The following is a 41,908-nucleotide window of genomic DNA, read 5'->3' on the forward strand; positions in this document are numbered from 1 at the left end:
TCGAGGCACACGACGAATGGCAGGTCACCGACCGCCGCTACCTCTCCGAAGGCTCCATGGCCCTGCTCACCCGGGCGACCCCGTCAGCGAGGGAGGTGGCGCAACCGGCACTGATCGCGTCATAGTCACCACACCGCTGACCGACACGGTGAGGACTACATCCACCACTCAGCGGGACGTCACCCAAACTGGCCTCGGCGTTGCCCGACCCGATCATCAGCCCGCCTTAAGTCTGGGTGCCGAGCGGACCAGACTCCTATGTCGGATAGTAGCCTGGCCGTGGTGTGCGCCCTTCAGTTTTCAACGTGCGAAGCTCCGCGGATCCTGTCGTGACTGACGAGTCGCCGCCGGCGGACCGACCGGCGGAGAGGCAGGAGCGCGGCCTGTCCCGTCGAAAGCTCTTCGGCATGGCGGGGCTCGGGACCGCGGGCGTCCTGGCGTCCGGGGCAGTCGGGGGAGTAGTAGGTCGCACGACCGCCGCGAGGCCGCCGTCGCCCGTCGTGTCGCCGTCGACAGCGCGGGAGTCTCCCACGCCGGTCGAGTTCACGGGTACTCACCAGGCGGGGATCGTGACGCCGGCGCAGGACCGGCTCCACTTCGTCGCGTTCGACGTCGTCACCGACAGCCGTGAGGCGCTCGTGGCAATGCTGGCGTCGTGGACGGCGGCCGCCCGGCGACTGACCGCCGGTGAGATCGTCGGCCCGGACGACAGTGGTGAGGCGCAGGGACTACCGCCGTCCGGCCTCACGCTGACCGTCGGATTCGGACCGACGCTGTTCATGACGGGCGATGGAGTCGACCGCTTCGAACTGGCGGCTCGTCGCCCGAAATCCCTGGTCGAGCTACCAGTGTTCCCAGGCGACGCGCTCGATCCCTCCATCAGCGGGGGGGACCTGTGCGTCCAGGCGTGCGCCAACGACCCCCAGGTGGCGGTGCACGCCGTGCGCAGCCTGGTGCGCCTGGGCGTCGGGGTGGTGCGTGTGCGCTGGACCCAACTCGGGTTCGGCCGCACGTCATCCACCAGTACGGCGCAGGCGACGCCGCGCAACCTCCTCGGTTTCAAGGACGGCACGGCCAACCTCAAGGCCGAGAACGGCAGCGCACTCGAGCAGTTCGTATGGGTGGGGGAGGACGACGTCGCTTGGCTGGCCGGCGGTTCCTATCTGGTCACCCGTCGGATCCGCATGCTGATCGAGGACTGGGACCAGGTGCCCGCACCCCACCAGGAGGCGGTGATCGGACGCACGAAGACCGCGGGCGCGCCGCTGGGTCAGCGAAAGGAATTCGACCCGACCGACTTCGGCGCCGTCAGGGGCGATGGTCCGGCCATCCCGCATAACTCGCATGTATTCCTGTCTCATCCCACCAATTCAGGAACGGCCATGTTGCGGCGTGGGTACAGCTTCGTGGACGGCACAGACGATTCCGGCCGTCTCGATGCCGGCCTCTTCTTCATTGCCTACCAGCGCAACCCGGATACCGGCTTCGTGCAGGTGCAGCGAAACCTTGCCGCGGATGCGCTCAACCGGTTCATCCAGCACAGGTCCTCCGCCGTGTTCGCCTGCCCGCCGGGAGCTCGCGATGCCGACGACTGGTGGGGAAGGACTCTGTTCGAGGCTTGACCGCCTACGCCACGGGTTTGCCGAGGCGCTACCGAGGGGTCAACAGCAGGCGCCACGGGGCGGACGCAGTCAATGCCCGTGCAGCGGGTCGAGCGGGCGGGGTGGGCCTGCAGCGACCCACCCCGTCTCGAAAGGCGGACCGGGGCGCCGGCGAATGGTCGGTGTCGTTCCTCCCAGTGGCTCAGGTGACGTCAGGGTCGTTCGGGCCTTGACGCTTTCCCGTGCCTGGGATGAGCTCGCTGACGTAGGGGGCGTGGCGCTTGCCCGCGTGCGCCTCGTCCTGCAGCCGCTCGACCAGGTGCGGGTAGTGCGCCTCGAACGCGGGGCGCTCGGAGCGGATCCGCGGAAGCTCCACGAAGTTGTGCCGCGGCGGCGGGGACGACGTCGCCCACTCCAACGAGTTGCCGTAACCCCACGGGTCGTCGCGCAGGGCGAGCTTTCCGTACTTCCAGGACCGCACCACGTTGTAGATGAACGGGATCACCGAGGCGCCGAGCACAAAGCTGAAGATTGTGGAAATCATGTTCAGCGTGGTGAACCCATCAGTGGGCAGATAGTCGGCATATCGGCGCGGCATGCCCTGGTTGCCCAGCCAGTGCTGCACGAGGAACGTGCCGTGGAAGCCGACGAAGGTCATCCAGAACTGCAGCTTGCCCAGTCGCTCGTCCATCATCCGGCCGCACATCTTGGGGAACCAGAAATAGATACCGGCGTAGGCGGCGAACACCACGGTGCCGAAGACGACGTAGTGGAAGTGCGCCACGACGAAGTAGGAGTCGTGCACCTGCCAGTCCAGCGGCGGGGAGGCCAGCAGCACACCGGTCAGACCACCGAGCAGGAAGGTCACCATGAAACCGATGGAGAACAGCATCGGCGTCTCGTAGGTCATCTGACCCCGCCACATGGTGCCGATCCAGTTGAAGAACTTCAGCCCGGTGGGTACCGCGATCAGGTAGGTGAGGAAGGCGAAGAAGGGCAGCAGCACCGCGCCGGTGGCATACATGTGGTGCGCCCAGACGGCGAGGGCGAGGAAGCCGATGGCCAGAGTCGCCCCGACCATGCCCTTGTAGCCGAACAGCGGCTTGCGGGCGAAGACCGGGATGATCTCGGTGACGATGCCGAAGAACGGCAGCGCGATGATGTAGACCTCGGGGTGGCCGAAGAACCAGAACAGGTGCTGCCAGAGCATCGGCCCGCCGTTCTCGGCCGAGAAGATGAGGGACCCGAGGTTGCGATCGGCGAGCAAGGCGAGTAGCGCCGCGGTCAGGATCGGGAAGGCCAGCAGGATCATGATGCTGGTGACCAGCGTATTCCAGACGAAGATCGGCATCCGGAACATCGTCATGCCGGGGGCGCGGAGGCTCACGATCGTGGTGATGAAATTGACCGCACCCAGGATCGTGCCGAGACCGCTGACCGCCAGGCCGGTGATCCACAGGTCACCGCCCACGCCCGGGGAGTGCAGCTCGCTCGACAGCGGTGCATAGGCTGTCCAGCCGAAGTCCGGGGCCCCGCCGGGGGTGGCGACGCTGGAGACCACGATCAGGCTGCCGAAGAGGAACAACCAGAACGACAGCGCGTTCAGCCGTGGGAACGCTACGTCGGGGGCACCGATCTGCAGCGGCATGATCAGGTTTGCGAACGCGAAGAAAAGTGGCGTCGCGAACATCAGCAGCATGATGGTGCCGTGCATGGTGAACAGCTGGTTGTACTGCTCGGGGGAAGTGAACTGAAGGCCCGGAAGGGCTAGCTCGCCGCGCATCAACATGGCCATCAGGCCACCGATCATGAAGAACCCGAACGACGCGACCATGTACATCAGGCCGATGGTCTTGTGGTCGGTGGTTCGCAGCAGGCTGGTCAGTCGCGACCCCTTGGTCGGTGGCGGAGCCAGACTTGGCCGGGAAACGATCGGGGCTGGGGCGATCGTCATCGTCGCGGCTCACTTTCACGGAGGCGGGGGCCGACGATCAGCTGGGGCTGCGCCCGGCGAGCTGATCGATCTTCTAAGCTGAATCGTAGAGGTATCTCCTAAGTAGGATCGTAGAAGGGGTCGACGAGGGGCGCGTCCCCTGCGTGCGGCCGTCACGGTGCTTCGGCGGAGTCGCGGCGAGAGGAAGTGGGTCCATGCGACCGTTCGGAGAACTTGAGGCGGCGATCATGCGGGATCTGTGGGAGCGAGCGGAGCCTGCGACCGTCCGAGATGTGCTGGCCTCGCTCAGCACGTCCCGCAAACTCGCCTACACGACCGTGATGACGGTGATGGACAACCTGCACCGCAAGGGTCAGGTGACCCGTGAGATGAGCGGCCGGGCGTGGCTGTACCGGCCAGTGCGCACGCAGGCCCAGCACGCAGCGGCCCTGCTTCAAGACGTGCTGGCGGAGTCCGCAGATCGGCAGGAGGTGCTCATGCACTTCGTCGCCGACCTGGATTCCGACAGCGTCACCCAGCTCAGGTCGGCAGTGGAGAGCGCGCGCCGGCGCGGTCAGCAGGCTGAGGGCGGCGGACCATGATCGCCAGCCTGAGTCTGCTCTGCGTGGCGGCCGCGATCCTCCTGGTGGGTCCGCGGCTGGCATCGGCGCCCTGGACCCGGCAGGCACCGCGCGTGGCGATCTTCACCTGGCAGGCTCTGACCATCAGCGCGGTGATCACGGTCGTCCTCGCCGGCGTCACCCTGTTGATCCCGATCACGGCGCTTGCCGGCGATCTCGGCGCAGTCGTGCACGCCTGTGCCATGAGTGTCGCGGACGCCTATGGCGAGTCGGAGTTGCTGCCGGGGAAGCTTTTCGGTGCCTTTCTGGCCGGTGCGCTCCCGATGTGGGTGCTGATCTGTGGAGTGCGCGTTCTGGGCGGTGGCTGGTGGAGTCGCCGTCAGCTACGCCGTTCTCTCAGCCTCATCACCGAGACGGACGCCGGCTTGGGCATCTCCGTCATCGAGACGCCCGCCCCTGCCGCCTTCTGCCTGCCGGGACGGTCGGCGCAGATCGTGGTCACACGGGGAGCGCTGAGCAATCTGTCCAGCTGTGAGTTGGATGGGGTGCTGGCCCACGAGGCGGCTCACCTCCGTGGCCGCCACAACCTGGCTGTGGCGCTGTCGCAGATCCTGGCGCGCGCTTTCCCTCGTGTCCGCTTGTTCCAGGTGGCCACCCGGGAGACCCGGCAGCTGATCGAGCTGCTGGCGGACGACGCGGCGCTGCAGCGGGTCGACCGGGTCAACCTGGCCTCGGCCATCGTGAGCCTTGCCGAGATGAAGGCACCTGCTGCTGCCCTGGCGATGGCTCAGGATGCGGCGGTTCTTCGTGTCTCACGCCTCCTGTCCCCGGAGCCGCCGCTGAATCCGTGGCGGTACCGCGTTGCTGTCGTCGGTGCACTGACCGTCGTCGTAGCGCCGCTGCTCATCGCCGGCTACCCCGCCGTGTGTGCCGCGCTGAGCGACATCTGCAACATCCCGTGACAGCGACCGGGGTGGCAGTGACCAATGGCTGAGTTGATCGTGAGCCGGCGAACGGTGCTGCTGACCGGTCTGGCGGGGGTGGGCGCCATGGCGTTGTCCGCCTGCGGCTCGGACCCGGACGAGTCGTCCGACGACGCGCCGGCTGACGTGGCGGTCGACGGAACGGTCTCCATCGCCCCGGACGGGACCCAGGAGGTCACAGTGCTGGTGCGCGACGACTACGACTTCTACCCTGCCGCGTTCACGGTGACCACCGGGCGGGTGCGGCTCTCCCTCATCAGCGAGGCGAAGGAGTTGACGCACAACTTCCGGTTCACGCCCGGCGTCGGGCCGGCCGAGATCGCCGAAGAGATTCCCATCCTGGCACCGGGCGAAAGCGACACGATGGAGTTCCCCGTGGACCAGCTGGGCGACTACCAGTTCGAGTGTTCGTTCCATGTCGCTCTGGGCCAGATCGGGACGATGACCGTCACGTCAGCCTGACGTCACGGACGCAGGTAGCCAGACCGCTTCCACTCGCCAGATCACGTTCACGCTCAGCCCGCTCCTATCCGAAACGCTACTGAGGCCCCCATGGTGTCGTCTGTTCCACGCAGTCTCGTTCTAGCCGCTGCGACGGTCCTCGCCTCGCTACTGCTCGTCCTCAGCGGCGGTCCGGCTGCGGCCCACACCGGCTTGCAGTCCTCGACGCCGGCTGACGGGCAGACGCTGACCGTCGCTCCGGACGCGATCAGCCTCACGTTCTCCTCGGCGGTCGCTTCGGAGTTCGCCCAGGTGGCTGTCACCGGCCCGGATGGGGAGTCGGTCACCTCCGGGGAGGCCGCCATCGACGGTGCGGTCGTGTCACAGCCGGTCAGCACGAGCGGTGACGGCGCTTACGTAGTGGCCTACCGGGTCGTCTCTGATGACGGCCACCCCGTGTCCGGCCAGCTCACCTTCACCCTGACGGGCTCCGGCGGTGCGGCGACGGAGACGGCCCCGGCTCAGCCGACTCTGGCGACCACGCCCGCTCCCAGCCCGGACACGGCGAGCGCGGTCTCCCCGGCCGTCGACAGCGACGCAGACAGCAGCTGGGGCCTGTGGTTGCTCCTCGCCGCGGTGGGCCTGCTGTTCATCGTGGCCACGTGGCTCGCGCTGCGCCGGCGCAGCGACACCGGTGGCTGAGCCGCGGGTGGACGAGAGCTCCTCGCCGCCGGCGACGGTGCGCCGAGGCCTCCTGGTCCTCGGTTCCGCGCTGGTGGCCATCGCGGTCTGTGCGCTCACGCTGTGGGCCGGCGGCGCGGCCGCCGTCGTCTCGGTCCCCGGCATTCCGGCCCCGCCGGCGGTTGTCGCCTGGCTGGTCCCCGCCCTGCGGCTGATCGCCGACGCTTCAGCGGTACTGACCGTGGGCTGCCTGTTCGGAGCCGTGGTTCTCGTGCCGGGAGACACGGTTCTGAGTACGGTCGGCTACCGGTGGGTGCGGCTGGCCGGCTGGGGTGCAGTCGCGTGGGGCCTGGCCTCGCTGGCTTCTCTGCCGGTGCTGCTGGCCGACTTCCTCGGCACGGGGTTCTCGGCGATCTCGCTGCGCAGCGTCTGGAGCTTCGTCGAAAGCGTCGAGCAGGGGCGGGACCTGGTCGTGGTCGCCGCCCTCGCCGCCGTCGTGGCTATCTTCGCCCGAACCGTGTGGCGCCCGGCCGGGGCGCGGGTGCTGCTCCTCGTAGCCCTGGCCGCGACTGTTCCGCCGGCCTTCACCTCGCACTCCGCCGACGAGGCCGACCACGACCTCGCCGTCACCGCCGTCGCTGTGCACGTGCTCGGCGTCGTGCTGTGGGCCGGTGGCCTGCTGGCGCTGATGCTCGCCGCTAGGCTCACCGGCCCGGCGCGGACCACCGCGGTCGAACGGTTCAGCCGCCTCGCCGCACCGTTGGCCGTGGTCGTCGCCGGCAGCGGCGCCGCCACCGCCTTCACGCGCTTCTCCAGCCTCGGCCAGGTGGTCGACACCGGCTACGGGATCGTGCTGCTGGCGAAGATCGTCGCCTTCGTGGGACTGCTGGCGCTGGCCGCATGGCACCGCCGGCGGGCCCTTCCGGCGCTGCGGGCGGGTCAACCGCGGGCGTTCCTGAGACTGGCCGGCGTCGAAGTGGTCCTCTTCGCCGCCACCATCGGGCTCGCCGTCGGGCTGGCGCGCACCCCCACGCCCCCGCCCGTTGTCGACGCGACCGCGGCTGCGGCCGAGCAGGTGCCCGTCTCCTACGGCAGCGATGCGGTCTTGTGATCGCAGTTGCGCGGCGCCCTTTCTGGTAGAGCCGATGTCTCGCCAACCGAGCTCTACACCTCGCGCGACCCCGACGTTTCGGCAATTGGCATGAACGGCGGCAGGTGTACTGCCGTTGATGCGTGCCGGTGTCGCGTCAACGGGGAAGACGTCGCGTTGTTCCCCGAAGGGCGCGAGGGTGACCACAGCTTCACGAGGTCACGCTCAGTCGTGCGCCGCAAGCTCGTGTGAGGCGTGCGCCGGGGTCTCCAGCTGGAACGTCGAGTGCGCGATGCTCACGTCGAAGTGCTCGGCCAGGCACGCCTGCAATTGGTCCAACACCTGCGGCGCGTGCCCGTCCTGGAAGCAGGAGTCCTCGACCACCACGTGCGCCGTCAGCACGGGCAGCTCGCTGGTGATCTGCGAAGCGTGCAGGTCGTGTACGTCCAGCACGTGCCGAACACCCAGCAGGTGACCACGGACGTCGACGAGGTCCAGCCCCGGCGGCGTGCTCTCGAGCAGCACCGAAATGGTCTCCCGCAGCAGCTTGATCGTCCGCGGGATGATCAGCACGGCGATGAGCAAGGAGGCGACGGCGTCCGCCTGCTGCCATCCGGTCAGCACGATCACGATGGCGGAGAGGATGACGGCCACCGAGCCAAGGGTGTCGTTCAGTACCTCGAGGAACGCCGCCCGCATGTTGACGTTCGAGCTGCGTCCGCCCCTGGTCAGGATGACGATGCCAATCGCGTTGGCGACGAGGCCGACGACGCCGAAGACGAGGACCGGTGTCGTAGCGATCTCCGCGGGCTCGAAGAGTCGTCTGACGCCTTCGATGAGGACGTACGTGCCCACGGCGAACAGCGCCGCCGCCTGCAGCGTGGCGCCGAGGACCTCCGCGCGGCGGTAGCCCCACGTGCGCTTCGCTGTGGCGGGGCGCATCGCCAGAGTTGCGGCAATGAGCGCGATCGCCAGCCCGGCAGCGTCGGTGAGCATGTGTGCGGCGTCTGCCAGGAGCGCCAGGCTGCCCGAGATGAGTGCACCGATCACCTCGACCACGAGGACGGTGGAGGTGAGAGCCAGGACGATCGCGAGCCTGCGACGGTGACCTGCGGCGTTCCCCGCGGTCCCTCCGTGGTCGTGCCCGTGGGAATGTCCGCCGCTCACCGGGCTGCTACCGCCGTCGCCAGCCATGTTCTGCTCAGTACGTCATGGCGCGCGGGCAGCAGTGCAGCTGACGTGCCGGGTCGAGCGATCACTGGGGAACTCCGTTACTGGCGGGCTGCCGCTGGGTGACGTAGGCGGTGGTCGGCGCCAACGCGTGGGCAAGTGGCCGCCGGTAGGCCTGCGGCCGGCCGGCGCGTACGCCGTTGGCGATGACGAGGACCTCCGCAAGTTCGTGCGTGACGATGACAGTGCCAAGTCCGAGGACGCCGAAGGCGGCCAGCGGGATGAGTACGACCAGGATCGCCGCCGACAGCAGCAGGCTCTGCAGCATGATTCGCCGCGCCCGACGGGCGTGCGCGAGCGTCCGGGGCAACTGGCGCAAGTCCTCGCCCATGAGCGCAACGTCGGCGGTCTCGATCGCCACGTCGGTGCCCATGGCGCCCATGGCGATGCCCACGTCGGCAGTGGCCAGCGCGGGTGCATCGTTGATGCCGTCGCCGACCATCGCGACCCTGCCGTGGCGGCCCAACTGCTCCACGAGGGTGGCCTTGTCTTCAGGACGAAGCTCGGCGTGCACCTGCTCGATCCCAGCGGCGGTGGCTAGTTGCGCGGCGGTGCGGCCATTGTCCCCGGTGAGCATGCTGGTGCTGATGCCCAGCCGGTGCAGTGCACGGACGGCCTCGGCAGCTTCGGGACGGAGCTCGTCGCGGATAGCGAGCGCTCCCAGCAGACGACCGTCGAGCTCCACGAGCACCACCGTGGCTCCGGCGTCCTGGTGGGCAGTCACGACCGCGGCGAGCGGTCCGGGGTCGATGTAGCCGGGCTTGCCCAGGCGTGCCGATCGTCCGTCGATGGAGCCGGTGACGCCCTTGCCAGCCAGCGCCTGGGTGTCCGCAGCGGGCTCGACTGCAGGCTCGTCCGCCGGCCAGGCGGCCAGCACGGCTCCGGCCAGGGGATGCTCGCTCCGCGCTTCCAGCGCCACCGCCACAGTGAGGACCCGACGCTGGTCGTACCCGGGCAGAGCTTCGATGGCGACCACGGCAGGCCGGTTGCGGGTCAGCGTCCCGGTCTTGTCCAGCGCCACGGCGCGCACTCCGCCGAGGGCCTCCAGCGCTGCCCCACCCTTGATGAGCACGCCGGCGCGGGTAGCCGCGCCGATGGCGGCGACGACCGTGACCGGGACCGCGATCGCGAAAGCGCACGGTGAGGCAGCAACCAGCACCACCAGAGCGCGTTCGATCCACACCTGGGGGTCGCCCAGGATGCTGCCGAGGACGGCGATCGCGGTCGCGACGACGAAGATGGCAGGCACGAGCGGCCGGGCGATGCGGGCGGCCAGACGTTGCGCGGCGCCTTTGCGCTCCTGGGCCTCCTCGACGATGTGCACGACGCGGGCCAAGGAGTTGTCTGCCACCCCGGCGGTGACCACCACCTGCAGAACGCCGCCGCCGTTGATGCAGGCGGCGAATACTTCGTCACCGGGGCCCACCTCGGCCGGCACCGATTCCCCGGTGACGGCCGAGGTGTCGACTGCGGAGCGCCCGGTCTGCACGAGCCCGTCGGTGGCCAGCCGCTCACCGGGCTTGACCACCAGCACGTCACCGGCCACGAGTTCGGCCGGATCGACATCGAACTCGACCCCGGCGCGCACCACCGTCGCTCGGGGCGGAACCAGGTCCAACAGTGCGCGCAGCCCGCGGCGGGTCCGGGCTACCGCATAGTCCTCCAGCGCCTCGGCCATGGAGAACAGGAACGCCAGCATCGCGGCCTCGCCGATGGCACCCAGCGCGATCGCCCCGACCATCGCCACGGTCATCAGCGTGCCCACGCCGAGCCGGCCACGCCGTAGCGCGCGGACAGTGCCGGGCACGAAAGTTGCACCGCCGCTGAGCACTGCACCTGCCGCCAGCACCGTCGACGCCGTAGCGGCGGCCCCGTCGTCGGTCACCCATGCGAGAAGCTGAGCGGACAGCCACAGCAACCCGGCGAGGCCCGCCAGCTGCGCCGAACGCGACCGCCACAGCGTGGTCGCTTCCGCCTGCTCATCGCCGCCCGGTGCCGGCGCCGAGCAGGTGGGGTCCCCGCAGCCGTCCCCGCCCTGCGCGGGGGGCACCCGCGTGTCTCCTGGCCGCGTCGCTGTCGGGCCGCAACAGGCACAGCCGTCCGCGCAGCCTTCCGAGCCGGGCGGCGCGTCGGCGACTGCTGGGCTCAGCGCGAGCCCGAGCGAGATCGCGGTCTTGGTGCTCGTTCGCCCGGTTGTGCCGACGGCCGGGCGGCGCTCGTCGTCGCTACCGCAGCAGAGGTCGGACATGTCATACCCCCTGAAGGTCGGCGGGGCCTGCGCAGCCATCCCGGCCGGATCGGACGTCGCCGGGTCGGACGGCGGACCTGAAATGACCTGCGGCCCCGACCGGATGAGACCGTCGGCCGCTGCCTGTGAGCCGCACAAGCCAGCGATCGGTGCCTGACCGGGGCGCAGGGAGCATCAGCAGCACTCGTCCGTCGCCGCGGTCGGGCAGGCGTCGGGATCCACGGCCAGGACGACGCCCAGCAGATCACCGAGGGCGTGAGTGAGCCGGGCGTCCGCCAACTCGTACCGAGAGCGCCTGCCCTCCGGAACCGCCACAACCAAGCCACACCCGCGCAAGCAAGCCAGGTGGTTGGAGAGGTTCTGTCGCGTCACGCCGAGCATCTCGGCCAGCTCGGACGGGTACCCCGGCCCTTCGCGCAGCGCGAGCAGGAGACGAGTACGGGTGGGGTCGGACAGGGCGTGGCCGAAGCGGGCGAGCACTTCAGCGTGCAGCACAGGCATCACGACATCACCGTACAGCGTTAGCTGAATACAGCCAATACTGTCCTTGCGGTCTATCCGGCTGCGATTCCCTCGAGACCTATTAGATGTCGACGCCCCGTTCGCGGAGCCATGAGGCCGGATCAGCGCGGCGCCCGTCGAGCCCACCCTCGAACACCTCGAAGTGCAGATGCGGGCCCGTCGACTGGCCGCGATTGCCGAGCAGGGCGATGGTGTCACCGGCCCTGACGGTCTGGCCGTCGTCGACCAGGATCTGCTCCATGTGGCCGTACACGGTGACATCACCGTTGTCGTGGAGGATGTAGACCGCGAGCCCGAAACCTTGGGCGGACCCTGCGCGCAGGACGACGCCATCCGCGGCGGCGTACTCCGGGGTCATCATGGGCGCCGCGATGTCCAGTCCGTAGTGCATCGAGCCCCATCGGCGTCCGTAGGCGCTGGTCAGGCGCCCCTCCACGGGCATGACAGCCTTGGGTCGCGCTGCCTCCTCCCGCGCAGCACGAGAAGCGGCTAGCTCCTGGCTGCGCGCAGCCATCTGGGCTTCTGCGATCTGAGGCCGAGCGGCTTCGTCGGCCAGGATGTCGAGCGTTCCTTCTGTGAGCACCACCGACCCGGCCGGACCCTCGTGGGCGTGCGCGACCGGAGTGTCCAGCCACCAGCCGCCTTCCCAGAGGCTTGCTGCTACAGCGCCGACGACGATCGTGCTGAGGAGGAGTCGCGGCCGCTGACGCAGGCCGGGGGCGGGCCGGGAGTGCCGGGATGTCGCAATCGCCGGCCTGCGCAGTCGCCCGATCACCGCTCACCGTCCCGATGCTCTCGCCGTTGATTCCGAGAGAGATAACAGCACACCGTGATCGAACGGTAACCTAAGCAGCTTAGTAGTGGGCGTGTCCTGACCGCGCGCTCGACGGTCAGAAGGCAGAGGTGCCGAAGCCGGTGGAAGCCAGCCAGGAGCGCAGCCACACCATGATGTGGTCCCAGCCGCCGGTGACCAGCAGGATGCCGAGCAGGATGAGGAGCACGCCGCCGATCCGCATGACGGTCTGGGCGTGCCGGCGGGCCCACGAGGACAGCGTGAGGGCGCGGCGGGCGCCGAGTGCGACGAGCACGAAGGGGATTCCCAGGCCGAGGCAGTAGGCGAGACCCAGAACGGCGCCCCGGGCGGCCGAGGCCTCGGTGTAGGCCAGCGTGTTGACCGCCGACAGCGTCGGCCCTAGGCACGGCGTCCACCCGAGCCCGAAGACGACGCCCAGTACGGGGGCGCCGAGGAGGCCGGCCGGAGGGCGCCGGGTGATGCGTCGCTCGCGCTGCAGCCAGTGGAGCCCGCCGAGGAAGGCTAGCCCCATGATGATGGTGACGACGCCCATGAGTCGGGTCAGCAGGGGAGCCCATTCGAGGAGCAGGCGGCCGAGGCCCCCGAAAAGTGCTCCGAAGGACACGAAGACTGCGGTGAAACCCAGTACGAAGAGCAGGGCGCCGGTGACCACTCGGCGCCGTTGACCGGGCGGTGCAGTGATGGTCGAGCCGGGACGGTCGCCCGCCGCGGTGGCCTCGCTGCGGTTGACGGCGGGTGCTGCAGCGGCGCCGGTCTGGGCGCCGGTCAGGCCGGCGACGTATGCGAGATAGCCGGGGACGAGCGGAAGCACGCACGGCGAGGCGAAGCTGATGAGGCCGACCAGTGCGGCGACTCCTGCGGCGAGCAGCAGTGAGCCGTCGCTGACGATGGTGGCGAACGCGTCGCCGAGCTCACTCACCGTGGGGTCTCTTCGGCCAGGAGTCGATCGATCGCCCGCCGCAGGTCGTCTTCCGGGACGACCGCCACGTAGACGGCGGCCACCTGGCCGGCGGGGTCGATGAGGATGGTGCTGGGCACGACGTTGGCCGGGAAGCCTCGGAAGGCCATCGCCACCTCTCCTCGTGGATCGAAGAGCGACGGGTACTCCGCTCCCACGGATTCGACGAAGGCCTGCGCCATCTGGCGGTTGTCCTTCACGTCGACGCCGAGGAACTCCACGCCCGAATCGGCAACGTCGGCATACACGGCCTGGAACTCCGGCGTCTCCACGCGGCAGGGCGCGCACCACGATCCCCAGAAGTTGAGCACCGTGATCTCGCCGGCCAACTCCGCGGATTCGAATGCAGTCCCGTCGAGGAGCTCTCCGGTGAAGGTCGGCGCCGATTCCCGCTCTGCCGGAGGGATGACCTCGCCGAGCGGCGTGTTGCCCGCGAAGTCGAAGTCTCCCGAGCTCTCTGTGGCCGTGCTGGCGTTGGTAGCGCTCTCTCCGGAGCAGCCGGCCAGGGCGGCGGCGATCATCAGGCCGCAGAGCGCCAGATTTCCGCGACGGGATCCGATGTCAGTCAACGAGAGTGCTCCAGTACAGCCAGAACCGCTCCAGGATGGCGGCGGTGATGAAGAGGAACCACATCGTGAGCACGACACCGTGATGGGCTCGTGCCCGCGCCACCGCGCGGGCGAGCCAAGGCGGCAATCGCGATGTGATTGCGGTGGCGTTGTGCACGGTGACGTACCAGAACATCGGAACCGTCACCGCCCAGACGACCATGCAGTACGGGCAGAGTGCGCCGATCCGGTACAGGCTGCTGAAGATCAGCCAGTGCACGAAGACGACGCCGAGGGATACGCCGACCTGCAGGCCGCCCCAGAACCAGCCCGCGACCCGTGCCCCGGCGACAAGGGCCGCGCCGGTCGAGGCCACGACGGCGAAGCCGGCGATGCCGAGCAGCGGGTTGGGAAAACCGAAGGCCTCGGCCTGAGCGCTGGACATGATGGAGCCGCAGCTCAGGACGGGATTGAGGCTGCACGTCGGCACGTAGGACGGATCAGCCAGGAGCGCGTACTTCTCGACGGCGAGAACGAAGGACGCAACGAGCCCGAGCAGCCCGCCGACCAGGAGCAGCCAAGCCAGCCCGCGCTCCGACGGCGCCTCCCGGCCGTTCGAACCGGAGAGCTGCTTCGAGTGCTCAGTGGGGGTGACGGTCAGGGTCGTCTCAGTCGGCGAGCGCAGCATCGATCAGTTCGATGAACTCGTCGGTGGTCTGCGCCTCGACCTTTTCCCCGTTGAGGAAGAACGTCGGTGTGCCCTCCACGCCCAGCGCGAGACCGTCCTCGCGATCCCGCAGCACCCGCTCGAGAGTGGTGGGATCGCCGACCGCTGCGTCGTAGTCGGCCATGTCGAGGCCCATTCCCTCGGCGAAGCCGCGGAAGACATCCGCCTGAGAGTCCTGCCGCTCCCCCCACTCCGTCTGCGTCTCGTACATGCGGTGGTACATGTCTTCGAACCGGCCCTGTCGGGCTGCGGCCTCGACCGCCACGGCCGCGTTCTCCGCGTTGGCGTGGCCCGGCATCGGGAAGTAGCGGGCGACGAAGGTGACCCGCCCGTCGTAGTCGTCGCGAAGCTGCTCGACGAACGGGTACGCGGCCTTGCAGGCCTCGCACTCGAAATCCAGGAACTCCACCAGCGTGACCCTGTCGTCGGCGGCGGCGGAGAGTTGGTGGCTGTCTTCGCGCACGACGGGCGCGCCGCCTGCTTCGGCCGTGCCGGTGTCGTCCGCCCCGGAGTTGTTCACCCCGAGGAGGACGGCGACGGTCACGACGAAGGCCGCCACCAGCGCGGCGGAAATCTTCAGGTTGGTGCTCAACCGCTCTCCTCGTTGATCCGGTCCGGCGGATCGAGCGCCGACCGCGGCCATCCGGCGGGTGTAGCCGGCCGACTAGCTGGAAGCTCCGCTCTACGAAGCTGCCTAGGAGGGTACAGGCGGTTGGCTCGTCGCCAGTCTGCTCGTGGGCGTTTGCGTGTCGATCGCATCTACTACCCTACGTAGGAATGTCTGGAGGTGAAGGCGTCAGGCGTGCTGCGGACGGGGGTGACGTGCGGACCCACGAGGGCCGGGTCGAGGCGGTGGTCCCATGGCCGGTGGCCGCTCTCCTGGCCGCGGGCGGCGGGGTGTGCCTGTGGCTGGCCTTCCCGCCGTACGGACTCTGGCCGCTCGCTGTGGGTGGTCCCTTCGCCCTCGCGCTGGCGACGCGCGGCCGTAGTGCACGGTGGGGCGCCGCGCTGGGGATGCTGCTCGGCTCTAGCTTCTTGTTCCCCTTGCTGAGCTGGACCGGCGTCTTCGTCGGCGATCTTCCTTGGCTGGCGCTGTCGACTTTCCAAGCGGTCTTCTACGCCGCCTTGGGGGGCGCGTCGGCACTGGTCGGTCGGCTTCCGGCGGCTCCGGTCTGGATGGCGGCGTTGTGGGTGGGGCAGGAGGCCGCCCGTTCCCGCATTCCGTTCGGGGGCTTTCCGTGGGGACGACTCGGGTTCAGTCAGGCCGACGGGCCGTTGGGTTCTTTCGCCGCGTACGGCGGCGTGGCGCTGGTGACCTTCGCCGTGGCGCTCACCGGCACGTTGCTCGCCCGCGCTGTCTGGCGCTCTTTGCTCGGGCGACGTGAACGCCGCGCCGGCCAGCCTCGCGCCGTCGCGATACTCGTCGCTGCAGCCTTACTCGTCCCGGTGGTCGGGGCGCTTGCCTGGCTACCGCTGCCCGGGTCCAGCCTGACGGCCGGCGGGCCGACGGCCACGGTCGCTGTTGTCCAGGGCGACGTGCCCCGGGCCGGCCTGGACTTCAACGCCCAACGTCGCGCAGTTCTCGACAACCACGTCGAGCAGACGCTGGAGTTGGCCGAAGCGGTAGCTGCCGGCACGGCCTCGCGGCCGGACCTCGTGATCTGGCCGGAGAACTCCTCCGACATCGATCCTTACAAGAACCCGGACGCGGCAGCCGCCATCGACCGAGCGGCGCGCGCAGTAGGCGTGCCGATCCTGATCGGTGCCGTCCTGGACGGGCCCGGGGAGAAGCTGACGAACGTCGGTGTGGTCTGGGATCCGGTGGAGGGTCCTGGCGAGCGCTACGCAAAGCGGCATCCCGTGCCGTTCGGCGAGTACATGCCGGCCCGCTCGTTCTTCCGGCTGTTCAGCGATCAGGTCGATCGCCTGCGTCGGGACTTCGTCGCGGGGGATGAGCCCGGCGTTCTGGACGTCGGGGGAGTGCGGATCGGAGACCTCATCTGTTTCGAGGTGGCCTACGACGGACTGGTGTCCGACGTCGTGGACGGCGGCGCCTCGCTGTTGGTGGTGCAGACCAACAACGCGACATTCGGCTACACCGCCGAGAGCGAGCAGCAGTTGGCGATGAGCCGCCTGCGTGCCATCGAGCACGGCCGGACGGTCATCGTCGCCGCAACGAGCGGGATTTCCGCGGTCGTCGCACCCGACGGCACTGTCATCGACCGGTCCGAACTCTTCACGCCCTACCTGTTCAGCGGCGCCATCGCCCTGCGGCAGAACACCACCCTGGCGAGCCGAATCGGCGCCGGCGCCGAGTGGGCCGCCACCGCCACGGGCCTGGCCGCGCTGCTCGCCGCCGTCGTGCTCCGCCGACGTGAGCCACATCGGTCGAACGTGCCCTCGAGCGCTCGCCACGAGACCGTGCCACGCGATGTCCACACCGACAAGCAAGGATCCCGATGACATCCGACCAGTTCTCTGCCCTGTCCGACTCCCTCTTCAGCGCCTCGATCATCATCTATGCCCTCGCGGCGCTCGCTTTCTGTGGCGAGCTCGCGTTCGGAAGGCGCGCCTTCCGGCCGAGTCAGGAGCTGGCCACCGTCGGTGTCGGCACGTCCCTGTCCTCTCCGGAGGACGGAGCCCAGCCGCCGGCGGCGGCGTCCGGCTCGGCCGGTCGCCGCTGGGGGCTCCTGGGCGTCGGGCTCACGGGTGCCGGCGCCCTCGCCAACGCCGGTGTGCTCGTCGCCCGCAGCGCGGCGACCGGGCGGGTGCCGTGGGGCAACATGTACGAGTTCGCAACTGCCTCGGTACTCGCCGGCGTGGTCGCCTACCTCGTGTTCGCAGTCCGGGTGCCGGCGGTGCGACGCATCGGAGCCTTTGTGCTCGGGCCCGTGGTGCTCGGGCTGGTTCTCATCGGGCTCTACCTCTACGCGGAATCCGGTCCGCTGATTGCCGCCCTGCGTTCGGACTGGCTGGCCGTGCACGTTTCGGCGGCCATCATCTCGTTCGGCATCTTCATCGTCAGCGCCGTCGCCAGTGCGCTGTACCTGGTCGCGGTCCACCGCGAGAGGACGCTGGGGGACGGCGGCCGTAGGAGCGGGGGGATCGCCGACAAGCTGCCCAGTGTGGCCGTGCTCGACCGGGTGGCGCACCGCACCGCGGTCTTCGGTTTCCCCGTCTGGACGTTCGCGGTCATCGCCGGCGCGATCTGGGCGGAGAGCGCCTGGGGGCGGTTCTGGGGATGGGACCCGAAGGAGACCTGGGCTTTCATCTCCTGGGCTCTGTATGCGACTTACCTGCACGCCCGAACCACCGCCGGGTGGCGAGGCCGCCCGGCCGCGTGGGTGAACCTGGTCGCCTTCGCGAGCCTCGTCTTCAACCTGCTGTTCGTGAACCTGGTGTCGACCGGTCTGCACTCCTACGGCGGCGTCTCGTGAGCGCGACGGCCCCTGGGATGTCCTCGGTGCAGGTGTTGTTGACCAGCAGCTTCGTCAGCCGTCGTTATGCAACCGTGACAACTAAGGAACTTCGTACTACGGTTCCGGGCGGTCCTACCGAGCTGTGCCTCTCGACCGGAGAGCCTCGGTCGGACCCCGCCTAACTGCCCGTGCCACACGGCCGGACGGACCGGGGACCCACCGTTCCCCTGGGGTGAATCCCGCGTGAGCGCGACTGCGAGCACGCGGGTAGGGCGCCTTCCCGCCCGAACCCGTCAGCTAACCCGGTAGGCGGCGAGGAAGAACGGAGATCCGCCGCCTTGGCGACGCTGCACAACCGATCCGTCCGCACGTCCGTCGTCCCGTCCGTAGTCCGCTCCGATCGACTCCGCCGAGACAGTCGAACGGGTCTCCCCGGAGTCGGTTCCGCGATCATCCGCCACCGGCGCACCGGCCTTGTTGCCGCCACGGCAGCGCTTGTCATCGGACTGTCGGCCGTGACGGCACTTGCTGCCCCCGCCGAAGGGCAGTCGGAGGAGGCTGTTTTGAGTACTGAGGTCGAGAGGATCTCGGGGTTGGTGACCGCGGCTGAGAAGGATCTGGAGAGATCCACCGTGGAAGCGGAGGCTGCGGCCGACGCCTCCCGCGCTGCGCAGGCTGCGCTTGTGGATGCAGAGACGCAAGCCGCTGCCGCTGCCGCTGAGCTGGAGGCGACTCGCGCGGCGGTCGATGCCGCTCGGGGCGGCATTGCCGCTCTCGGCCGCGATGCCTTCATGGGTGCCGATTCGCTGGGCGATGCGGCCGCGCTGCTCGACGCGGCCGGACCTGACGAGGTGCTGGAGAGGGCTGCGATGCTCGACCTCCTGGGTGAGGACCGCGCCGAGCGGCTCGAGGAGTTCGAGGTGATCCAGGGGCGGCAGGAGCGCGCTGATCGGGCGGCCCAGGCTGCGGTCGCGGAGCGCGATGCGGCCGTGCGCGCCTCGGTCGAGGCGGAGGCTGCAGCCCAGGCGCAGCTCGCGGCATCTCAGCAGGCGTACGACGCTGCTGCTGGCCAGAAGCTCGCCCTCGACGCGCAGCTCCGCGACGCGGAGATCAAGCTGTTGGGGGCGCAGGGAGTGGCAGATCCGGTTGCCGCGCGGGACGAGCAGCAGCGAGGCGAACTTGCGATGGCGCGCGCCGGCACCGCCGCGCTCGTGGCCGGTCGGGTGACGTCCTGCTACGGAAGCCGGTCCGGCGCCAAGCACAACGGCGTGGACATCGCCGCTCCCATCGGTACGCCCATCTATGCACCGGATGACGGAGTGGTGCTGGACGCGGGGCCTGCGAGCGGGTTCGGCCTGGCCGTCTACATCCAGCACGGGGACGGCACCATCACCGTGTACGGCCACATCAACGAGTACTTCGTGAACGCGGGTCAGGTGGTCACTGCCGGTCAGCAGATCGCCGAGGTGGGCAACCGGGGGCAGTCGACGGGACCCCACCTGCACATCGAGACCCATCGGAATGGGCTCTACCAGGACCGCGTCGATCCAACGCCGTGGCTGGGGGCCCGCGGCATCACGCTCGGTGGCGGCTGTGGCTGATCGGTAGCCACGTCGAGAGACGACGTGGCACCGGGTCGCACGGGTGTGCGCAGGACCCCGGGGCAGCCGACGCGGTATGGCGGCCACTCTGAGTGCCCAAGGCGTGACTCAGCGGTGGGAAGTGAGTGACATGTGTGCCGCGTGTTGCCATCGCTACTATCTGAGTTAGTGGGACTCTGCTCTGGCTCATCCATACCGCCACCCTCTTCCCCAGGGAGCGAGCCATGTCCCATCACCGTTCTCTCCGACGGGCCGGCCCGACAGTCGCTGGACGGCCAGGTCACCGCTGGCCGACAGTGAGTCGTCCGGGCTGTCGCCGTCCGGTGCGGAGCACGCTGATCGGTGTGCTCGCCAGCATTGCGCTCGTCGGCTTGGCAACGCCTGGTCTCACCGCGCCCGCGCCTCCCAACCCCACGGACGGCCAGATCGGTGCCGCGCAGGCCGAGCAGGCGACTGCGGCGGCCGAGGTCGGCCGTATCGCCGGCCTGGTAGCGGTCGCCGAAGCCCAGCTCGAACGCGTCGGCATCGAGGCCGAGGCCGCAGGGACCGCCTACATGATCGCCGAGGAAGCGCTCCTGCAGGCCGAGGCGATGGCTGAACAGCGAGCAGCCGAGCTCCAAGCAGCGGCGGCTGCCGTCTCCGTAGCGGAAGCTCGCATCGCCCAATTCTCCCGTGACAGCTACATGAACGGGTCGACGATCTCCAGGACGGCCGCGCTGTTGAGCTCCGAGGGACCTGGCGAACTGATCCAGCGCGCCGCTCTGCTCGACTACGTCGCAGTCAACGAGGTGGACGTTCTCGGCCAGCTCCAGTTCGCCAAGGTGACTCAGACCAACGCCGACTCCTCCGCTCGCGCCGCCCGCGACGAGATGGCTGCCGCCGAGGAGACGGCCCAGGCCGCCAAAGCGCAGGCGGACGCGCAGCTGACCGCCCAGCAAGGTGTCTACGCCGAGGTGGCCGCACAGAGGGCGACGCACGAGGTGGACCTGAAGGCCGCCCAGATCAGAGTTCTCGAGCTGCAGGGGGCACGGAACGCCTATCAGCAGTGGACGGCCCAAAAGCAGGCCGAGGAGGCCGCCGCCGCTGCCGCAGCCGAGGCGTCGGCCCGGAAAGTCGCCGAGGCCGCGGCGGCGGCGCGGAGCAACAGGCCCAGCAATGCTGGCTCCGGCGGGTCTTCCGGTTATACCGCGCCCTTCTCCGGACGCGTCACCAGTTGCTTCGGCGCACGCTGGGGAACCTCGCACAACGGGCTAGACGTCGCCTCTCCCATCGGCACGCCGCTTTACGCCCCCATCTCGGGAACCGTCCAGCGTGCTGGGCCGGCCACCGGTTTCGGGCTGGCTGTCTACCTGCTCGGCGACGACGGTGCCGTGTACGTCTACGGGCACATCAACGACTACTTCGTCCGCGCCGGCGACCGTGTGGTGGCCGGCGAGCAGATCGCCGAGGTGGGAAACAGGGGTAACTCGACCGGGCCGCATGTGCATTTCGAGGTGCATCCGAACGGGGCCATGTACAGCGGAGCCTCAAACCCGGCTGCGTGGCTGAACGCTCGTGGGATCTCTGTCGGTGCCTGCGGGGGCTGACGTACCCCGCGGGCTCGGATCCCGGCGGGGCCAAGTCCTGGTCTCGAATCTGCCCGTCTGTCTGGAACGGCGCCGCCGCGCCTCACCTGTTCAAATACGCCATGGCGCGAAGTCGAGCGTTGTACTCCGCCAGCTCGGCGTCACCGGTCCGGTCGGCTGCCCGGTCCAGGGCCTTGCCGCGCCGCTCGTCGGAACTGGCCCAGGAGAAGAAGACGACTGCCAGTACCAGCACGGTGGGCAGTTCTCCGAAGGCCCAGACGATGCCGCCGGCCTCGCCCTGGTCTCGCAGCGGGTCGATGCCCCAACCGGCCGGGGGCTGGGCAAACGTGTCGACGACCAGTGAGCTGGCCATCATGATCGCGACGCCGAAGAACGCGTGAAACGGCACGGGCAGAAAGAGCTCGAGCATCCGGCCGGGGTGGCTCAGCGTCCGGGGCCAGGGATCCTGCGCCACGATCGGCCCGAAGAACAGGATCCCGGTGACGACGAAGTGCGCCAACATCAGCTGGTGCCCGGCGGGGTTGCTCATCAAAGCGTCGAAGAGTGGCGTGAAGTAGACGCCGTAGAGGCTCGCAAGGAACAGCGGGATAGAGAACAGCGGGTGGGCGAGAAGCCGTGCCAGGCGGCTGTGTAGCCCGTTGAGGAGCAGTGCCCGCGGGACGCCGGACACGCCTTGGCCTCGGGGCAGGGTCCGCAGCGCGAGAGTCACCGGTGCGGCGACCAGGAGCAGCAGTGGCGTGATCAGTGACAGGACCATGTGCTGGGTCATGTGGACGCTGAACAGCACCATGCTGTAGCCGTTCAACCAGGTGCCGGTGACGGCGAACAGAGACGCAGTCCCGGCGAGCCAGGAGAGCGTTCGCCACCAGGGCCAGGAGACGCCCGTTCGGCGCAACCGCATGACCGCGGCCAGGTACACCACCAGCGCGACGAGGCTCAGCACTGCCAGGACCGACGAGGCCTCCAGGTGTGGCAGGAACATCCGCCCCCACGTCGGTGGCTCGTCGGGCACCCACATGCCCGAGTGTCGCCCGTGCTCCACGGAACCTCCTCCACGGCGCTGATCCACATTCTCCTAACGTGGATCGTAGACGAGCGAGAGTCGGCATAGGGGAGTGTCGCCAGCTCCTACTAGTCTTGTTAGTGCCGGCCCAGAGATCTGACCGGCCCCTCGAAGTCGAAGGAACGGGATGACGACCGCCTCAGGAACACGCGAGGTTCCGTTCGCTCGGCAGTCCGTGTGGCGGGCACTGACCGCCCTAACCGCGTACTGCCCGGTGTGCGACGTTTCCTACGTCTTCTCGGAGGGCGTAGGGACAGACGCGGACGCGGTCATGGGCAAGGGGACTCGCTTCGTCTGCGCGCAGGGGCGGCTGGACGATATGCCGCCGCCTCCGGGCGCGGTCAGCGGGGAAGTCGTCGAATGGGTCGCGGAGGAACGCATCGGGACCCGGTTGGAGTTGGCGTCGGAGAACTGGCAGACCCGCGTCGAACTCGCTGACGCCTCGCCGGGTGTCACGCGCGTCACGGTGACCGTGTCTCACGACTCCCAGGGCGGCAATCGCCTACGGCAGGTGCTGCAGCGCAAGGCGATGCAGCGGATGGTGCAGCAGACCGTGGACTCGGAGCTGGCCAAGCTGCCGGATCACGTCAGCTGGCTGTCCGAGCGCCGCAGCGACGTCGTCGCCGTCGAGCGGGAAGCTGCTCCCGTCGAGCAGGCCCCCAGTTCTGTGGAACAGGAGCGAGACGGTTGGGTGGTTCACCTGCGGGGTGAGATCGACGCTCCGGCCGTCGACCGACTAGGGCTCCAGCGGCGTCTGGAGGAGTTGGCGGTTGTGGCCATCGATGTCCGCGGACTGACCTACATCGACTCCGTGGCGTTCCCACCCCTGCAGCGGTGGGCCAAGCGCACCTCTCGGGCCGGCGGCCACGCGGTCATCCGAGGCGACAACCCCTACTTCGACCAGATGCTGGGCGTCATGGGACTCACGTCGATGTTCCGCCGGGAGACCTGACTACGGGGGACGTCGACCCGGCGGCTCCATCTACCGCCGTGATCGGCCTGTGGCTGCTCTTTGTCCTTGCTGGCGCGCCCGCGACACGGCCGTGCCCCACGCGGAGTCAACGCTGACGGCTGGCGCGCCGCAGGTCCTCGACAGTGGCGAACTTGACGGCGGGTCGGCCGCTTGCCTGTCCGCGCGCACGCTCGCGGCTGAGAATCCGATCCAGCCCGGTGGCGTCGACCAGGCCCGAGTGAGAACGACGGACGGACCTCATGAGGGCACGTGGTGTCCGTTGAGGGGTGGATAGCCGGCCGGCGATCGCGTCGTCCAGCAACGTGCGCACCGTCTCGGCGGCATCCACTCGGTTGTCTCCGATGCCGCCGGTGGACCCGCGCTTGAACCAACCAACGGCATAGGCTCCCGGAGCCCCGTCGATTCGGCCCGCCACGTGCGGAACCCGTCCGGTGGAGGGTTCGAAGGGCAAGCCCTGGATCGCCCGACCGCCATAGCCGATGGCGCTCACGACCGGACTGGCCAGGACATCGGTGCCGTCGACCAGGCGGACCCCCTCTGCGACGGAATCACCCAGTACGCGTTCGACGGTGCTGTGGAATCGCAGGACGATGCGCCGTCCCGACTGAGGACTGGATGAGTAGTCGAGCAGCGCGCGCGGAAGCCCGCGAAGCAGGTCCTGCTGGCTGCCCTGAGGCGCGGCGTCGATGGCCTCCCCGGTGCGTGGATCGGTGTCGTCGATGACCAGCTCCACCCCAGGGAGGTGGCGCAGCGCGAGCAGCTCCGGCGCGGAGTAGGCGGCGTGCTCTGGACCGCGCCGGCCGAGCAGAACCACCTCGCGCACTGACGCTGCCCGAAGGGCCGCGAGCGCATGGTCTGCCATGTCGGTGCGTGCCAGCTCGTCGGCATCGCGGCTGAGAATCCGGGCGATATCGAGAGCTACGTTGCCCGTGCCGACGACGACCGCCCGCTCGTCCCTCAGGCGGACTGCGTCGGCGGGCATGTCCGGGTGGGCGTTGTACCAGCCGACGACCTCAGGAGCTGTGTGGTTACCGGGTAGGCGCTCCCCTGGGACGCCGAGCGGCTTGCCACTGGCCGCGCCGACGGCGTAGATCACCGCGTCGAAGTGCTGCGCCAGTGTGTCCACGCTCAGGTCAGCGCCCACATCGATGCCCAGCAGCAGCCTGACCCGAGGATGCGTGTAGAGCCGGCCCAGGTTGTGAGTTATGCCTTTGGTGCGAGGGTGGTCCGGCGCGACGCCGTACCGGATCAGGCCTCCCGCCACCGGCAGCCGGTCGATGAGAGTGACGCGCGAGCGGGTGTGCAACAGCAGCAGCTCGGCCGCGTAGAGGCCGGACGGGCCGGTCCCGACGACGGCGACGTCCAGGCCGCGGAAGTCACTGGGCAGGGACCAGTCGAAGGCCGGTCGATCCCATGCGTGGAACAGAGGGTCTGTGCGAGAGGCGCCTTGGCCCGCAGGCTCCGTCGATCGCGCAAAGTGCTCGGCGTTGAGGTCGACGTAGATCCGGTCTGCGCCGCTCAGGACGTCCGCGGGCAGGGCAGCGTCGACGGGGCAGGCGTCGGCGCACGCTCCGCAGTCGATGCACACCTTCGGGTCGATGTAGAGCATCGTCGTGGACCCGAACGCGTTCTCGCCGGGTGCCGGGTGGATGCAGTTGACCGGGCAGACCGCGACGCAGGAGGCGTCCTTGCAGCAGTTCTGCGTGATGACGTAGGTCATGAGTGCCGGGGCCCCAGATCGCATCCCGCGCCGCAGCGTGAAATCACAGCAGGTTGGCCTTCCGGTAGATCGCCGACGCAGGGCCGGTCAGCAGTCCGGCCGAGTGGAGGAACTCCATGAGGCCCCGGCAGCTCGAGCGAAGCATCGACTTGTAGTGCTCGTTGCCGGCCGCTTCCCGCTTGGCGCGTGCGACGTCCAAGCCCGCTTCGGCGTAGGCGCGGTCGCTCACCATGCTCGTCACGATGTGGTACGCGGATGCAGCGACGAGCAGGGCGGTGGCCTGCCGGCGCAGAGGCCCAGCGCCTTGCATGCGCTTGACCACCTCATCCCGGGCGAACTTCATGTGCCGGGACTCCTCGACGACATGGATGTTGTTGATCGTCCGGACGAACGGTGCCACCAGCTCGTCGCGCATCCAGTCGCGCTGCATGACGTCCAGCACCTCCTCGGCGACCAGGATGGCGGCGTAGGCCGTCTCGCCCCAGGCGATCGTCTTGAACAGACGTCCCAGTTCCACGACCCGCCTCTTCGGTAGGTAGGCCGGTGCATTCAGCTTCGCCGCACCACGGGCGAACATGATCGAGTGGCGGCACTCGTCAGCGATCTCCGTGAGCGCCCATTGGAACTCCGGCGACGTGCGGTCGGCGGTGTACATGTCCCGCAGCATCATCTGCTGCAGGATGATCTCGAACCAGATTCCGGTGCACGCGACCGACGCTGACTCCTGACGGGTGAGCTCGGCCCGCTGGCTCTCGCTCAGCTCTTGCCAGTAGGGAGTTCCGTAGAGCGTCGACCACTCAGGGCTGGCGCCGTGGTGGCCGGGGTCAAGGGGGCTGTCCCAGTCAACCTCGACACTCGGGTCGTAGGAGAGCGTGGCGCTCGATGCCAATAGGCGTTCGGCCACGGAGCCTTCGCGCGTCGTGGTGGTGGCGATGTCGGCGGCGGTCATCGTGCCTGCCTCTCGTCTCAATAGTGGTAACGCCTATGTAGACGTGAACGTGAGTCATAGATACCCCGTGCCCATCAATGTGACACCTCTCGATGTCACATCCTGCCAGGCGGCATGTCCTGCATCACATCTGAGTCATCGCGGGAACTGCTTCGTGAGCAGCAGCGACTAACTGATCTAGTAGGACGGGCTCGGCGGCCGGCCGGGTCCGACTCAGGCGAAGGAGCGCACTCGTGACAACCCGACTGGCCCGGACGATGACCGTCGGCCTTGCTTCGATGTCGGCCGTGCTGGCCCTCGGTGTGACCTCCGCGTCAGCTCACGTGGGCGTCAGCTCCGCTGACGCTGCGCCCGGCGGCTTCGGTGAGGTGACCCTCCGGGTGCCCAACGAGAGCCAGACGGCTTCCACCATCTCGCTGCGGGTCCAGATCCCGGCCGAGACGCCGCTGGCATCGGTGCGGACGAAGCCGGTTCCCGGGTGGACCGCGACCCTGACGCGGAGCCCGATCGATCCGCCGGTCGACGTGCACGGCACCGAGGTCAGCGAAGCCGTCACGGAGATCGTCTGGACCGCCGACCCCGGGGCGGGCATCGGCCCGGGTCAGTATCAGACCTTCGCCATCAACGGCGGCCCTTTCCCGGACGTCGACACGATCACCTTCCCGACGCTGCAGACCTACGACGACGGTGAGGAGTCCGCGTGGATCGAGCCCACGCTCGACGGCCAGCCCGAGCCCGAGGACCCGGCACCCGTGCTGTCCCTCGTGGACAGCGCAGCTGACGGCGACGAGGCGGATGGGGTGGCGACCGAGGCCGATGGGAGCGACAGCGCCGACAACTCTGATGGCTCGGGACTGGCGGTGACCGCGCTCGTCGTCGGCGGCGCCGGACTACTGGCTGGGCTGACAGGGCTCGTGTTGGCGCTCTCGGCTCGGCGGCACACCACGACCTGAACCGGCTGGGTCGCTATCGCGTGACCTCCGGCGGAGCAGCCACAGCGCACCGCCGGAGGTGACGCGAGTGCTGGGTACTGCTGCGCACGGCCGGGTCAGAAGCCGAACAACAGTCCCAGACCGCCGAACGTGAACATGACCATCACGACCACGAGGGGCAACTGGTCAGAGGCCGGGGCGCGGGGCGCCACACGGAGGGCCTGCTCGTGCGCCAGCGTGACTCCCAGGACGTGGCCCATGACCACCCCGCCGACCTGCACATAAGCAATCGTGTCCGCTGACACGGCTGTTAGGTCGACTCGGTTGCCGTAGGTCCCGAACAGGTCGACTCCGTCGAGGCCGAAGGGGTTGCTCGCCAGGATCCACGTGCTCTGGCCGTCGAGAAGAAGCAGGCTGAAGTAGTGGGCGATCGTGTAGCCGAGGGCGATCGGGATGACCGTGGCCGCGAACAGGCGAGGTTGCGGCCCCAGCGGTACCCGACCGAGGCGGCCGGACAGCCGCGTGCCCACCACGTAGAGCACAGCGACGAGGGCGATCATCGCTAGCAGACCCAGGGTTCCGGACAAGACGTCGTCCGCTTCCCCGGGGCCGGTCTGCCAGTAGACCGTTCGCGACAGGCCGTCGAAGGCGGTGGAGCCGAGCAGCACCACGACGACGGCGGCGAGGCCCGGCTCGGCCGGCGTCGTCAGGACATTGGTGAGGGGGTTGCGGAACACCAAGCGCCCGTCGTCCCGCCGTCCGAACGGCGAGAGGCGACCCAGCAGAGCCGAGTACACCTCGAAGCCGTCACCACGGGCGAACCAACCCTCGCCGAACCAGAGCGCGGCAGCGGTGTGGACGGCGGCATACAGAACCAGGAACCAGCCGACGGTCGCAGGCTCGGCACGCTGCGGCGGGACGAGCTCGAGCCACACGAAGACCGCCAGGGACACGGCTGCCGGCCACAGGCCCAGCCGGGGAAGCGTCTCAGCTCCGCGAGCGGGGCCGGCGATGCCACGGAGCACCCGGTGAACCAGCCGCAGCGGATTGACGATCCGCCACACGGGACCCAACAGCAGGCTCACGGGCACAAGACCCACCCAGAAGGTGACGTAGACCGCCCACGGCGCGATGTTGCGGGAGGTCTCGTCCGGCCCTGCGAAGGCGACGACCGTGACGAAGACTGCGGCCGCCAGCGCGATGCTTTGGAGCACCCGGCGTACAGCCGGGCTGTCCACGGCCCCCTGTACCGCGGCTGGCAGCGCTCGACCGGAAGACGATCCGCCCATCTTGGGCTTGCGCCAGAAGAGCAGCAGCGCGGCGAAGCTGATCAGGACAGCAGCCCCGCCGCCGTAGAGCGCGAGTCCCAGTGGGATGGGCAGGTCCGTTCTGGAGCCGACCCCGTGGGCGAGGAGCGTCATCCGACCTGAAGGGTGAACAGGAGCGTGCCGAGCTCCTCCAGCTCCACCTCGAAGACTCCCGGAATCGACGCCTGGAACGTCAACGTGCCCGGCGCGTCCGGCCCGACAGGCGCGGAGAGGTCATAACCGTGCAGGTGGATCTCGTCCGTCGCATCGCTCGTGACGGTGATCGTCACCTGGTCCCCAGAAGCGACCGGGATTCGGCCGGTATCTCCGGTCACCTGGCCGCCCATGTATGACACGGCGACGTTCGTGCCTGCCGGCGCAGGGGTGGTGCTGGGGGCGGCTGACGTAGCCGATGGGGTAGTGCTCGCCGCAGAGCTGGCCGGCGGGCTAGCGCTGGTCTGCGCGCCTGCTTCCGACTCGTCGGTTCCAGCGCAGCCGGTGAGGGAAACGACGGACGCGAGCAGCAGGGCCGCCGGCACACGGCGGAACCGGGCGGTGGAGGCAGTCATTGAGTGGGCTCCAGAACAGTCTCGACGATGGCACGTAGCAGATTCCGGTTCACTCGAGCGCCTCGCTGCGCTGCTCGGCTTCCGCGTTCTCGCGTGCGGCCAGACGGCGGTCCCGGATTACTGCGCCCGTCACGATTGCGAGGAGGACGGCCGCTGGCCCGAAGAAGCCGATCGTTCCGATGACGGCGAGCCCGTCAACGGCGAGGATGGCATCGAGAGCACCGGCACTGATGTTCCGATCGTCTACTACTCGCACTAGTGCATGTCACATCGGCCGGTGTCAGATGTCAATCGGGGCCGCCCTCTTTCTCGGTCGTGCAGCAGCGCCGATCGGGTATCGCCGTAGGCGAGCAACCTTCGGCGTATAGGGCGACGCGCCGACTTCGCACACGGTGGAGCGTCACCCCTAGACGCGCCGCCTTAGTCGTCACGCCTCGGCGTGCGTCACCCCTCGTCCGCGGACGCCGAGGCGTCCCCGGACGCGATAGCGGCACACAACTGGTCGCGCGATGACGTGACCAGCACTGTCACCCCTGCCGAGGGTGACGGCTCGTTGAACGTCTCTGCGGAGCGTCGACGGCATCACACCGATGCCGGAGGACCGCACATGTTTCACGACCCCACCATCGTCGGCAGCTGGCCGGCGCTCGCGGCACGCCTGGACGGCGACGAAATCCTCGTCCGTTGGGCCGCCACCGAGCCGGCCCTCGCCGGGCTGAGCAGCGTCCATGACCTGCTCGCAGTCTGGGCCGACGGCAGCGGGGAGCAGCGCCGCGACGTCGTGCTCGCCGCGCTCGTCCGGCTGGCCGCTGTCGACAATGGTCGCGACGACGACGCGCTACTGCTGACGCTCCACTTGCTCAGCGGTCTGGTGCGGACGATGGCCAGGCAGCTCGCAGACCTGAACCCCGACATCCTCGCCGTGGTCGTCGGCGAACTCGCTTGCCAGATCCGCCGCTACCCGTGGCGACGCCGGCCCCGTGCGATCGCGGCGAACCTGCGCGCCGAGACCCGGCGGGCGGTACTCGCCGAACTGCGCCCCAGCAGCCGCTACCACCCCGACCGGGTCGAGGTCCTGACCGCTACGGGGGACATCACTCGGATTGCATCTGTCACCGCCGGCGAGGAGGGGGAGGACCTCGACGTCGTCGACCTGCTGCAGTGGGCGGTGCGCTCAGGGGTCGACCCCGAGGACGTTGCACTGCTGATTGCCACCGAGTGCAACCGCGACCGTCGACACCGGCGCGCCGACCAGAAGGTCGCCGCCGCACACGGCATCACGACGCGCACCCTGTACCGCCGGCGGAACCGCACGCTGACCGCCCTGCGCGGTGTGGCTCCGCAGTATCTGGCGGCCGTCGCGTGAGCCCTCTGCTGCAGGACGTCGATGAGGCCTACGCCGTGACGGGCGGTGTTGCCAATGGCGGCGACGTCGACCCAGAGGAGCGACTGCTGTCGATTGCGGAGATCCAGCAGGCCTTCCGCGAGCTGCGTGCCCATCGTCCGCGACCTGCCGCAAGCAGGCCGGCCGCGCCGACGCGTCTCCAAGAGCTGTGGACTGGCAGCGGTGACAGAGCGCTGCAGCGAGGCGTGAGCAGGGGTGACAGCGCACCCGCGGCTGGTCTACGCAGGGGTGACATCGACGTGCTGGCGGCCGGCTGGATCACGGTCATAGCGGCACACGCCGGTGCCGGCGCCTCCACGGTGGCGCTGGCCATCAGCGACGCTGCCGCGACCACCGACCGGCGGGTGCACCTGGTGGAGACCGCGCATCCCCGCCGGTCGGGGTTGATTGCCGCGGCGTCGGCGGAGCTGGGCACCGACGCCGCCGGCGCGTGGCGACGTGGCTCCCGCGGCCGCGTCACGATCGACCGCTGCGTCGCGGACGTGGAGCCTGGCGGCTGGCCGGCCCTCCCGATCAGCGAGGAGCCGACGGTCACTGTCCTCGATCTCGGGCTGCCTGCTCCGGAGAACCTGGCCCAACTGGCCGCCGCCCGCACGCGCACCGTCGTCGTCTGTCGGCCGACCGTGCCCGGGATGCGACTGACCGAGCACGCTCTGAGCCAGCTCGCCGAGCAGCCGGTGGTGGTGGCCGTCGTGGGCCCGGCGCGCTGGCCCCCGGCGGTGCACGCCAACTGCGTTCCGCGGCTTCGCGAGTTGCGGTCGCAGGGGCGGGTGATCCGAGTTCCGGTCGACCGACGACTGCAGACCGCCGGCCTGACCGGGGACCGGCTGCCCAGAGGAGTGGAGGCCGCGGGCCGGTCGCTGGCCACGTTGCTGATACCGGCCGTGCCCCCGCAGCCTCGGCATCGGCACCGGGCGGCAGCGTTCCAGCCGGGCGCGGCGGGGGAGATCCAGTGAGCCCCCGCAGGAAAGCAGCGGCACGGGCGGTCTCGACCGTCGCGCTCGTCGCTGTGGGTCTGGTCGTGCTGACCGCGTTGCCTGCCACCGCGGCGCCGGTGGAGTTGACCGCGGCGGTCTGCCCGGAGGCGCCGCCGGGAGTGGAGGCCTTCGCCGATCAGGTGACGGCGTGGGTGAAGTGGGGGGTGCTGGCGCTGATCGGGATCGCCGCGGTCGTGTCGCTCGGCTCGGTCCTGGTGGGCCGGATGTTCTCCCATCCGCATGCCTCCCGGTACGGGGCGATGGGCATCGCGGTGGTCGTGATGGTGGCCATCACCTACACAGTCATCCTGGTCATCCTCGGATCGATCACCGGCAGTGGGTGCACCTGATGCGCCGCCGTCTCGACGTCCGGGGGAGCGGTGCGCCGGAGTGGAGCCCCGCGCGTCTCCTCACGGCGCTCGTGGTCAGCGCGGTGGTCGCGCTGGCGCTTCTGACCGGCCTGGTCCTGGCAGTCGTCGGAGGGCTCACCGAGGAGCCAGACGAGAGGGACGCCGCACGACAGGCTGCTGCTCCCTCCCGGGACATGTCGCGTCACGATGCGCTGGCCGTCGCGCCGATGCCGACCGCCGACCCGCATGACGCGCTGCCTGGCCCGGTGTCGAACCAGGCTGCCGGCGTTCTCGAGCTGCCGCGCGCCACCGGCGTAGGCCCCGCGGACGTGCCTACCGGCTTTCCGCGAACCCCGGAGGGTGCGCTGGCGCAGCTGGCGGCGATCGACGTGACGGCGATGCAGAGCGGCTCGATGGACGGCGTGCGACGGGTGATCGCCGAGTGGGCCGTTCCTGGCGGGCCGACCTCAGAGACGTGGTCCGGGGTGGACGGCATGGCCAACCTGTTGTCTGCGGCGGGCCTGTCCGGTGCGGGGTCGCCGCATCTGGCGATCGTCGTCCGTCCGGTGATGGGGCTGATCAAGGGCACGGTGGGCGAGCACTTCGCCGTGGTGTGCGTGAACTTCGAGTTCACCGTCACTGTGGAGCAGACCTCCCGGGTCGCGATCGCCGACTGCCAGCGCATGGCCTGGGTCGGGGACCAGTGGGTCATCGGCCCGGGGGAGGAGCCGGCGCCAGCGCCTTCGGTCTGGCCGGGCACAGAGGCAGCCATCGCAGCCGGCTACCGGGACCTGCGCTATGTCTGAGCAGCGACGCGGAGGGCGTAGCAACTGGGCGCACCGACTGGGAGCGGTCGTTCTTCTGGCGCTGGCGATCTGGTCGTTGTCCACAGGTCCGGCGGCGGCCGCAGACGAGATGGTGACGGCCTTTCCGGCGGTTCCAGGGGTGGGCGGCTCGCTGCCGTGCCTGCCGATCAACCCGTTCTGCGCGGTAGGCGAAGCAGCCGGCGCCGTGGTCGAGGACGTCTGGGTCAATGCCATGTTGTCGCTGTGGGAGGCCGGGCTGTGGCTGCTCGGTCTGGCGTTCTCGGTGATCGACGCTCTGGCCACCCCAGACCTGTCTGCCGGCGGCCCGCTCGCCGCGGTGTATCCGGTGACGTTCGGCATCGGCGCCACCGTGGCCGCGATGATGGCCATGGTCCAGCTGGGCATCGCGGCGGTGCGCCGGGACGGGCAGACGCTGGGCCGTCTGATGATCGGACTCCTGCAGTTCGGACTCGTCTGGGCCAGCTACGTCGGGGTGGCGGCGCTGCTGGTCACCGGCGTCTCAGGACTGACCACCGCCCTGCTGCGCAGCCTGCTCGACATCGACACCATGGCCGCCTTCGACCCGTCGATCAGCGTGAGCCGCGACCTGGTCGACGGCACGGTCGCCACCGTGCTGGGGGTCAGCTCGATCTTCCTGCTGGTGCCAGCCAGCGTGGGCTACCTGCTGCTGATGCTGGTCCGCGAGGCGGCGCTGATCGTGCTGGCCGCGACCTCGGCGATCTCGGCAGGAGGACTGCTGGCGCAGACGTCGAGTACTTGGTTCTGGCGCAGCCTGCGCTGGTTCCTCGCCGCGCTGCTGGTTGCGCCCGTCGCCGTGCTCGTCCTCGGCGTCGGAGTGACCATCACCGAAGGCATCCTCACCGGAGCAGAGGAAACGAGCACCGAGGCCGCGATCGGTATGGCGGTGGTGGGCTGTCTGCTCATCCTGCTCGGAGCCATCTGTCCGCTGGCGCTGTTCCGGCTGCTGGCCTTCGTAGACCCGGGCACGTCGAGTGGGGCGTCGTTGCGCTCGTCGCTGGCCGCGTCCGGCGGAGTCATGGGCGCGCTGCAGAAGGCCGGTGGCGGGCGAGCGGCCGTGGCCACCGCGGCGGGTGCCGCATCCGGTGGGGTGGCAGCCTCAGGTGCCGCGGCGCAGCTGGCCGGTGACCGCGCGCAGGGCGAGTCGACCGCAGACGCGGCGACCAGCGGGCGCTTCGCCGGCGCGCTGCGCGCGCTCACCACCGGGACCTCCACGGCCGGCCGACTAGCCGCAGGGGTGGCCGCCTCGGCGTCCGACGTGCTGTCGGGCGCCGGAGTCGGGCACTCCCACCCCTACTACGGGCAGCCGCTACCCGCCCGGGTACCGGCGCGCGGCAACGGCTCCGCCGCAGGGACGGCGACCGGAGGCGGGCAGGGCCGAGGCCGTCGTCCTGACGACGGCGGAACAATGCCGACGAGACCGACCGAGAACGGGCGGGGCCAACGCCTCGAGGACGGCCCTCCTGCGGCCTGGCCCGCTGAACGCCTCGACGGCGTGACACCTGACCGGCCCGGCGAGACCGGTCCGAGCGGTCCACACCAGGACGACGCCCGATGAACGCCACTCGCTACGGCGACTACTCCCGCGACGTCTCGGGCTGGTTCCTCGGCATGACCGGCGCCCAACTGGCCCTGGTCACTCTCGCCGGCGTACCGGCGCTGTTGGCCCTCAACGCGCAGACGTGGGGCCTGCTGCTGGTGTGGCTGCCGGTGTGGGCGCTGCTGGACGCCGTGCTGCTGGTCCCCGTCCGAGGGCGGGCCGCGGGCCGCTGGTTCGCCGACCTGTGCCTGCACGCGATCGCAAGTGCGATGGGTTGGACGGTGTTCGGCTCCCGAGCCGCGTCCGGGACGGCCGAGGACCTGTCCGAGGCGGACCTGCCCGGAGTGCTCGCCGGCATCCGCACCCACGACGGGCCGCCCTACGGGCAACTGTTCACCCGGCCGGTCATCGTGCAGAACTCCGCGGCGCGCACCTGGGCGGCCGTGGCGCGGATCGACCATCCCGGCATCGGCCTGGCCGAACCGGGCGAGCGGGACCGGATGGGCGCCGGCCTGGCCGAACTGTGCGAGATCGCCGCGCGCACCGAACTGATCGACGTCCTGGCCCTGCAGGTGCGCACGGTGCCCGACGACGGTGCCGAGCGCGCCGCGTGGGAACGAGCCCGCACCCGTTCCGACGCCGCCCCTCTGGCCGTCCGGGTGAACGCGCTGCTGGGTGCCACCCTCACCCCGGCCGCGGTGCGCACCGAGGCCTTCGTGACCGTCGTCGTCGGCGAGAGCCGGATCGGCCGGGCGGCGAAGGAGAGCGGCGGCGGGGTGGACGGCCGCGCCCGGGTGATGCACGGGGTGATGGCCGAGGTCGAGAGTGCGCTCCGCGGCCCGGTCGGCTGCACCGCCGTCACCTGGCTGGACTCAGCGGCACTCGCTGCCGCGGTGCGCACCGGCTTCGCTCCCGGCGACCGTGGCCAATTGATCGCCGCCGACCTGGCCGCCGCCAACGGCGCCCAGCTGGCGACCGGGGTGCCGATGGCCGCCGCCGGGCCCACCCAGGCCCGCGCCGAGGTGCGGCACTACGTGCACGACGCATGGGCGTCGGTCACCGACACGATCCTGCTGCCCGACTCCGGGGCGCTGCTCGGCGCATTGGCTCCGGTGCTGGTGCCGACGACGGCGGGGGAGCGGCGTTGTCTGACAGTGTTCCTCGCCCCGCTGCCGCTGGACCGGGCCACCCGGCTGGTCGGGCGGGAGAACATGAGCGCCACCACCGGCAACGAGCTGCGCGCCCGCATGGGCTTTCGGCAGCGGGCCCGGCAGCGACGGGACACCGAGCGGATCGGTGCCGCCGACGAGAAGCTGGCCGCCGGGCGGGCGCTCGTCCGTCCCGCCGTCGCGGCCTGCGTCACTGTTCCGGCCACCTGGCCGGTGGACGAGCACGGCCGCCGGCTCGCCGCCTCCATCCGTGCCGCCGGCTTCGTGCCGTTGCGGCTGGACCTGGCACAGGACTCCGGCTTTGCCGCCGCCGCCATTCCCCTCGGCGTCGGGCTGCCCGATCGCAGGGGGCGACGATGAACCGCCGCGGCTCCCGCCGGGGCCGGGACGTCGCCGTCCTGCTCGACGACTTCGGTCACCGGCTCCCCGTCGTCCCCGCCGTGGAAGCGGGGCGACGGGAGCGCGGCCCGTTCATCGAGTTGGTGCCCCGCCGTGGGCCGCGTGGCCGGGGCCGGGGCCGGGCGGCGACACCGGCGCCGCTGTCGGTGTGGCGGATGACGTCGGAGCAGACGCCGGTGGTGTGGCCGCTGATCGCCAGCAGCGGGCTACCGCCTACGGGCGCGCAGATGGGCATCGACCTGCTGTCGGGCGGGGCGTTCTACTGCGATCCGGTCGGCTGGGTCACCGACGACGACATCCCGGTCACCAACCCGAACGTCGTGGTCTTCGGTAAGCCCGGCCGAGGCAAGTCCGCCACAGTCAAGGCCTTCGCGTTGCGCATGCTGGCCTACGGCTACCGCACCCTCGTCCTCGGCGACACCAAGGACGAGTACGAGCCGCTGTGCCGCGCGCTGGGCGTGGAGCCGTTCGTCATCGGCCACGGACTCTCCGCCCGAGTCAACCCACTGGCCTTCGGCCCGCTCGGCCACGGCTGGGAGCAGCTCGACGCTGCCGAGGCCCGCCGCCGCGAGGCCATCATGTTCGCCCGCTGGCTGGTGCTGATCCGTGGCCTGGTCGGCTCGCAGAACGTGCCTTTCGGCCCCGTGGAGGAAACCGCCGTCGGCGAGGCGCTGCGACTGCTCACCGGCTACCGCAGCGGAGCCACCCGGCTGACCGAGCCCACCATCCCGCAGCTGTGGCAAGCCCTGGACGAGCCCACGGACGACCTCGTCGCCTCGTGCCGCTACGCCGACCGGCGGCACTTCCTCGACGCCACCCGAACCTTGCGCGATGCCCTCGGCTCGCTTGTGAAGGGCTCGTTGGCCGGGCTGTTCGACGACCACACGTCGATCGAGGTCGACTGGCGCGCGCCGATCCAGTCGCTGTCGCTGTCCCGCCTCGAACCGCTCGGTGACCAGGCCGTCGGCATCGCGTTGACCTGCCTGAACTCCTGGGGACAGGCGATGCGCGAGATCGCCGACCCAGGCGACGTGCGCATCGTCATCCGCGACGAGACCTGGCGGCAGATGCGCCTCGGTGCCGAGGCGATGAAGAGCCTGGACGCCAACCTGCGGCTGTCCCGCCGCGACGCCGACGTGCAGATCCTCCTCGCGCACAAGCCGTCGGACATGCTCACCGCGGGCGACGCATCATCCCAGGCGGTGGCCATCTCCCGCGACCTGCTGCACCTGTGCGACGTCAAGGTGCTGCACGGTCAGGACCAGGCCGTCGCCGACGAGCTCGCCACCATGCTCGGGCTGACCCCGATCGCCCAGCGGGTGGTCACCGGCTGGGCGATCGCCGGCAAGGGCTGTGCTCTCTGGCTGGTCGGCGACCGGGCGTTCAAGGTGCAGACCGTCCTGACCGCGCCCGAGCTGGCCCTGACCGACACCAACGAGGCCCTCACCGCCGGACGTCCGGCGTGAGCGGGACTGTCGAAGGACTGGCCAAGGCGTACGTGAAGCGATGGCTGTGGAAGGCCGCTGCTCCCGTCGCCGTCCCGGTGTTCGGCGTACTGACGCTGCTGCTGATTCCTCTCGCGGTTCTCGCCGCTCCGGAGGCGTCGACGGCGACGGCGTCGTCGTCCTGCTCGATCGGTGGCACCGGCGCCACTGTCGCCGGCACCGAACTGAACGCCGTCCAGATGGGCCACGCGCAGACCATCGTCACCGTCGCCTCGGCACAAGGACTCGACCCGTACGCGGCCACCGTGGCGCTGGCGACCGCGTACCAAGAGTCGCGAATCCGGATGCTGGCCAACGACGGCAGCAGCCCCGAACTCACCGCCGAGGAGGCCGCGGTGACCGCAACCAGCCTGACCTATCCGCATGACGGGCTCGGCTCCGACCACGACAGCGTCAACACCTTCCAACAGCGCTGGATCGCCGGCTGGGGCAGCGTCGCCCAGCTGATGGACCCCGTCTACGCCGCAGAGGCCTTCTACCGCAGGCTCGTGGCCGTGCCCGACTGGCGGGCCATCCCGCTCACTCAGGCCGCACAGGCCGTGCAGGTCTCGGCCTATGGAGGTGCCTACGCCCACTGGGAGCCGCTCGCCCGCGAGCTGACAGCCATGCTGTGGCCGGCCGCCCAGGCCACCGCGGCCGACCCGGGCGGCGCGGTGGCCGGCGTCTGCCCAGGCCTGCCGGTGGCTGCCGGGTCGTGGATCCGGCCCACCGCCGGCACCGTCACCTCTGGCTACGGGCCCCGCGGGGGCGCCCTGCACGCCGGGGTCGACATCGCCGGCCCCCGTGACACCCCCGTCTACGCCGCCGCCGACGGCACCGTGGTCACCGCGGCGTGCACCAGCGCCTACTGCGACCGCGACGGAAGCCTGAGCCTGGCCGGCTACGGCAACCTCGTCGAACTCGACCACGGCGGCGGGGTGACCACCCGCTACGCGCACCTGTCCGCCTACACCGCTACCGCCGGGCAGCGCGTCAGCGCCGGGGCGCTGCTCGGTTTCCAGGGGTCCACCGGCAACAGCACCGGCGTCCACCTGCACCTCGAGGTCCGCCTCGATGGCGCGTCCGTCGATCCAGTGCCGTGGCTGGCCAGCCGCGGCGTCGACCTGCATGCAGCCAGCGCCGGCTGACCGGTAGACAGGAACCAGGACGTGGACATCAACCACCGGCTCAGGGCCGGCGCGTGACGACGCCCTTCCGGCGTCGCGATCCGCAGCCGATCGCCCGGGGATGGGAAATGGCCGTCGCCGCAGTCGGCGGCGCCCTGATCGCTGTCGCGCTGGCGGCCCTGGTCGGTCTCGGACTTGCCTCGGCGTTGTGGGGCGGTGGCTGGGTGTGGCCGCAGGGCACCGAGACGATCACCCACGTCCTCGGCGGACTTCTGCACGGCGACCCCGGCCGCGGTCTGCCGCCCGACCAACTGCGTCTGGTCGCCGGGCCCATCCCGGTGTACGCGTGTGTTGCCGCCGCCGAGCTCGCCCTGCTGACCGCCGCGGTCATCACCGCTGTCCTGGTCACCCGCTACCGACGCCCGGGCGACGCCCGCGGCGGCATGGCCACCCACAGGGAGGCCGAGCAAGCCCTCGGGTTGCGCCAGCTCCGCGCCGGGCGAGCGGTCATCCGCCCAGACCGTTACCCGGCCACAGGCAGTCGAGGCCGCCTTCATCGCCTCCTGTCCACAGGCGGCGACGCGATCCGAAGTCGTACCCACAGATCCGCCCAGAGCGCCAGTTCCCGACCGACCTCCCCAGCACCGTCGACCCAGGCATCACCCATCCGCACCGTGAAGGAGAACCCGCGATGACTTCGACCGACGACGGCCTGAACTCTGATCTGCTCGCCGTCCGCGCCGAGGCTGCGGCACTGTTCGCCGCCGCTTCCCGCAACGACCAGGCAGGGCCGACGGCGCAGCTGCACTGCCTTGCCGCCGCTACCGCCCTGCGCGCGCCAAGCGCTCCGGTGCCCGCGACGGCCGACGCCACCGACCCCGACAGGCTCGTCGAGCAGGCGCTGCGCATCCTCGGCAATCTGCCTGCCGTTGATTTCGCGCACCCCGACGTCCTTGCCGCAGCTCAGCACGGCCACCGAGCGCTGCGTGCGCCACGCTGATGGCTACCTCGCTCGGGCAGCTGCTCGACGCCCTCGCCGACACAGCGCGGACCACGGACGCCAGTGCAGCGGCGCGCGCCGATGCAGGCACCGCGTTGGGCCACTTGGGCCGGGCGTTGGCTCACCTGCGCCACGACGGCGTCTCCCCATTCGCCGGCGACCGCCGGGAACAGCAGGTCGCCGCCCTGGCTGCCGCCTGCACCGAGCTCGGCGTCCGTGCTCCAGCGACCGAGTCGGCGTTGACCCGGTTGGCGGCGGCCGCCGCCGACACCGTCGGCGTCCTGTACGACCACACCTCCGTGACCAGCCGGTGGGCCGTCGCCACCGCCGTGGCCGAGACAGTGACGCCGCTGGCCGAGGTGGTCGCCCACCGCCTGCCTGCCGGTCCGGCGACGCAGTGGCACGCCGAGGTCGAGCGCCAGGCGGCCCTGGTCCAGCAGACAGCTGCGCTGCAGCCCCCGACGCGTGCCGACGTCGCCATCCTCGACCGCCCCGTTCCAGGACCCGCGGTCGTTACGTCCGCGGATCCGGCACGCGTGGTCCCCGACGCCATCGGCGTCCTTCTCCAGGCCACGGCCCGCGCCAATGATCCGCCGTCGGTCACCGAGGTCCTGGCCTACACAATCGCCGCCCAGACACTCAGCTCAGCCGCGGAGCGCCTCGGCTCCACCGACGCGCCACCACTCGCAGGTCAGACGACGGCGGCCGACGCCTGGCGCGCCGTCCGAGCATCCCTGCGTCCGTACGACGACGGCAGCCGCCACTTCCACCAGCACGCACCATCCGGCGTCACCGCGGCCGGTCGACTCCATGCCGCCCTCCACTCCGCCGAACCTGACCCGGCCACCTGGACGGCGTCCCTGCGCGCATCGGTCACGTCCGCGGCCCAGCACCTGCCCACTCTCGCCACGCAGCTGCTGTACCGCACCGTCCGATCCTGGGCCGACAACGGATCCCTGATCGCCTACGCCCGTGACGTACCTCCGCGGGACGAGCGGGTGGCCGCTTACCTGCGCGGATATCAGCCCGGCGGGCTGGTCCGCGTCAACGCCACCGACTTGCAACCGGTCGCCGGCGCTCTGCACAACGCCCGACTGCTCTCCCTCGCCGTCGCCGACCGGGCAGCCGGTCCGGATGCCCGCACGACGGCCGGCTTCCCGCGCCGGGCCTGGGCCGCGAATCGGGCGCTGCTGGACGACCCGCAGACGCCGGTCGCGCTCGGCGTGGCCCTTCAGCAGGCCCACCAGCAGCTGCAGGCGGCGCGAGCCCAGCGGCCCGGGCCCAGCCGGGGACGCTGAAAGGGGAGTCGGATGCTCAGATCAAGGTTCGACCCGAACGACGTCGGCTGGCGGCTGGGCCGCTCCGTCCAGCCGCACGGGGCGGAACTGTGGTGCCGGTACGACCGCACGACCGGCGTCTACGGCGAGCAGGGTTCCGGCAAGACCCTTGACCTGCTCGCGCCCGCCCTGCTGGCCCACCGCGGTGCCGGGCTGGCGACGTTGACCAAGGTCGACGACCTGCTGCTCACAGTCGGACGACGGCAACGGCCCGCCGGCCCGGAGGAGCCGCCGCGCCCGGTCGCGGTGCTCGATCCTTTTGGCGCCGCACCGGGGCTGCCGGAACTGGTGTGGGATCCGGTCGCCGGCTGCGTCGATCCTCGGATCGCCGAACGACGAGCCAAGGCGTTCGCGGCCGGCACCGTCGCTGGCGCGGTCACCGGCGGCCGGCAGGACAACGCCGCCCGGTTCTACGCCGCGGAGACCGCCAAGGTGCTGCAGGGATTCCTGCATGCGGCGGCGCTCACCGGCCGCGATCTGGAACACGTCCTGGAGTGGGTCGCCAACCCGGTCGCCGCCGAGCAGCCCGCCGAGATCCTGCAGCAGCATCCGCACGCCGCCCGGTTCTGGGATGGGCTGCTGATCGGCGCCCTGCACGGCAGCCCGGACACCGTCGGCAACACGGTGACCACGGTCCAGCAAGCGATGGCGCTGTTCTTCCAGCCGGACATCCGGGCTCGCTGTGTGCCTTCGCGCGGGCGGCCGGCGACCGATCTGGCCGACCTGATCGCCCGGCAGGGAACGGTGTACTTACTCGGTCGGGAGGACCCCTACGCATCGGCGGCACCGCTGATGACCGCGGTCGCCGAGCACGTCCTCGACACCGCCCTGCACGTCGCCACCACCTCGCCGCACGGGCGGCTGACGCCGTCCTTCCTGGCGTGTCTCGACGAACTGCCGTCCACCACGCCGCTGCCGACCTTGCGGGTGCGGATGGCGAACGAGCGCGCGCTCGGTCTGTCGTTCATCTACGCCGCCCAGACCTGGAAACAGATGGTCGTCTCCTACGGCGAGGACGAGGCCCGCTCGCTGTTCGGGCTCACCAACAACCTCGTCATCTTCGGCGGCGGCAAGGACGTCCACTTCTACCGGGAACTGTCCGACCTGCTCGACGATGTGCGGATCAGCCGGCGGACCGTCACCGACGGGCCCGGCGGCATCGGCACGTCCCGCTCGGGTGAAGACGTGCGGGTGCTGCGCCCCGGCGACATCCGTCGCATCCCTGAGCGGCACGCTCTCGTCGTCGCAGGCACCGCGCCGCCGATCATCGCCCGGCTGAGGCGCTGCCTCGACGGCAAGGCCGGTCAGCAGCTCGCCACCGAGCTCGACGCCGCCCGCGCCCGGGTCGACGGTGCCCGTGCCGACGATGTCGACGTCGAGCAGCGCACGGCTGCTGCGCTGGCCTACGCCCGCGACCACCGGCTCGTCCCGAGCCGACACGTCGATCCGGCCGACCCGCCGGCCGCACCGCACTCCGGGACGCGGTCCTGGTGATCGTCCTGCCGTTCCCGGCGCCACCCTTCGCGTTGCTGCGTGCGCTGGAGCTCCTGGAAAGCGCGCGTCAAAGTATTCGCGGGGGAGTGGCAGAGGCTGGCGGCGTGGCTGACCTCGAGCGCCCCTGGGAGCCGGCCAGCTGCAGCGGCGAGCTCAGCGCAGCGGTCTGGAGTTGGTGTCGCGACGTCGTCGCATGGATCAATCACGAGTACGCGTGGCGGCCCGCGCAGATGGTCCCGGCCTGCTGGTCCCATCACGCCCACATCGCCCGGGAGCTGCCCGTTCGGTGACGTCCCGCGGGGTGG

Annotated in this window: 39 protein-coding genes and 1 riboswitch; of the genes, 25 read left to right on the plus strand and 14 right to left on the minus strand. The window is 70.1% G+C overall.

Going from position 1 to position 41,908, the window contains the following annotated elements:
- The first annotated feature begins 329 nt into the window (after positions 1-329).
- Positions 330-1,622, plus strand: coding sequence for an iron uptake transporter deferrochelatase/peroxidase subunit (gene efeB, locus A6V29_RS13500; RefSeq protein ID WP_040336911.1), 1,293 nt, complete (start codon positions 330-332; stop codon positions 1,620-1,622).
- Positions 1,623-1,803: 181 nt separating this feature from the next.
- Here efeB and ctaD read toward each other — a convergent pair whose 3' ends face one another.
- Positions 1,804-3,555: an aa3-type cytochrome oxidase subunit I gene (gene ctaD / locus A6V29_RS13505; RefSeq protein WP_040336908.1), complete on the minus strand. Its 1,752-nt coding sequence runs from the start codon at positions 3,553-3,555 to the stop codon at positions 1,804-1,806.
- Positions 3,556-3,749: 194 nt separating this feature from the next.
- Between ctaD and A6V29_RS13510 the strand changes: the two genes are divergently transcribed.
- From A6V29_RS13510 to A6V29_RS13530, 5 genes are all read left to right on the plus strand, one after another.
- On the plus strand, positions 3,750-4,136 hold the full coding sequence (locus tag A6V29_RS13510; protein WP_040336907.1) for a BlaI/MecI/CopY family transcriptional regulator: 387 nt from the start codon (positions 3,750-3,752) through the stop codon (positions 4,134-4,136).
- Complete coding sequence (locus A6V29_RS13515; RefSeq protein ID WP_051515494.1) at positions 4,133-5,077, plus strand: M56 family metallopeptidase; 945 nt, start codon at positions 4,133-4,135, stop codon at positions 5,075-5,077. The genes A6V29_RS13510 and A6V29_RS13515 overlap by 4 nt, the downstream gene beginning before the upstream one ends.
- 24 nt (positions 5,078-5,101) lie before the next feature.
- Positions 5,102-5,560, plus strand: coding sequence for a cupredoxin domain-containing protein (locus A6V29_RS13520; RefSeq protein WP_040336906.1), 459 nt, complete (start codon positions 5,102-5,104; stop codon positions 5,558-5,560).
- 192 nt (positions 5,561-5,752) lie between these two features.
- Positions 5,753-6,241: a copper resistance CopC family protein gene (locus A6V29_RS13525; protein ID WP_166518178.1), complete on the plus strand. Its 489-nt coding sequence runs from the start codon at positions 5,753-5,755 to the stop codon at positions 6,239-6,241.
- Complete coding sequence (locus A6V29_RS13530; protein WP_137160793.1) at positions 6,234-7,331, plus strand: CopD family protein; 1,098 nt, start codon at positions 6,234-6,236, stop codon at positions 7,329-7,331. Before A6V29_RS13525 ends, A6V29_RS13530 begins: the two co-directional genes overlap by 8 nt.
- 204 nt (positions 7,332-7,535) lie before the next feature.
- Here the strand turns inward: A6V29_RS13530 and A6V29_RS13535 are convergent, their stop codons facing one another.
- The 8 genes from A6V29_RS13535 to A6V29_RS13570 all read right to left on the minus strand — a co-directional run bounded on the left by A6V29_RS13535 (position 7,536) and on the right by A6V29_RS13570 (position 14,949).
- On the minus strand, positions 7,536-8,477 hold the full coding sequence (locus A6V29_RS13535; protein WP_040337854.1) for a cation diffusion facilitator family transporter: 942 nt from the start codon (positions 8,475-8,477) through the stop codon (positions 7,536-7,538).
- 88 nt (positions 8,478-8,565) lie between these two features.
- Complete coding sequence (locus A6V29_RS13540) at positions 8,566-10,590, minus strand: heavy metal translocating P-type ATPase (protein WP_081788329.1); 2,025 nt, start codon at positions 10,588-10,590, stop codon at positions 8,566-8,568.
- Between the two features lie 372 nt (positions 10,591-10,962).
- Entirely contained in the window at positions 10,963-11,289 is a 327-nt protein-coding gene (locus A6V29_RS13545) for an ArsR/SmtB family transcription factor (RefSeq protein ID WP_040337853.1), read from the minus strand.
- A gap of 82 nt (positions 11,290-11,371) precedes the next feature.
- Positions 11,372-12,085: a M23 family metallopeptidase gene (locus A6V29_RS13550; RefSeq protein WP_040336903.1), complete on the minus strand. Its 714-nt coding sequence runs from the start codon at positions 12,083-12,085 to the stop codon at positions 11,372-11,374.
- Positions 12,086-12,200: 115 nt separating this feature from the next.
- Complete coding sequence (locus A6V29_RS13555) at positions 12,201-13,043, minus strand: cytochrome c biogenesis CcdA family protein (RefSeq protein ID WP_040336902.1); 843 nt, start codon at positions 13,041-13,043, stop codon at positions 12,201-12,203.
- Positions 13,040-13,603 (minus strand): TlpA family protein disulfide reductase, encoded by a 564-nt coding sequence (locus tag A6V29_RS13560; protein WP_040336901.1) that lies wholly within the window; start codon positions 13,601-13,603, stop codon positions 13,040-13,042. Before A6V29_RS13560 ends, A6V29_RS13555 begins: the two co-directional genes overlap by 4 nt.
- A gap of 40 nt (positions 13,604-13,643) precedes the next feature.
- Positions 13,644-14,318: a vitamin K epoxide reductase family protein gene (locus tag A6V29_RS13565; protein ID WP_040336900.1), complete on the minus strand. Its 675-nt coding sequence runs from the start codon at positions 14,316-14,318 to the stop codon at positions 13,644-13,646.
- The gene (locus A6V29_RS13570) at positions 14,299-14,949 is read right to left on the minus strand and encodes a DsbA family protein (RefSeq protein ID WP_040336899.1); all 651 of its coding nucleotides are present in this window, start codon (positions 14,947-14,949) and stop codon (positions 14,299-14,301) included. Before A6V29_RS13570 ends, A6V29_RS13565 begins: the two co-directional genes overlap by 20 nt.
- A gap of 275 nt (positions 14,950-15,224) precedes the next feature.
- Here A6V29_RS13570 and lnt point away from each other — a divergent pair, with 275 nt between their 5' ends.
- The 4 genes from lnt (at position 15,225) to A6V29_RS13590 (ending at position 20,963) form a co-directional block, all read left to right on the plus strand.
- Positions 15,225-16,820 carry an apolipoprotein N-acyltransferase gene (gene lnt / locus A6V29_RS13575; RefSeq protein WP_231486446.1) on the plus strand — a complete coding sequence of 532 codons (1,596 nt, stop codon included), beginning with the start codon at positions 15,225-15,227 and terminating at the stop codon, positions 16,818-16,820.
- A complete protein-coding gene (ccsB, locus tag A6V29_RS13580; protein ID WP_051515490.1) occupies positions 16,817-17,794 on the plus strand; it encodes a c-type cytochrome biogenesis protein CcsB in 978 nt (325 codons plus the stop codon). The genes lnt and ccsB overlap by 4 nt, the downstream gene beginning before the upstream one ends.
- 161 nt (positions 17,795-17,955) lie before the next feature.
- Positions 17,956-18,103, plus strand: a riboswitch (cyclic di-AMP (ydaO/yuaA leader).
- A 269-nt stretch (positions 18,104-18,372) separates the two neighbouring features.
- Positions 18,373-19,377 carry a M23 family metallopeptidase gene (locus A6V29_RS13585; RefSeq protein WP_231486445.1) on the plus strand — a complete coding sequence of 335 codons (1,005 nt, stop codon included), beginning with the start codon at positions 18,373-18,375 and terminating at the stop codon, positions 19,375-19,377.
- A 344-nt stretch (positions 19,378-19,721) separates the two neighbouring features.
- Entirely contained in the window at positions 19,722-20,963 is a 1,242-nt protein-coding gene (locus tag A6V29_RS13590; RefSeq protein ID WP_231486444.1) for a M23 family metallopeptidase, read from the plus strand.
- Positions 20,964-21,045: 82 nt separating this feature from the next.
- On the opposite strand, the gene A6V29_RS13595 is transcribed toward A6V29_RS13590, so the two are convergent.
- A complete protein-coding gene (locus A6V29_RS13595; RefSeq protein ID WP_040336896.1) occupies positions 21,046-22,005 on the minus strand; it encodes a cytochrome c oxidase assembly protein in 960 nt (319 codons plus the stop codon).
- 292 nt (positions 22,006-22,297) lie between these two features.
- On the opposite strand from A6V29_RS13595, the gene A6V29_RS20975 reads away from it, so the two are divergent.
- A complete protein-coding gene (locus A6V29_RS20975; RefSeq protein WP_197022219.1) occupies positions 22,298-22,978 on the plus strand; it encodes an STAS domain-containing protein in 681 nt (226 codons plus the stop codon).
- Between the two features lie 106 nt (positions 22,979-23,084).
- Here A6V29_RS20975 and A6V29_RS13605 read toward each other — a convergent pair whose 3' ends face one another.
- Complete coding sequence (locus tag A6V29_RS13605; RefSeq protein ID WP_137160794.1) at positions 23,085-24,719, minus strand: FAD-dependent oxidoreductase; 1,635 nt, start codon at positions 24,717-24,719, stop codon at positions 23,085-23,087.
- A gap of 43 nt (positions 24,720-24,762) precedes the next feature.
- Positions 24,763-25,668 (minus strand): AurF N-oxygenase family protein, encoded by a 906-nt coding sequence (locus tag A6V29_RS13610; protein ID WP_137160795.1) that lies wholly within the window; start codon positions 25,666-25,668, stop codon positions 24,763-24,765.
- A 233-nt stretch (positions 25,669-25,901) separates the two neighbouring features.
- On the opposite strand from A6V29_RS13610, the gene A6V29_RS13615 reads away from it, so the two are divergent.
- A complete protein-coding gene (locus A6V29_RS13615) occupies positions 25,902-26,621 on the plus strand; it encodes a YcnI family copper-binding membrane protein (RefSeq protein WP_231486441.1) in 720 nt (239 codons plus the stop codon).
- Positions 26,622-26,716: 95 nt separating this feature from the next.
- On the opposite strand, the gene A6V29_RS13620 is transcribed toward A6V29_RS13615, so the two are convergent.
- Positions 26,717-28,021 carry a hypothetical protein gene (locus A6V29_RS13620; protein WP_040336892.1) on the minus strand — a complete coding sequence of 435 codons (1,305 nt, stop codon included), beginning with the start codon at positions 28,019-28,021 and terminating at the stop codon, positions 26,717-26,719.
- Complete coding sequence (locus A6V29_RS21675) at positions 28,018-28,197, minus strand: cupredoxin domain-containing protein (RefSeq protein WP_231486440.1); 180 nt, start codon at positions 28,195-28,197, stop codon at positions 28,018-28,020. The genes A6V29_RS13620 and A6V29_RS21675 overlap by 4 nt, the downstream gene beginning before the upstream one ends.
- Before the next feature lie 55 nt (positions 28,198-28,252).
- On the opposite strand from A6V29_RS21675, the gene A6V29_RS21680 reads away from it, so the two are divergent.
- The 13 genes from A6V29_RS21680 to A6V29_RS13690 all read left to right on the plus strand — a co-directional run bounded on the left by A6V29_RS21680 (position 28,253) and on the right by A6V29_RS13690 (position 41,603).
- Entirely contained in the window at positions 28,253-28,735 is a 483-nt protein-coding gene (locus A6V29_RS21680; protein ID WP_231486439.1) for a hypothetical protein, read from the plus strand.
- A gap of 348 nt (positions 28,736-29,083) precedes the next feature.
- Complete coding sequence (locus tag A6V29_RS13635) at positions 29,084-29,842, plus strand: hypothetical protein (protein WP_040336890.1); 759 nt, start codon at positions 29,084-29,086, stop codon at positions 29,840-29,842.
- Between the two features lie 224 nt (positions 29,843-30,066).
- Positions 30,067-30,837 (plus strand): hypothetical protein, encoded by a 771-nt coding sequence (locus A6V29_RS13640; protein ID WP_137160796.1) that lies wholly within the window; start codon positions 30,067-30,069, stop codon positions 30,835-30,837.
- Entirely contained in the window at positions 30,834-31,208 is a 375-nt protein-coding gene (locus A6V29_RS13645) for a hypothetical protein (protein ID WP_137160797.1), read from the plus strand. The genes A6V29_RS13640 and A6V29_RS13645 overlap by 4 nt, the downstream gene beginning before the upstream one ends.
- Positions 31,208-32,014: a hypothetical protein gene (locus tag A6V29_RS13650; RefSeq protein ID WP_137160798.1), complete on the plus strand. Its 807-nt coding sequence runs from the start codon at positions 31,208-31,210 to the stop codon at positions 32,012-32,014. The genes A6V29_RS13645 and A6V29_RS13650 overlap by 1 nt, the downstream gene beginning before the upstream one ends.
- A 139-nt stretch (positions 32,015-32,153) precedes the next feature.
- Entirely contained in the window at positions 32,154-33,611 is a 1,458-nt protein-coding gene (locus A6V29_RS13655; protein ID WP_249933219.1) for a hypothetical protein, read from the plus strand.
- Positions 33,608-35,122, plus strand: coding sequence for an SCO6880 family protein (locus A6V29_RS13660; protein ID WP_137160800.1), 1,515 nt, complete (start codon positions 33,608-33,610; stop codon positions 35,120-35,122). Before A6V29_RS13655 ends, A6V29_RS13660 begins: the two co-directional genes overlap by 4 nt.
- Positions 35,119-36,627, plus strand: coding sequence for a putative type IV secretion/conjugal transfer ATPase (locus A6V29_RS13665; RefSeq protein WP_137160801.1), 1,509 nt, complete (start codon positions 35,119-35,121; stop codon positions 36,625-36,627). The genes A6V29_RS13660 and A6V29_RS13665 overlap by 4 nt, the downstream gene beginning before the upstream one ends.
- Complete coding sequence (locus A6V29_RS13670; protein ID WP_137160802.1) at positions 36,624-37,793, plus strand: M23 family metallopeptidase; 1,170 nt, start codon at positions 36,624-36,626, stop codon at positions 37,791-37,793. The genes A6V29_RS13665 and A6V29_RS13670 overlap by 4 nt, the downstream gene beginning before the upstream one ends.
- Before the next feature lie 53 nt (positions 37,794-37,846).
- Positions 37,847-38,467 carry a conjugal transfer protein gene (locus A6V29_RS13675; protein ID WP_249933220.1) on the plus strand — a complete coding sequence of 207 codons (621 nt, stop codon included), beginning with the start codon at positions 37,847-37,849 and terminating at the stop codon, positions 38,465-38,467.
- The gene (locus tag A6V29_RS13680) at positions 38,464-38,772 is read left to right on the plus strand and encodes a hypothetical protein (RefSeq protein ID WP_137160803.1); all 309 of its coding nucleotides are present in this window, start codon (positions 38,464-38,466) and stop codon (positions 38,770-38,772) included. Before A6V29_RS13675 ends, A6V29_RS13680 begins: the two co-directional genes overlap by 4 nt.
- Positions 38,772-40,070, plus strand: a complete 1,299-nt coding sequence (locus A6V29_RS13685) for a hypothetical protein (RefSeq protein WP_137160804.1) — start codon at positions 38,772-38,774, stop codon at positions 40,068-40,070. Before A6V29_RS13680 ends, A6V29_RS13685 begins: the two co-directional genes overlap by 1 nt.
- 12 nt (positions 40,071-40,082) lie before the next feature.
- On the plus strand, positions 40,083-41,603 hold the full coding sequence (locus A6V29_RS13690; RefSeq protein WP_137160805.1) for a type IV secretory system conjugative DNA transfer family protein: 1,521 nt from the start codon (positions 40,083-40,085) through the stop codon (positions 41,601-41,603).
- Positions 41,604-41,908: the final 305 nt, after the last annotated feature.

The sequence above is a fragment of the Blastococcus sp. CCUG 61487 genome (assembly GCF_005222955.1).
Classification (GTDB): Bacteria; Actinomycetota; Actinomycetes; order Mycobacteriales; family Geodermatophilaceae; genus Blastococcus.

Bases quoted from the DNA above. Each gene is read 5' to 3' on its own strand.
- ctaD (WP_040336908.1), bottom strand. From the start codon at position 3,555: ATGACGATCGCCCCAGCCCCGATCGTTTCCCGGCCAAGTCTGGCTCCG.
- A6V29_RS13510 (WP_040336907.1), top strand. From the start codon at position 3,750: ATGCGACCGTTCGGAGAACTTGAGGCGGCGATCATGCGGGATCTGTGG.
- A6V29_RS13515 (WP_051515494.1), top strand. From the start codon at position 4,133: ATGATCGCCAGCCTGAGTCTGCTCTGCGTGGCGGCCGCGATCCTCCTG.
- A6V29_RS13520 (WP_040336906.1), top strand. From the start codon at position 5,102: ATGGCTGAGTTGATCGTGAGCCGGCGAACGGTGCTGCTGACCGGTCTG.
- A6V29_RS13545 (WP_040337853.1), bottom strand. From the start codon at position 11,289: ATGCCTGTGCTGCACGCTGAAGTGCTCGCCCGCTTCGGCCACGCCCTG.
- A6V29_RS13560 (WP_040336901.1), bottom strand. From the start codon at position 13,603: ATGATCGCCGCCGCCCTGGCCGGCTGCTCCGGAGAGAGCGCTACCAAC.
- A6V29_RS13565 (WP_040336900.1), bottom strand. From the start codon at position 14,318: ATGCTGCGCTCGCCGACTGAGACGACCCTGACCGTCACCCCCACTGAG.
- ccsB (WP_051515490.1), top strand. From the start codon at position 16,817: ATGACATCCGACCAGTTCTCTGCCCTGTCCGACTCCCTCTTCAGCGCC.
- A6V29_RS20975 (WP_197022219.1), top strand. From the start codon at position 22,298: ATGGGCAAGGGGACTCGCTTCGTCTGCGCGCAGGGGCGGCTGGACGAT.
- A6V29_RS13605 (WP_137160794.1), bottom strand. From the start codon at position 24,719: ATGACCTACGTCATCACGCAGAACTGCTGCAAGGACGCCTCCTGCGTC.
- A6V29_RS13610 (WP_137160795.1), bottom strand. From the start codon at position 25,668: ATGACCGCCGCCGACATCGCCACCACCACGACGCGCGAAGGCTCCGTG.
- A6V29_RS13620 (WP_040336892.1), bottom strand. From the start codon at position 28,021: ATGACGCTCCTCGCCCACGGGGTCGGCTCCAGAACGGACCTGCCCATC.
- A6V29_RS21680 (WP_231486439.1), top strand. From the start codon at position 28,253: ATGTATGACACGGCGACGTTCGTGCCTGCCGGCGCAGGGGTGGTGCTG.
- A6V29_RS13635 (WP_040336890.1), top strand. From the start codon at position 29,084: ATGTTTCACGACCCCACCATCGTCGGCAGCTGGCCGGCGCTCGCGGCA.
- A6V29_RS13650 (WP_137160798.1), top strand. From the start codon at position 31,208: ATGCGCCGCCGTCTCGACGTCCGGGGGAGCGGTGCGCCGGAGTGGAGC.
- A6V29_RS13660 (WP_137160800.1), top strand. From the start codon at position 33,608: ATGAACGCCACTCGCTACGGCGACTACTCCCGCGACGTCTCGGGCTGG.
- A6V29_RS13665 (WP_137160801.1), top strand. From the start codon at position 35,119: ATGAACCGCCGCGGCTCCCGCCGGGGCCGGGACGTCGCCGTCCTGCTC.
- A6V29_RS13680 (WP_137160803.1), top strand. From the start codon at position 38,464: ATGACTTCGACCGACGACGGCCTGAACTCTGATCTGCTCGCCGTCCGC.
- A6V29_RS13685 (WP_137160804.1), top strand. From the start codon at position 38,772: ATGGCTACCTCGCTCGGGCAGCTGCTCGACGCCCTCGCCGACACAGCG.
- A6V29_RS13690 (WP_137160805.1), top strand. From the start codon at position 40,083: ATGCTCAGATCAAGGTTCGACCCGAACGACGTCGGCTGGCGGCTGGGC.